Origin of the sequence: Aeromicrobium sp. Root495, assembly GCF_001426755.1 — a bacterium.
GTDB lineage: Bacteria > Actinomycetota > Actinomycetes > Propionibacteriales > Nocardioidaceae > Aeromicrobium.
Genome location: NZ_LMFJ01000001.1, coordinates 1101319 through 1158989, shown reverse-complemented (window position 1 = coordinate 1158989; position 57671 = coordinate 1101319). Strand labels below are relative to the sequence as shown.

The window sequence follows — 57671 nt, the reverse complement described above, 5'->3', positions numbered from 1 at the left end:
TCCTCGTCGGGGACGGGCACGGAACGCCCGTCGGGCAGCTCACCGAGGATGCCCGACGCGCGCAGGGCGTCGAGGTCGGCCGGAACGCCCATGACGCTGCGCGGCAGGGGCCGGAGCGCATCACGGGTCCACACCGTGGCCTGGCCGAGCGACGGGTGCACGACGTCGTCGTCCAGCCCGAGGCGGGAGATGAGGTCGAGGCCCTCGGGACGCCGGGCGAGGATCGACTCGGCGCCGACGTCGAGCACGAGGTCTCCCACGCGCTCACGGCGGAGCTTGCCGCCAGCACGGGGCGAGCCCTCCAGCACCACGACATCAGCACCTGCGCGCGACAACAGATGGGCTGCCGTGAGACCGGCGAGCCCTCCCCCGACGACCGCGACCCGCATCAGACCCGCTCGTACCCGTGCACGAAGTCGGTGAGGCGCTTGAGCGCGTCCGGGTCGGTGGAGGGCGGCACGCCGTGACCCAGGTTGAAGACGTGACCGTTGGCCGCACGGCCCGCCTCGATGATCTGGGCGGCCCGTCGCGTGTAGACCTCCTCCGGGGTGAAGAGGAAGGCCGGGTCGAGGTTGCCCTGCACGGCCTTGCCGGGGGCGATGCGCTTGACCGCCTCGTCGAGCGGGACACGCCAGTCGACGCCCACGACGTCGGCGCCGACGTCGCCCATGGCGCCGAGCAGCTCGCCCGTGCCGACGCCGAAGTGGATGCGCGGCACGTCGAGGTCCTCGACGGCGGCGAGCGCGGCAGCGGAGTGCGGCGCCACGAACTCCTGGTAGTCGGCGAGCGAGAGCGCGCCGGTCCAGGAGTCGAAGAGCTGGATGGCCGACGCACCGGCCAGGACCTGCTGGCGCAGGAAGCCTCCGGCGATGACCGCGAGACGTCCGGCGAGGTCGTGCCAGAGGTCGGGGTCGGAGTACATGAGTCGCTTCGTCGCGAGGTGGTCCTTGGACGGCCCGCCCTCCACGAGGTACGAGGCGAGGGTGAACGGTGCACCGGCGAAGCCGATGAGCGGGGTGCTGCCCAGCTCGCCCACGAGGGCCTTGACGGCCTGGGTGATGGGCTCGACGTCGGAGTCCTCGACCGGCCGGAGCTGCTCGAGCTGCTCGCGCGAGCGGATGGGATCGGCCACGACCGGACCCGTGCCCGCGACGATGTCGAGGTCGACGCCGATGGCCTTGAGCGGGACGACGATGTCGGAGAAGAAGATGGCGGCGTCGACGCCGTAGCGACGGACGGGCTGCATCGTGATCTCGACGACCATGTCGGGCTTGAAGCAGGACTCCAGCATGGCCGTGCCCTCGCGCACCGCGCGGTACTCCGGCAGCGAGCGTCCGGCCTGGCGCATGAACCACAGCGGGACGTGATCGGTGGTCTCGCCACGACAGGCCCGGAGGAACGTGCTGTCGCGGAGCGGGTTCTTCACGGGGTCTGGAGCGGGGGTCGTCACTGGGCGATTGTCTCAGGCGGGCGGAGTGTCGGCGAGACGGGTGCGCCAGATCACGCCTACCATCACGCTGTGGGCGTCCACCGCGAGATCGATCGCACACCACCGGCCTTCGTCACTGCCGTCGAGCAGCTGACCCGAGCCGAGCTGCGCCCGGAAGTCCTGGCCGACGTCATGCCGGCTCCCCAGCGCATCGCACCGCACGCGCACGCGTTGAGCGGCGACGTCGTGGTCGACGACGAGGACCTCGGCACCGGCCGTTTCATCCTGCTCCACGACCCCGCGGGCAACGACGCCTGGAACGGCGAGTTCCGCTGCGTCACCTTCGCGAAGGCCGACGTCGAGGCCGAGATGGCCGCCGACCCGGCCCTGCACGCCGTGGGCTGGAGCTGGCTCACCGACGCCCTCGACGCCCACGGCGCAGACTTCACCGCCGCCAGCGGAAGCGTCACCGTCGTGCGGACCGAGGGCTTCGGCGAGATGGCCGACGACGACGCCGACGCACAGATCGAGGTCCGTGCCTCCTGGACACCGACCTCCGAGCTCGGCGCCCACGCGCGCGCCTGGTCCGACCTCCTGTGCGCGCTGGCGGGCCTGCCGCCACTCGCGCCCGGTGTGATCCCGCTCCAGCGACGACGCGGGGGCCGCCGATGACCGACCAGACCAGCACGCCCGAAGAGCTGCCCCTGGAGGCTCCGGAGGATCCGCCCGCTGCCGAGGCCTCGCCGTCGGAGCCGGAGGCCCCGGCCGACGAGGCGCCTGCCGCCCCCCTCCCGCCGCTCGTCCTGCGTGAGCCCCTCACCGCCGTCATCGACACCGACGACGCCCTGGCCCGCTACTGCGCCCAGGTCTCCATCGGCGACGGCCCGGTGGCCCTCGACGCCGAGCGCGCCTCGGGCTACCGGTACTCCCAGCGCGCCTACCTCGTCCAGGTGCGCCGCCAGGGCGCGGGCTCCGGCCTGATCGACCCCATCGCGTTCGACGACCTCAGCGACCTCGACGAGGCCATCGGCGACGCCGAGTGGATCCTGCACGCGGCCACCCAGGACCTCATGTGCCTGGCCGAGATCGGGCTGCACCCCCGCACGCTCTTCGACACCGAGCTCGCCGGGCGCCTCCTCAACCTGCCGCGCGTGGGCCTTGCCTCTCTCGTGGAGCACTACCTCGGTCTGAGCCTGGCCAAGGAGCACTCCGCGGCCGACTGGTCCACCCGTCCGCTGCCCGAGCCGTGGCTCGAGTACGCCGCGCTCGACGTCGAGGTGCTCGTGGAGCTTCGCGACATGGTCGAGGCCGACCTCGAGGCCGCCGGCAAGCTCGAGTGGGCCCGCCAGGACTTCGACGCGCTGCTCTCGTTCACCGGTCCCGCAGCCCGGGAGGAGCCATGGCGTCGCACGTCGGGGATTCACCAAGCCCGCGGCCGCCGCCAGCTGGGCATCGTGCGAGCGCTGTGGCAGCGCCGCGACGCCATCGCCGAGCAGCGCGACGTGACGCCCGGTCGCATCATGCCCGACACCTCGATCCTCGAGATCGCCAAGGCTGCCCCCACTGACGCCTCCACGCTGCGCCAGCTCAAGGCCATGCGCGGCCGCGGCCCGCGGCGCTTCCTGCAGGACTGGCTCGACGCCGTCGAAGAAGGCCTCGCCGTCCCCGAGGACGAGCTGCCCAGCACCTCGCAGAACCGTGGCGGACTGCCGCCGCCGCGCGCCTGGAGCGAGAAGCACCCCGAGGCTGCGGCCCGTCTCGCGCCCGCCCGCGACGCCATCGCGCGCATCGCGGAGCAGCACGACCTTCCGGCGGAGAACCTCGTCACGCCGTCCATCGTGCGACAGCTCGCGTGGGAGCCGCCCCAGGTCGTCGACGTCGACACCGTCAGCGCCGAGCTCGCTGCCGCCGGTGCTCGCCCATGGCAGATCGGGCTCGTCGCCACCGAACTCACTCAGGCCCTCAGAACAGCTTAGGCAAACCTGCGTAGAATCCGTCTGTGCTCGCCAACTTCTTGATCGGACTGCGTGAGGGCCTCGAGGCCAGCCTCGTGGTCAGCATCCTGATCGCCTACCTCGTCAAGACCGACCGTCGTCACGACACCCGGTACATCTGGATCGGCGTCGGTGGAGCGATCGCCCTGGTCGTGGCGGTGTTCTCGATCGTGACGGCCGTCTTCGAGCAGCTGCCCTTCAAGGCCCAGGAGATCGTCGGCGGCAGCCTGTCCATCCTGGCCGCCGGTCTCGTGACCTGGATGATCTTCTGGATGCGACGCACGGCGCGCAAGCTCAAGTCGTCCCTGGAGGGCGAGCTCGCGCACGCGCTGGAGCTGGGGCCGCTCGCCATCGTCACCGTCGCCTTCGTGACGGTCGGCCGTGAGGGCCTGGAGACGGCCGCCATCATCTGGGCCACCATCAACGGCAGCTACACGCCCGACCCGTTCATCGGGGCCGTGTCCGGGATCCTGGTCGCCGTGGTGCTGGGCTACCTCATCTACCGCGGCGCGCTCAAGATCAACCTCGCCACCTTCTTCAACGTGACCGGTGCCCTGCTCATCGTGGTCGCGGCAGGGGTCCTCGCCTACGGCGTCTACGACCTGCAGGAGGCCGGCGTCCTCCCGGGCCTCAATAACCTGGCCTTCGACGTCACGAGCACCATCCCGCCCGACAGCTGGTACGGCACCCTGCTCAAGGGAACGGTCAACTTCCAGCCCAACCCGTCGTGGCTCCAGGTCGTGGCGTGGCTCGTCTACATCGTCCCCGTCCTCGTCCTCTACCGCCGTGGTGCCAAGACGCCGGTCAGCCCCCCGCGGGCTACCGTGGCCGGGTGAGCGAGTACCGACGCCCCTCCCTCCCCGGCCCCGCCCTGTTCGCAGCGGTCGCCGACGAGTCCGACCCTGCTGCCATGGCGGCGGCCGGGCACCGTATCGCCACCCTGCTCGTGCGCGGCCCGCACGGGGACGCCGACACCGACCTGGTCGAGCGGGTGCTGCACCTGGCCGACGAGGAGGGCCTCGGCGTGATCGCCGAGCTGTGGTCGCACGCCGCGCCGGAGACCATCGCCGGGTCCCTCTGGCGGCTCTACCTCCTGCGCACGTGGGTCCACCGTCAGCCTGAGCGAGCGGCGCTGGAGTACGCCACCGGTCGCGCGTTCGCGCCCGTCCACGAGGTCCTGGCCGGAGTCGTCGACCCGCCCGGCCCCCAGGAGGTGGTCGAGCTCGTCGACACCGTCATCCGAGGCATCCTGAGCGCCGACTTCGACGTCGCCCTCGACCGGGCCGCAGCGTTCGCTCACATCGTCGGCGTCGGACGGGGTCAGCTCGACGCCGAGGACCCGCGCAGCGCTGCCCGCCTGCTCGACATGGCGACACACCTGAGAAGTGCGGCCGCGCTCGAAAGGCTTGACCGCCTCCATTAAAATGGAGCCTGCGCCGGGCCGTGGTAGCCCCGGGTCCCAAAATTAGCCGCTACGAGCGGCCACGCGCCGTGAGGCGCTTCCCGGCCCGGCGCTCAGCTTCTCCCCCATCACGCGGGGGACGAACGACGAGGGCCTGCGGTCGTCACCACGACCGCAGGCCCTCGTCGTCGCTCGGCGATCAGGCGGGCGCGAAGGTCGTGTACGACTGCGACGGCTGACCGATCTCAGCCAGCTCCTCGAGCTGGTCGGGCGTCGGCTCCCACGATGCAGCCTCCGCGTTGCTCAGGACCTGCTCGGCGCGGCTCACGCCGGCGATGACGCTCGAGACGGCCGGCTGCGCGGCGAGACCGCCCATGGCGAGCTGCAGCAGGGTGATGCCGTGACGGTCGGCGAACGCCTGCAGCTCGCCGATCCGGCTCCAGTCCGCCGTCTCCAGCCGCGACGTCTGGGAACCGAGCCGCGAGCCCTCCGGCGCTGCCTCGCCCTTGCGGTACTTCCCGGTGAGGAGCCCGTACGCGAGCGGGAAGTACGGCAGGATCCCCACGCCCAGCGTCTCGGCAGCGGGCACGAGCTCCACCTCGGCCGTCCGGTTGTACAGCGAGTACTCGTTCTGGGCCGTCGCGAACGCGTGCAGGCCTTGCGTGCGGGCGATCCAGGCTGCGTCGACGAGCTGCCAGGCCTGGAAGTTGGAGCAGCCGATGGCACGGACCTTGCCCTCCGCGACCAGCTCGTGGAGGGCGCCCAACGTCTCGGCGACCGGCGTCCGCGGATCGGGCGTGTGGAGCTGGTACAGGTCGATGTGGTCGGTGCCGAGCCGCTGGAGGCTCGCCTCCACGGCCGTGCGCACGTAGGCCGGCGAGCCTCGTCGACCGCCGTCGTCCCCGTTGACCCCCTGCATGTCCATGCCGAACTTGGTCGCGATCACGGCCTCGCCGCGCCGTGAGCCCAGAGCACGACCGAGCAGCGTCTCGCTCTCACCGAGGGAGTACGTGTCGGCGGTGTCGAAGAACGTGACCCCGGCATCGAGCGCCGTGCCGACGATCGCGTCGACGCCGGCCTGGTCGACCCGCGCGCCGAACGCGTTGCAGCCGATGCCGACCGACGGGACCGTGATGCCGCTGTGGCCGAGGGTGCGCTGAGGAAGAGTCATGCGACCAGCCTAGGCAGGCGGTGGGATGCGTCGCTCGCCCACCTGGGAGAGGAGCTGCGGACTTTTCGGTGAAGTTCACCTCCCCTGAACCCGAGATCATCTAGCGTTCTCCCATGACCCCCCGCCGCACGGCCCTCGGCCTGCTGACGACCCTGACCCTCCTGGGCGGCCTGCTCGCCTCACCGGCCGACGCTGCCGCCAAGAAGACGTCGATCTCGGTCCACGTGCAGAACGTCAAGGGTCGCGCGCTCAAGGACGTGACCATCTACGCCTACCAGGGCAAGAAGACGGTCAAGGTCGGCACGACCAACGTCCGGGGCAACCTGAGGAAGGCTTCCGGCGTCAGCGGCAGGCTGGGTGGGGGCAGCTGGACGCTCTACCTCCAGGACGACAACCTCACGCGGTACCGGGCCACCACCTCGTACGCCCCCAAGACCCTGTACGTGAAGCTTCGCTCCGGGAAGAACCTCGACCTCACGACCCGGACCCTGGCCACCGGGGCGCACATCCTGGCGTCCGTCACCACACCGTCGGGCCTGCCGGTCAAGGGGGCTGCCGTCCGTACCCAGTGGACGACGGATCCAGCCGACGTGATCGAGGAGGGCAACACGCTTGCCGACGGCACGCTGCACTTCTTCGGGATCCCCACCCTGACGCTCTACCTGCGCGCCCGCATCGGCAAGGTCTACACCAGCGCGCAAAAGATTCGCGTGGCGAGGCCCGGGGCCCGTTATGCGGTCGCCTGGAAGCGCGAGGTCCCCTGCAGGACGACCTTCGACGCGTCACCCGGCGAGAAGCCGGGCTCGGTGGTCATCACGGCATCGACCGCTGCCGACGCCTACGGGGTGCCCGTGCCCGGTGGCGGCGTTGCCGGAATCTACCGCGACGGCGAGGAGATGGACATCAGGACCGCGAAGTTCTCGAAGGGCAACGTCTCGCTCACCCTCGACGAACAGGATCCCGGTGAGCACACCTACTTCCTTGCCTACTACAGCGGTGACTGCCGCTCGTGGATCTCCGCGAAGAAGACGGTCGTCGTCGAGCCACCCCCTGCGTGAGGACCTCGGACGGCGACACGATCCGCGACGTCGGACCCGTAGACTCGCCCCGATGACTCGGGCCCACCAGCAGCGCAGCGTCGCCGTCGTCCTGACGGCGGCGCTGCTCGCTGTGCTCGCAGCCATGGGCGGTGCTCACGCCACGGCCCAGCGCCAGCAGCGTGCGAGCGCCACCCCGCAGCACGCCGCGAGCGCAGGCGCGGCCAGCACGCACCACCTCATCAAGCACGACGCGCCGTCGGCCGTCGTCCACCTCGACCTGAGCACGGGCCCGGTCGACGCCTGGTCCCCGCAGAGCGACCGCAGCGTCGAGACAGCGGGCGCGGGCGCTCGGGCGACCCTCCCCCTCACCAGCACGTCGCACGACTCGCGGGCACCGCCGACGGCCTGAGCCGTCCACCGCCCACCCGCGCCACGAGGCGCACACCCGAGAGTCACCCATGTCCACACGCACCAGAGCCTTGCTCGCCCTCTTCGTCGTCGGCGCGGCCATCGCCGTCGCCTACTTCCAGCCCGCCAAGCTCGGGCTCGACCTCGAGGGCGGCACGCAGATCGTCCTCGAGACCAAATCCACCGAACGCGTCGAGGCCGATGCGGAGTCCACCGACCGGGCCCTGGAGGTCCTCCGCGGCCGCGTCGACGCCCTCGGCGTCTCCGAGCCCACGCTGGCCCGCTCCGGTGAGAAGCGCATCATCGTCGAGCTGCCGGGTCTCCAGGACCCGCGCGAGGCCGCCGAGGTCATCGGCAAGACCGCACAGCTCACCTTCCACGAGGTCCTGCAGCAGGACGTCCCGCAAGGCACCGAGCCCGAGAAGGGCCAGCAGGTGGTCCCCGACGAGACCGGGGCCCCGATCCTGCTCGCCGCGTCCGCTCTCGACGGGAACGGCGTCAAGGACGCCGTGGCCACCACCCCGCAGGACGGCGTGGGCCAGTGGGTCGTCAACGTCGACTTCGCCGGCGAGGGCCGGTCCGGCTGGCGTGAGCTCGTCGGCTCCGCGTGCGCCAACGCCGAGGCCGGCCAGCGCATCGCGATCCTGCTCGACGACGAGGTCATCTCCTCCCCCGGCATCGTCCCCGACCTCTGCGCGTCGGGAGGCGGCAACGAGACCAGCATCACCGGCAGCTTCACGCAGACCGAGGCCGAGGACCTCGCCGTCCTGATCAAGGGCGGCGCACTGCCCGTCCCCGTCGACGTCATCGAGCAGAGGACCGTCGGACCGACCCTCGGCAAGGCAGCGATCGACGCCTCCATCGAGGCGGCCATCATCGGCATCGCCCTCACGGGTCTCTTCATCGTCTTCGTCTACCGACTGGTCGGCCTCATGGCCACGGTCGCCCTGGCGACGTACGCAGCCATCTCCTACGGTCTGCTCGTCTGGCTCGGCGCCACGTTGACCCTGCCGGGCCTGGCCGGCTTCGTGCTGGCCATCGGGCTGGCGATCGACGCCAACGTGCTCGTCTTCGAACGGGCTCGGGAGGAGTACGCAGAACGTCAGTCCGGCGGACTCTCCCCCGCGCTCTCCACGGGATTCTCCAAGGCCTGGTCGGCCATCCTCGACTCCAACGTCACCACGCTCCTGGCCGCGGCGCTGCTGTTCTTCCTGGCGTCCGGCCCGGTCAAGGGCTTCGGCGTGACGCTGTCCATCGGCGTCGTGGCATCCATGTTCTCGGCGCTCATCGTGGCCCGGGTGCTGGCGGAGTGGTCGGTGGCCCGGAAGTACGTCGCCAACCATCCCGGAAGCAGCGGTCTGGCCGGCACCGGTCGCATCCGACAGTGGATCGAGACGAGCGGTCTCAACCTCATGCGTCGCAGCGGAACCTGGATCGTCATCACGGTGCTCGTGGCTGTCGTCTCGGTGGGCGGCATCCTCGTGCGAGGCCTCAACCTCGGTGTCGAGTTCACCGGCGGACGCCTGCTCGAGTTCTCGACGTCCAAGACGGTCACGCCCGACACGGTCCGCGAGGCGGTCGGCGAGGCCGGCTTCCCGCAGGCCGTCGTCCAGGCGTCGTCGGGCGACGGCGAGAGCGAGAACGTCACCGTGCGCCTCGACAAGATCACGAACGACGAGGCGGTCGAGATCGAGCAGGCCGTCAGCACCGTGGCCGGCGACGTCACCAAGGAGCGCGACGAGCTCATCGGCCCGAGCCTCGGCGAGGAGCTGCGCAACAAGGCGCTCATCGCCTTCGCGATCGCGGTCCTGGCCCAGATGCTCTATCTCGCCTGGCGCTTCCGCTGGACGTGGGCGGCGTCGGCCGTCATCTCGATGTCGTCCGTGGTGCTCACGGTGGTGGGCGCGTTCGCGTGGTGGGGCAAGCCCATCGACGGCGTCTTCCTGGCGGCGATCCTGTCGGTGATCGGCCTGGCGGTCAACGACACGATCGTGGTGTTCGACCGCATCCGGGAGCACACCGGCGAGAACCGCAAGAGACCTCTGCGCGAGGTCGTCAACGAGGCCATCCTCCAGACGATCCCCCGCACCATCAACACCGGTCTCGGTGCGATGTTCATCCTGGCGGCGCTGGCCTTCCTCGGCGGCGACTCCCTCACGGACTTCGCCATCGCCCTGCTGATCGGTCTCGGCGTCGGCATCCTGTCGACGATCTTCACGGCCTCGGCGCTCGCCGTGGTCCTGGAGGAGCGCTGGCCGCACGACCCGGATCGTCAGAAGGCCAAGCCCATCGACCCGTACGCGCACATCGACGACGGCCGGGCCGACGGCGCGGTGGTCTGAGCCGCACGGCGCCTGGCGAGAGGTGTGCCCGACGGTGGTTGAATGAACGACATGCGTATCGCCGACCATGTCATCGACCTCGTCGGGCACACCCCGCTCGTCCGCCTGAACAAGGTGGTCCCGGGTGGGGGCGGGCTCGTGGCCGCCAAGGTCGAGTACCTCAACCCCGGCGGCAGCTCCAAGGACCGCATCGCCGTCAAGATGGTCGACGCCGCTGAGGCGTCCGGCGCCCTCAAGCCGGGCGGCACGATCGTCGAGCCCACCTCGGGGAACACCGGCGTGGGTCTGGCCCTCGTGGCCCAGCAGCGCGGCTACAGCTGCATCTTCGTGTGCCCCGACAAGGTGAGCGAGGACAAGCGCAACACGCTCCGTGCCTACGGTGCCGAGGTGGTGGTGTGCCCCACCGCGGTGCCGCCGGAGCACCCCGACAGCTACTACAACGTCTCCGACCGTCTCGTGCGCGAGACCGAGAACGCCTGGAAGCCCGACCAGTACTCCAACCCGGCCGGGCCCCAGAGCCACTACGAGACCACCGGCCCCGAGATCTGGGACGACACCGACGGCCGCATCACGCACTTCGTCGCGGGGGTCGGGACCGGCGGCACCATCACGGGTGCCGGTCGCTACCTCAAGGAGGTCTCGGGCGGGAAGGTCAAGGTCATCGGCGCCGATCCCGAGGGCTCGGTCTACTCCGGCGGCACCGGGCGTCCGTACCTCGTCGAGGGCGTGGGTGAGGACTTCTGGCCCAGCGCCTACGACCCCGACATCGCCGACGAGATCATCGCGGTCTCCGACGCCGACTCCTTCGAGATGACGCGCCGGCTCGCTCGCGAGGAGGGCCTGCTCGTGGGCGGTTCCTGCGGCATGGCCGTCGTGGCAGCCCTCAGGGTGGCCGAGCGTGAAGGACCTGACGCCGTCATCGTGGTGCTCCTGCCCGACGGCGGTCGCGGCTACCTGACCAAGGTCTTCAACGACGCGTGGATGAGCTCGTACGGGTTCCTGCGCGAGCCCCTCGACGGGCACACCGACCGCCCGAGCGTCGGCGAGATCCTGCGCCGCAAGTCCGGCAACATGCCCGACCTCGTGCACACGCACCCCTCCGAGACGATCCGCGACGCCATCGAGATCCTGCGCGAGTACAACGTCTCGCAGATGCCTGTGGTCGGCCCCGAGCCGCCGGTCGTCATCGGCGAGGTGGCCGGCAGCGTGAGCGAGCGCGAGCTCGTGAGCGCTGTCTTCGAGGGTCGCGCAAGCCTCACCGACCCGGTCTCGCAGCACATGGAGGAGCCGCTCCCGCTGCTGGGCTCCGGCGAGGACCTCGACGCGGCCCACGCAGCGCTGAGCACGAGCGACGCCGTCATGGTGATCGAGGACGGCAAGCCGCTGGGCGTCCTCACCCGACACGACCTGCTGGGAGTACAGATTTGAGCACCGCCGACCACACCGGTTCCGACCAGAGCGGTCGGGGCTTCGCCACGCGAGCCATCCACGCCGGGTTCGAGCCGGACCCCCAGACGGGCGCGGTGAACGTGCCCATCTATGCCTCGTCCACGTTCGCCCAGGACGGCGTCGGGAACATGCGGTCGGGCTACGAGTACGCCCGCACGGGCAACCCCACACGCACGGCGCTCGAGGCCAACCTCGCGGCCCTCGAGGGAGGCGCCCACGGGCGAGCGTTCTCCTCGGGCATGGCCGCCACTGACACCGCGCTGCGCTCGATGCTGCGCCCTGGCGACCACCTCGTCATCCCCGACGACGCCTACGGCGGAACCTTCCGTCTGATCGACAAGGTGCTGACGCAGTGGGGCGTCACCTACACACCGGTCGGTGTGGGCGACGTCGAGGGCATCCGTGCCGCACTGACCCCCGCCACCAAGATCGTGTGGATCGAGACCCCCACCAACCCGCTGCTCAACATCGGTGACGTCGAGGCGCTCTCCGGCGTGGCCCACGAGCACGGGGCCCGCCTCGTGGTCGACAACACCTTCGCCTCGCCGTACCTGCAGCAGCCTCTGGCCCAGGGCGCCGACGTCGTCCTGCACTCCACCACCAAGTACCTCGGCGGCCACTCCGACGTCGTGGGCGGCGCGCTCGTGACCGACGATCCCGATCTGGACGCTGCCTTCGCCTTCCTGCAGAACGGCGCCGGTGGCGTGCCGGGACCGTTCGACGCCTTCCTCACTCTGCGCGGCGCCAAGACGCTCGCGGTGCGCATGGAGCAGCACTGCACCAACGCCGAGGCCGTCGTCGATCTCCTGACCGCGCATCCCGCGGTGAGCCAGGTCCTGTACCCCGGCCTGCCGGAGCACCCCGGGCACGCCGTGGCCGCGCGGCAGATGCGCCGGTTCGGTGGCATGGTCTCGGTGCGGCTCAGGGGCGGCCGCGAGGCCGCGCTCGAGCTCTGCGCACGGACGGAGATCTTCACGCTGGCCGAGAGCCTCGGCGGCATCGAGTCGCTCATCGAGCATCCCGGCGCCATGACGCACGCCTCCACCGCCGGCTCCCTGCTCGAGGTTCCCGACGACCTGGTGCGGCTGAGCGTGGGCATCGAGGACGAGGCCGACCTCGTCGCCGACCTGGAGCAGGCCCTCGGCTAGTCAGCCGATGTCGCGCTGCTCGTCCTCGACGATCTCACCCTCGAAGAGCGATTGCGGCAGCTCGGGGCGCTCGAGGTCCTCGAACACGGCGAACTCCGCGGCCGCCAGGCGACGGGGGTCGGCGTCCTCGATCTCGGGGACGGCTCCCAGCTGCGCAGCCTCGTCGACGGCGTCGAGCTTACGGGCCGTGGAGAGGACCTGGCGCTCGAGCGAGCCGACGAACTTGTTGTAGTCGCCGACGGTGCGCTCCAGCGAGCGGCCGAGCTTGGTCACGTGGTCCGACATGGTCCCTAGACGCTTGTAGAGCTCGCGACCGAGCGCCACGAGGTCGCGCGCGTTCTCGGCCATCTGCTCCTGCTTCCAGGTGAGCGCCACCGTCTTGAGGGTGGCCCACAGGTTCACCGGAGTGGCCAGGGCGATGCCCTTGGCGTACGCGTGCTCCATGAGGCCGGGGTCGGCGTCGAGGGCGTCGTTGAGGATGGCCTCGTTGGGGATGAAGGCGATCGTGAACTCGGGGCTGGTCTCCAGACCCGACCAGTACTGCTTGGCCGCGAGCTCGTCGACGTGCTTCTTGACGGCGCGGGCGTGGTCGAGCCGCAGCTGCCGGCGGCGTTCGTCGTCGAGCTCCTCGCGGTACGCGTCGATGAAGGCCCGGTACGGCACCTTGGAGTCGATCGCGAGGCGCTTGCCGCCGGGGAGGTTGATGACCATGTCGGGGCGGCGCGCGCCGGAGTCGGCGGTGATGGACTCCTGCACGGAGTAGTCGATCCGGTTGAGCAGCCCGGCGGACTCCACGAGGGTGCGGAGCTGGGTCTCCCCGTACGTGCCTCGCACCGAGTTGTTGCTGAGGGCAGCGGCGAGCGCCTCGGCCGCCTGCTTGGACTGCGCCGCCGTCTCGTGCGTGACGCGGAGCTGCTCGGTGAGCTGACCGTGCTGGTGCGAGCGCTGCTTCTCGATCTCGTCGACCTTGAGGCGCATGTCTCCCAGCTGGCGCGCGACGGGAGCGAGCTGCTGCAGGATCTTGCTCTCGGTCTGGCCCTCGGCCTCGCGGCGGCGGGCCTCGCGACGCTGCTGGTCGATCGTCTCGCGGTACTGCTGCTGCGCTGCGGCGAGCTCGCGGCCCACCCCCTCCAGGGAGGCGAGGGCGGCGGACAGCTCGCGCTCGACCTCGGCCCGGGCGGCGGCCTCGGCGTGGCGCACCTCGGCGACGACGCGCGCGTGGTGTGCCTCCACCTGGGCCTGCTGGGCCTCGGCCCGAGCCTGCTGAGCCTCCAGGACGGCCGGGTCGACCCCCTGCGCCGCAGGTTCCGTGCGCTGGCGCGCGACGAGCCAGCCCAAGGCGAATCCGAGGGCCAGACCGAGGACGAGGAGCAGCACGAGTTCCATGTCGGTCAGTGTGTCAACGAGCGCCGACAGATTGCGTCAGGCGTGCCGACGCCCCCGTCCGATCGTCGCGGGAATCTTGCGGCCCTCCGCGACGTTGGAGCGGGCAGGACCTTGGAAGGAGGACCCATGACCATCTACATGACCCCCAACATCACCGACGACACGATCGCCGAGATGGAGGTCTTCGACGCCTTCCGCCTCGGCGAGGAGCTGCTGGAGTCCCGCTTCCCGCGCGACGCCGCCCGGGTCACCCGCAAGGTCACCGACGCCGACCCCACCAACGCGTCGGCCTGGGAGCTGCTGGCCCGGGCCCACTTCGCGGCCGCCCAGCTCAAGCCCGCGGAGGAGGCCTTCCGTCGCCTCGTCGAGCTGGAGCCCACGAGCGCCTGGGCGCACACTGCGCTCGGCCTCACGCTGGACCGTCAGAGCCGCCACCGTGAAGGTGCTGCCCTGCATCGTCTGGCAGCCGCCATGGGCGCCTCGGAGCGCGACGCCACCCGCGTCGAGCTCGTCGACCGACCCGCCGAGTGAGCCACACCCTGATCGCCGCCGCCGCGGGTGCCGTCCTGGCACTCGCGGCGTGGCCGTTCACCCGGCACGTCGTGACCCTCGTCCATGAGGGCGGCCACGCCCTCGTGGCGGTGCTCACAGGCCGACGGCTGAGCGGCATCCGCCTGCACCGCGACACCTCCGGCCTCACCACCTCGATCGGACGCCCCCACGGCCCCGGCATGATCGCCACCGCCGCGGCCGGCTACCTCGCTCCGTCGGCCCTAGGACTGGGCGGTGCCTGGCTCGTGAGCCTCGGGCACACGGCCTGGGCACTCTGGATCGGACTCGCCGTCCTGGCGGCCATGCTGCTGTTCATCCGCAACTGGTTCGGGCTGCTCGTGGTCCTGCTCGCGGGTGCGGCCGTCGCCACCCTCATCTGGCGCTCCTCGACCGACGTCCAGGAGCTCGCGGCCCTGTCGTTCTCGTGGTTGCTCCTCGTGGGCGGTCCCCGCGCCTCCGTCGAGCTCTGGATCACCCGCAGCCGTTCGCGGTCCCGCACGAGCGACGCCGACGTGCTCGCCCGGCTGACCCGCGTGCCGGCCGCGGTGTGGAACATCGTCTTCGTGCTGGCCACCCTGGCCGCCCTCTGGCCTGCGGCCAGGCTGGCGGGACTGGTTGGATAGCAGGATGTTCACCGTCGGTGCCGAGCTCCCCGATGCAGCCGGCCGCACCGGCGTGCTGTCCACCCCGCACGGCGACGTGCAGACGCCGGCCTTCATCCCGGTGGGCACCCGCGCGACGGTCAAGGCCGTGCTCCCGGAGTCCGTCCGCGAGCTCGGCGCCCAGGCGGTGCTGGCCAACGCCTACCACCTCTACCTCCAGCCCGGCGCCGACATCGTCGAGGAGGGCGGGGGGCTCGCACGGTTCATGGGGTGGGGTGGACCCACCTTCACCGACTCCGGCGGCTTCCAGGTCATGAGCCTCGGCGCCGGCTTCAAGAAGACGCTGTCCATGGACTCCACGAGCGCCACGTCCGACACCGTCATCGCGCCGGGCAAGGAGCGCCTCGCGCACGTCGACGACGACGGCGTCACGTTCAAGAGCCACCTCGACGGCTCCAAGCACCGGTTCACGCCCGAGATCTCCATGGGCATCCAGCACCGGCTGGGTGCCGACGTGATCTTCGCCTTCGACGAGCTGACGACCCTCATGAACACCCGCGGCTACCAGGAGCAGTCGGTCGAGCGCACGCACGCCTGGGCCGAGCGCTGTCTCGCCGAGCACGACCGGCTCACGGTCGAGCGCAGCGAGCACCCCTACCAGGCGCTCTTCGGCGTGGTCCAGGGCGCGCAGTACGAGGACCTGCGCCGCCGGGCCGCGTCCGGCCTCGCGGCGCTCGAGGTCGAGGGGCGCTCGTTCGACGGCTTCGGCATCGGCGGCGCCATCGAGAAGGAGCAGCTGTCCGAGATCGTGGGCTGGGTCGTCGACGAGCTCCCGCGCGACAAGCCGCGACATCTTCTCGGCATCGGCGAGCCGGACGACCTGTTCGCCGGGGTCGAGGCGGGGTGCGACACCTTCGACTGCGTCGGACCCTCGCGGACCGCGCGTTCCTCCCGTGTCTACACCGCCGACGGCCACCGCAACCTGCTGGTCGCTGCGTCCCGGCGCGACTTCGGTCCCATCGAGGACGACTGCGACTGCTACACGTGCACGCACTACACGACGGCCTACCTGCACCACCTCTTCAAGACCAAGGAGTTCCTCTCGGCCACGCTCACGACGATCCACAACGAACGGTTCATCGTGCGCCTCGTCGACTCCATGCGCACCGCCATCGCCTCGGGCGACTTCGCGGCGCTGAAGGAGGAGTCGCTCGGGCGGTTCTACGCGCGCAGGTCGGCCGGCTCGTCGGCCCAGTAGGACGGCTCACGGGACTTGAGGGTCCGGATGACGAGCATCGTCAGCGGCATGACGAGCAGCTCGACGGCGCACTTGAAGACGAAGCCCACCACGACGTAGTTCACGAACTGGCCGCCGGTCGTGATGCCGATGGCCGAGGCCGCGATGGCACAGAAGATGAAGGTGTCGGCCGCCTCCCCCACGCCGGTGGAGCCCGCGAGCCGGCGCCACAGACCAGGCTCGGACGAGCGTGCCTTCATGCGCACCAGCACGTAGGAGTTCAGGAACTGGCCCGTGAGGTAGGCGATCATCGACGCGGCGACGATCTGCAGGCCCGACCACACGACGCTCTCGAACGCGTCCTGGTTCTCGTAGAAGCTGGCCCCCGGCAGCGCCATGACCACGAGGAACGTCGCGAAGGTCATGATCGCCGTCCCGAAGCCCACGAGGATGGCTCGGCGGGCCGCCTTGAAGCCGTACACCTCGGAGATGACGTCGCCCAGGATGTAGGCGAGCGGGAACAGCACGGCCCCGCCGTCGGAGATGATCGGCACGATCTGCACGGGGCCGATCGAGACGTCGCCGCTCAGGAACTCCGTCGACTTGGTGGCTGCGATGTTGGAGACGACGAGGACGACGCAGAAGACGGCCAGGATCACGTCGTAGTACGACGAGCCGCGCGAGGCGAAGTGGACGTCAGGTTTTGGTGAGGTTGCCTGAGAACTCATGAGCGTCATCCTCCCACTGCCCCGGCCGTCCTCCCGCACAGGTGGGAGGATGGACCTCATGAGCGTTCCCCGCAGCACCGACGTCCTCGTGGTGGGCGCCGGACCCGCCGGAGCAGCCGCGGCCGCCTGGTCGGCCCGCCTGGGGCACGACGTCGTGCTGGCCGACGCGGCCACCTTCCCTCGCGACAAGACGTGCGGCGACGGACTCACCCCGCGCGCCATGGCCGAGCTCGACCGTCTCGACCTCGGCGACTGGGCACGCAGCTTCGGCACCAACCGCGGGCTCCGCGCGGCCGGCTTCGGTCAGGAGCTCCTGCTGCCCTGGCCGGGCGGCTCGCTCCCCGACCACGGCTCAGCCGTGCCGCGCACCACTCTCGACGCCAAGATCCGCGAGGCCGCCATCACGGCCGGGGCCACTGCCCTCGACGGGGCCCGCGCCGTCGACGTCGAGCGCGCCTCCGACGGTCGCGTGACCGCCGTGGTCTTCAAGACCGCCGACGGACCGCTCACCATCGCGTGCGAGCGCCTCGTCGTCGCCGACGGTGTCCGGTCCTCGCTCGGACGCGTGCTGGGCCGGGAGTGGCACCGCGACACCGCCTACGGAGTGGCCGGCCGCTCCTACGTGAAGTCCGGGCGTGCCGACGACCCGTGGATCAGCTCCCACCTGGAGCTCCGCGGGGAGGACGGTGACCTGCTCCCCGGCTACGGCTGGATCTTCCCGCTCGGGACGGCGGGCGAGGGTGGCGAGGTGAACCTCGGCGTCGGCGCGCTGGCCACGGCCAAGCGTCCCGCCAACCTGCAGATCCGTCCGCTCATGGAGTACTACGCCACGCTGCGACGCGACGAGTGGGAGCTGGGCCCCGAGCTCCGGATGCCCACGAGCGCGCTCCTGCCCATGGGTGGCGCCGTGTCGGGCGTGGCCGGACCCAACTGGATCGTGGTCGGAGACGCCGCCGGGTGCGTCAACCCGCTCAACGGCGAGGGCATCGACTACGGCCTCGAGACCGGGCGGGTGGGTGCCGAGCTCCTCGACACCAGCCACGACCCCGAGCAGGCCTGGCCCGCGCTTCTCACGCACCACTACGGCGAGGCGTTCTCCATCGCGCGTCGTCTGGCGGGACTGCTCACGCTCCCCCACCTGCTTCCCACGTTCGGACCCCTCGGGATGCGCTCCCAGGCGCTCATGACCGTCGCCCTGCGCGTGATGGGCAACCTCGTCACCGAGGACGACCGCGACCTCACGGCCCGAGCATGGCGGTGGGCGGGGCGGCGCTCGATCGCGCTCGACACCCGCCCACCGTTCAGCTGAACCTGATCAGGCCGCCGGAGGAGCCGGCGGCGGCGTGGCGTCGCCGTTCTTGTTGAACTCCGGGATCTTCTCCCCCGAGTCACGGAACGAGAGCGCCGCGAACACCGTGAGCGCGATCGTCGCGACGAACAGGGCCCAGCCCGACCAGCCGGGACCGACGTCGACGCTGACGCCGCCGAAGCTGCCGCCGCCGTCGTAGGTGAACGCGCGCAGGATGAGCAGGAGCGTGCCGAGGCCCGCTGCTGCCGCAGCCACGAGGTTCCACGGGACGCCCGCGGGAAGCTGGTCACCGGCGAACACCTTGACGGCCACGACGGCGGTCGCGATGATCACGAGCAGCATGCCCAGGGTGCCGAAGCTGTTCCAGGCGCTGATGCCCGAGGAGCCCGAGACACCGGGCAGCCCCTTGCCGTTGATGCTGACCGTCACGTAGGCGGAGAAGAACGACAGCACGAGGGCCACCGCTCCCGCGATGAGAGCCCCCTGGTCGTTCCGGCCGATGGACTTGAAGTCTGTAGCCATGACTACCTCTCGAAAAGTTGAGAATTTCCTGAGAGCGTAGCGGTCGCGGCACCCCGTCGTCACCATCGCTCGCCGTTTGGACACGGTCGAGGTGCGACGAGCACGGCGATCCGTCAGGATCGGCGCCTCCGGTGGACCGTGCCATGAGGCAGGATGCGTTGCATGGAAGCTGACGTCATCGTCGTGGGGGCTGGCCTGGCCGGTCTCGTCGCCACCACCGAGCTCGTCGAGGCGGGCAAGACCGTCCTCCTGGTCGACCAGGAGGGTGAGCAGAACCTGGGGGGCCAGGCCTACTGGTCCTTCGGCGGGCTGTTCCTCGTGGACTCTCCGCAGCAGCGGCGCATGGGCATCAAGGACTCGTTCGACCTGGCGTGGCAGGACTGGCAGGGCAGCGCACAGTTCCACCGCGAGGAGGATGCCTGGCCGCGCCGGTGGGCCGAGGCCTACGTGCACTTCGCCTCGGGCGAGAAGCAGGCGTACCTGCGGGCCCGCGGTCATCAGCTGTTCCCCGTCGTCGGCTGGGCCGAGCGCGGTGGCGGTCTCGCCGGCGGGCACGGCAACTCCGTCCCGCGGTTCCACATCACGTGGGGCACCGGGCCGGGCATCGTGGAGCCGTTCGAGAAGGTCGTGCGGGAGGGCCACGAGAAGGGTCTCGTGCAGTACGCGTTCCGCCACCGGGTCGACGAGCTCGTCGTCACCGACGGCGTGGTCACCGGCGTCCGTGGCGCCGTGCTGGAGCCCACGGACGCACCGCGCGCCGCCGAGACCTCGCGCACGGAGATGGGCGAGTTCGAGGCGAGGGCCCAGTCGGTCATCGTCACGAGCGGCGGCATCGGAGGCAACCACGACCTCGTGCGGTCGGTGTGGCCCGAGCGTCTCGGGACGCCCCCGAAGCACATGATCTCCGGCGTCCCCGCGCACGTCGACGGACGCATGCTCGCGATCTCGGAGAAGGCCGGGGCGAGCCACGTGAACCGCGACCGCATGTGGCACTACGTGGAGGGGATCAAGAACTTCGACCCCATCTGGCCCATGCACGGCATCCGGATCCTGCCCGGGCCCTCGTCCCTGTGGCTCGACGGCTCCGGCCAGCGGCTCCCGGTCCCGGGCCTGCCGGGGTTCGACACCCTCGGCACCCTCAAGATCCTGCGGCAGAGCGGTCACGACCACAGCTGGTTCGTGCTCACGCAGGCCATCATCGAGAAGGAGTTCGCGCTGTCGGGCCAGGAGCAGAACCCCGACCTCACCGGCAAGAGCGTCCGCGAGCTCCTCAAGCAGCGCCTCAGCAAGGGCGCCACCGGGCCCGTCGAGGCGTTCAAGCAGAACGGTGAGGACTTCGTCGTGGCCGACACGCTCGACGAGCTCGTGGCCGGCATGAACGCCGTCACCCCCGACACCCCGCTCGACGTCGCCGTGGTCCGCCGCCAGGTGGAGGAGCGCGACCGCGAGATGGACAACGACTTCACCAAGGACCTGCAGATCGCCGCCATGCGACAGGCGCGCTCGTACCGGGGTGACAAGCTCATCCGTGTCGCGTCGCCGCACAAGATCCTCGACCCCGACAAGGGCCCGCTCATCGCGGTCCGCCTGCACGTGCTCACGCGCAAGTCGCTCGGCGGCCTCGAGACCGATCTCGAGTCCCGCGTGCTTCGCCCCGATGGTGACCCGCTGCCCGGCCTCTACGCTGCCGGCGAGGTGGCCGGCTTCGGCGGCGGAGGCGTGCACGGCTACAACTCGCTGGAGGGCACCTTCCTCGGCGGGTGCATCTTCTCCGGGCGGGCCGCCGGCCAAGCGGCGGCTCGCGCCGTCGTCTGACCCGGGCCGCTCGACGGGCGGGGTCACCACCGCCGCAATAGCGTGGTGGCATGTCAGAGGAGACCACGCTTCCCCCGCACGTCCTCGTCCTCTTCGGCGCGACCGGAGACCTGGCGCGCCGCAAGCTGTTCCCGGGCCTGTACCACCTGGCCGAGGCCGGGCGGCTGCCCGAGAGCTTCGCCGTCATCGGCTCGGGTCGGCACTCCCCCGGCACCGACGACGAGTTCCGGGCCAAGGTCCGCAAGGGTCTCGAGGAGTTCGTCGACGACCTCGACGACGCCGTCGCCGGCCCGCTGCTCGAGCGCATCAGCTTCCAGGTCTCGGACTCCGACGACGGCAAGGACCTGGCCAAGGCGGTCAAGGCGGCCGAGAAGGACCTCGAGCCGCAGGAGGGCCAGGAGGTCCACCGCCTGCTGTACCTCTCGGTCCCCCCGGGCGCCATGCGGCCCATGATCTCGATGCTGGGGCGAGAGGGCCTCACCGAGCGGGCTCGCCTGGTGTGCGAGAAGCCGTTCGGAACCGACCTCGAGTCGTCGCGCGCGCTCGACGCCACCATCAAGGACGTCGTCGACGAGGCCCAGGTGTTCCGCATCGACCACTTCCTGGGCAAGGAGGCCGTGCAGAACATCCTGGCCGTACGGTTCGCGAACGGCCTGTTCGAGTCGGCCTGGAACCGCGACCACATCGAGTCGGTCCAGATCGACGTCCCCGAGGAGCTCACCGTCGAGGGACGCGGCTCCTTCTACGAGTCCACCGGGTGCTTCCGCGACATGGTGAACACCCATCTGTGCCAGGTGCTGGGCTTCGTGGCCATGGAGCCGCCCGTGCACCTCACCGCCGATGCGCTCCGCAACGAGAAGGCCAAGGTCTTCGAGGCCATGAAGCCCATCGACCCCAGCCGCGTGGTCCTCGGTCAGTACGAGGGCTACCGGGAGGAGGAAGGCGTCGATCCGCGCTCCTCGGTCGAGACGTTCGCGGCGCTCGAGGTCTTCATCGAGACCCAGCGCTGGCAGGGCGTCCCCTTCTACCTACGCACCGGCAAGGCGCTCGCCGAGACCCGACGCACCGTCACCATCACGTTCCGGACACCGCCCATGGGCATGTTCGGCCACCATGCCGACGGACCCAACGAGCTCGTGCTGGAGCTCACGGACGACGCGCGGATGTCGCTCGAGCTGCACACCAAGCGACCCGGTCCCGTCATGGACATCGCCCGCACCACGATGGAGCTCGACCTCGCCACCAAGGACCCGGCCGACGAGCCCCTCGAGGCCTACGAGCGCCTCCTGCTCGACGTGATGCGCGGCGACCAGACCCTGTTCACCCGTTCCGACGAGGTCGACCGGCTCTGGTGCCTCGTGGACCCGGTCCTGAGCGACCCGCCGCCGATCCACCGGTACGCCAAGGGATCCTGGGGACCGCGCGAGGCTCGTGGCCTCCCGGGTCAGCGCGGTTGGCGCCTCGACGGCGTCGACGCATGACCTGGACGGCGATCTCCGACCACGGCCTGGTGGGCGACCTCCGCACCGCCGCCCTGGTGGCGATCGACGGGACGGTCGACTGGTTCTGCGCCCCACGGTTCGACTCGCCCAGCATCTTCGCATCGATCCTCGACCAGGAGAAGGGCGGCTCCTGGACCGTCGAGCCCATCGACGGGAGCGTCACCACGCGCCAGTTCTACGTGCCGGAGTCGGCGATCCTGGTCACGCGGTTCCACACCGAGGGCGGGCTGCTCGAGGTGCACGACTTCATGCCGGTGCTCTCGGCGCACGACCCGGAGCACCGCCAGCGGCTCGTCCGTCGTGTCACGTCGGTGCGTGGCAGCATCCGGTTCCGCACCAGCCTCTCGGCCCGTCCCGACTTCGGCCGTGAGCACCCCACCACGGAGGCGCACGACGAGCGCCGGGTCACCATCTCCTCCGAGAGCGTGCGTCTGGGGCTGAGCTCCACCGTGGAGCTCACCACGACCGACGGCGACGTCGTGGCCGAGACCGTCCTGGAGGCCGGCACCTCGGCCCTCTTCGTGCTGGAGTCGCTCCAGGACGGCGACGAGTGCCAGGCGTGCGACGAGTCCGACACCGCCGACCTCTTCGACTGCACCGTGGGATTCTGGCGCGACTGGATCGAGCAGAGCACGTACCGGGGTCGGTGGCGCGAGATGGTGGAGCGCTCGGCCATCACCCTCAAGCTCCTCACCCACGAGCCCAGCGGCGCCCTCGTGGCCGCGCCCACGACGAGCCTGCCGGAGGCCATCGGCGGCGACCGCAACTGGGACTACCGCTTCGTGTGGATGCGCGACGCCGGCTTCACCCTCTACGCGCTGCTGCGGCTCGGCTTCACCGACGAGGCTGCGGCGTTCGTGCGCTGGCTCTCCGAGCGCATCGGCGACGACAAGGACGGCGGCCTCGGACCGCTGCGGGTCCTCTACGACATCGACGGCAACATCCCCGACGACGAGCAGGTGCTCGACCACCTCACGGGCTACCAGGACTCCGCCCCCGTGCGCGTCGGCAACGCGGCCGCGGGACAGCTCCAGCTCGACATCTACGGCGAGCTCATCGACTCCATCTATCTCTTCAACAAGTACGGTCCCGGCATCAGTGCCGACGCCTGGGCCGACATGACACGCGTCGTCGGCTGGCTCATGAAGAACTGGGACCAGCCCGACGCCGGCATGTGGGAGATCCGCGACGAGCCTCGGCACCACACCACCTCGCGCCTCATGGCCTGGGTGGCGGTGGAGCGCATGATCCGCATCGCCCGTCAGCGCGGGCTCCCCGGCGACCTGGAGGCATGGTCCTCGGTGCGCGACGAGATCTACCAGCGCATCATGGACACCGCGTGGGACGACGACGTGAAGGCCTTCATGCAGCACGAGGGTGCCGACACGCTCGACGCCGGCGTGCTGCTCATGCCCATGGTCAAGTTCCTCTCCCCCAACGACCCGCGCTTCCTGCACACGCTCGAGGCCATCGAGGAGCGGCTGGTCTCCGACAGCCTCGTCTTCCGCTACGACCAGGACTCGCTCGACGACGGGCTCCACGGCCAGGAGGGCACGTTCTCGCTGTGCTCGTTCTGGTACGTCGAGGCGCTCACCCGGGCAGGACGGCTCGAGGACGCCCGACTGGCGCTGGAGAAGATGTTCTCCTACGCCAACCACCTCGGGCTCTACGCGGAGCAGGTGGGCCTCGACGGGCTCCAGCTCGGCAACTTCCCCCAGGCGTTCACACACCTGGCCCTCATCAGCGCTGCCACCAACCTCGACCGGGCCTTGGGCTGACCCACCGGTGTGAGAAACCTCCGCCCGTCTCAGGTTGCGGGCCGCGCTCGGTTTGGGACGGTGGATGAACACGCAACTACCCCCGGCCACACCAAGGAGCACCCATGACTGCAGCACTCTCCACCCCCGACGCAGGCGCCGCGTTCGAGCAGGTGCAGCTCGACCGACGCGAGCTCCGCGCCGACGACGTGCGCATCGACATCCGGTTCGCCGGCATCTGTCACTCCGACATCCACCAGGCCCGCGACGAGTGGGGCCAGGGCATCTTCCCGATGACGCCCGGCCACGAGATCGTCGGCACCGTGAGCGAGGTCGGCTCCGAGGTCACCGACCACCAGGTGGGCGACGTCGTGGGCGTGGGCTGCTTCGTCGACTCCTGCCTCGAGTGCGACGCGTGCAAGGACGGCGAGGAGCAGTTCTGCGAGAAGGGCGTCGTGCAGACGTACTCCGCGAAGGACTACCACGGCGAGATCACGTACGGCGGCTACAGCAACGAGGTCGTGGTGCGCGACCACTTCGTCGTGAAGGTCCCCCAGGGGGTCGACCTGGCCGCCACCACGCCGCTGCTGTGCGCCGGCATCACCACCTACGCCCCGCTCAAGCGCCACGGCGTCACCGAGGACACCCGCGTGGGTGTCATCGGCCTGGGCGGCCTCGGCCACGTGGCCGTCAAGATCGCCGCCGCCATGGGCGCGGAGGTGAGCGTCCTCAGCCGCACCGACGCCAAGAAGGAGGACGGGCTGTCCTTCGGCGCCGCGCACTACTACGCCACCGCGGACGACGGCGTGCTCGACGACCTCCAGGGCTCCTTCGACCTGATCCTCAACACGGTGGGCTCGGCCGTCGACCTCGACAGCTTCCTCGGGCTCCTGGACCGGGGCGGCGCCATGGTCAACCTCGGCGCTCCCAGCGAGTCGCTCGAGGTGGGCGCGTTCTCGCTCCTCTCGATGCGTCGCAAGGTCGAGGGGTCCATGGTCGGCGGGCTCGCCGAGACCCAGGAGATGCTCGACTTCTGCGCCGAGCACGACATCACGGCGACCGTCGAGGTCATCGACGCGAACGAGGTCGACGCCTACTACGACAAGGTCGTCGACGGCGACGTCCGCTACCGCGCCGTCATCGACGTCTCCACGTTGGGTTGAGCAGCCGTCCTGGCTACGGTGGAGAGATGGCTACCGCACCCCTCCTGACCCTCAACGACGGCCGCTCCATGCCCGCCCTGGGCTTCGGCACCTACTCGATCAACGGCGACGAGGCCCCCGGTCTCTTCGTGCAGGCGATCGAGGCCGGCTACCGCCTGCTCGACACCGCCACGCGGTACGAGAACGAGGTGGAGGTGGGGCGCGGCATCGCCGAGTCCGGAGCTGCCCGGGACGACCTGTTCGTCACCACCAAGCTCCCGGGCTCGGGGCACGGCTCGGAGGGTCCGCGCGTCGAGCTGGAGGCCTCGCTCGAGCGTCTCGGGCTCGACCACGTCGACCTCTACCTGATCCACTGGCCCAACCCGCTCGAGGACAAGTACGTGGAGACGTGGGCCGCCCTCGTGGAGCTGCGTGAGGCGGGGCTCGCCGCGTCGATCGGTGTCTCCAACTTCCTGCCCGAGCACCTCGAGCGCATCGTGGCGGCCACCGGGGTCGCCCCGGCCGTGAACCAGGTGGAGCTGCACCCGTACTTCCCCCAGGAGGAGCAGCGCGCCGCCGACGCCGAGCTCGGCACCGTGACCCAGAGCTGGACGCCGCTCGGCCGCAAGACCGGCCTGCTCGACGAGCCCGTGCTGGCCGAGATCGGCGAGAAGCACGGCCTGACCCCTGGCCAGGTGGTGCTGCGGTGGCACACGCAGATCGGCGCAGCGCCCATCCCCAAGTCGGCCACGCCCGAGCGCTTCCGCGCCAACCTCGACATCTTCGGCGCCACCCTCGACGACGGCGACCTGGCACAGATCGCGTCGCTCGCCACCGGCCAGCGCATCGGCGGCGACCCGCGCAGCCACCAGGAGTTCTGAGCCCACCTGGGTCAGTCCGACGCGGCGCCCACGCGGACGAGCCAGTCCCTCAGAAGTGCCCCCACCACGTCGGGGCGCTCCAGGTGGGCGTTGTGCCCCGCCGAGTCGAGCAGCGCGAACGTCGCACGCGGGTACCGGTCGAGCAGATCGAGCTGGTCCTGGTACCCGACCACGTGGTCCTGCCGACCCGTGACGACGAGGGTCGGACCGTCATACCCCACCTCGGCCTCACCGCCGGTGAGCGAGTACTTCTGCTCCACGCGGGCCACCACCGTCGGGTCGGCCGCCTCGAGCCCCGCGTGCACGGACTCGGCGAACACCTGGAGGCCCTCGGCCGACTGTACGACCGACATCTCCGCATACTCCTGCGCCAGCGCGGGGTCGACGGCCGCGAGTGCATCGGGATCCTCGTGCAGCACGACGTGGGGAGGAACGTCTCGGCGCGCGTGGTCGGCGATGACCGCAGGCTCGAGCAGGGCGAGCCCGACCACGCGAGGGTCGTCATGGGCGATCCGTGAGGAGAGCAGGCCACCGAACGAGCTACCGACGACCAGGTACGACTCGCCGGGACCGATGAGTCGGTCCAGGGTGTCCACGAGCTCGGCGAGCACGTCGTCGGACGACTCGATGGCCCGGCTGGAGTCGCTGCCCCGCACGAACGGCAGGTCGACGTAGATCCTGCGCCAGGCGCCCGGCTCGTCGAGCCAGCCGTCGAGCGGAAGCATGCTCCGGTGGTCGACGGGGAAACCGTGAACCAGGACGACGGGACGGCCGGAACCGCGTTCCACGATGTTCACGCGGCCGACGCTACCCGCCATAGCACTGTGACCCAAAGAATCACCTGAGAGCGGAATCCCGGGCTGACCTGCGACGTTGCACCAGTACAGAGCAACAACCAGGAGGGCTGAGACATGAGCACCAAGACCAACCGGGCCGAGTCCATCGAGGGCAAGGACAGCGTCGGCATGTACCTCGCCGAGATCGCCCGCACGCCGCTGCTCGACGCCGCGCGTGAGGTCGAGCTCAGCAAGACCATCGAGGCCGGCCTGTTCGCGCGCCACCTGCTCGAGTCCGGCCGTATCGGCCGCGCCAAGGGCGGGGCCCCCAAGCGCGCCTCCCTCGAGGAGCTGCAGTTCATCGCCGACGAGGGTGACCGCGCCCTGCAGGAGTTCATCCAGGCCAACCTGCGCCTCGTGGTCTCCATCGCCCGCAAGTACGGTCGCTCGGCCATGCCGATGCTCGACCTCGTGCAGGAGGGCAACACCGGTCTCATCCGCGCCGTCGAGAAGTTCGACTACGCCAAGGGCTTCAAGTTCTCCACCTACGCCACGTGGTGGGTCCGCCAGGCCATCACGCGCGGCATCGCGCAGCAGGCCCGTGTGGTCCGCCTCCCCGTGCACGTCGTCGAGGAGCTCAACCAGGTCACGGCCGCCCGCCGCAACCTCGAGCGCGAGCTCGGGCGCGACCCGGAGCCGTTCGAGGTGGCCGAGGAGCTGGGCATGGACGTCAACCGCGTCATCGACCTGATGGCGTGGGGCCGCGACCACGTGAGCCTGGACTCCCCTGTCGACGAGGACGGCGACACGTCGCTGGGCGACCTCATCGCCCGTGGCACGGAGCCGGGTCCCGACCTGGCCGTGCTCGACGACGAGACCAAGCACCTCATCGAGTCGCTCATCGACCACCTGGAGCCGCGTGAGGCCGACATCGTGCGGGCCCGCTACGGCCTGCTCGACGGACGCCAGCAGAAGCTGGCCGACATCGGCAAGCGCCACGGCATCTCGGCCGAGCGCGTCCGCCAGCTGGAGCGCCAGGCACTGCAGACGCTCCGCCGCATCGCGGACCCCGAGCTGGCTGCCTAGTCGCAGTCATTGATGGCGCAGGGCCGTCGACGCTTCCCCCGGCGTTCGGCGGCCCTTCGTCATGTCCGGCACCCTTCGACAGGCCCAGAGAGCAAGACCGCCGCCTGAGCCCGTCAGGAAGCGGAGGTGGTGAGGCGGGTCCAGAGGGCGTCGACGGCGGCGATCAGCTCGTCGGGGGTCCCCGCGTTGTCGAGCACGACGTCGGCGACGGCCAGACGCTGCTCTTGAGAGGCCTGGGCCGCGATGCGGGCGTGCGCCTCGTCCTCGGTCATGCCTCGGTCGCGCACGAGTCGTTCCACCTGCACCGACTCGGGCACGTCCACCACCACGACGAGGTCGTGGGGCGGCGCCGCGCCGGACTCCACGAACAGCGGGATGTCGTGGACCACCACGGCGTCGGGGCCTGCAGCGAGGACCTGCTGCACGGCCAGGTCCCTGACCGCGGGATGGGTGATGGCCTCGAGGTCGCGCCGAGCGGCCTCGTCGGCGAAGACGATGGAGCCGAGCGCCGGCCGGTCGAGGGTGCCGTCGGGCGACAGGACGCCGTCGCCGAAGCGCTCCACGATGGCGCTCAGGCCCGGCGAGCCGGGCTCGACGGCCTCGCGGGCCAGGAGGTCGTAGTCGACCACGACAGCGCCGTGCTGGGCGAGCTGACGGCTGACCGTGCTCTTGCCGGTGCCGATGCCACCGGTGAGCACGATCGTGGTCACGCGGTCACTCCGTGGCAGCGTTGCCGTAGGTGGTGACGTGGACGTGGTCCATGTGGTTGGCCGTGGCGCTGCCGCGCGAGCTCATGCCGCGCCAGGAGGCCGAGGTGGCCGGACGCCAGATGCGCTGACGCCAGATGAGGTACTCGACGCCCAGCTTGGCGCGGTTCTCCTGCAGGAACGCGGCGATCTCGTTGCCGAGGTCGCTGGAGACCATGATGTCGAGGGCCTGGCCGGTGGCGTGCTCCCCGCGGCCGGCAGTACCGCCATAGCGCGTGATCTGCGGGAAGCGGGCGCACACGGCGCGGTAGACCTTGACGGTGTCGGGCTGGAGCCCGCCCTCCACGCCGGACCCGGCGGCGCACGGCGCCTTGCCGAGCGGGAGGTTCTTGGCGACCTCCTTGGAGCGCACCCAGCGCGGGAGGTCCTTGCGGACGATCTCGGTCCACCCGCCCTTGGTGCGGCCGGTGACGTCGACGCGGTCGCCCTCGTCGAGCGTGGCCAGCACGGGGGACTTGCCCTCGGAGTCGGCGTGGACCTCGACGCCGTCCTTCAGCACGACGAGCGTGCCGTCGATGTCGGGATCGGCAGCGGCGGCGTCGGCCAGCTGCGGGCGGTCGGCACTGCGGGTGATCTCGGGCTCCTCGGCCAGCGCGCTGCCGATGATGTCGGTGGAGTCAGGCTTGGACGCCGGGGCGGCGGCAGCAGCGCTGACCGGCGCGATCTCGGCGTCATGGACGACTGCGGCGGTGGCGGCACCCGCGACGACGACGAATCCGAGGGCCGGAAGGGCCACTCGGGTCAGCTGCCGTCGCCACTGCTTAGGGGCCACGCGACGCGGTGCGACACGTGTGTGGCGGGGGGAAGCCACAGATGATCACCTACGGGGGTCGGGAACAGTCCGTCGTCGAGTGAACCATACTTCGCGGAGAGGATCACGTTGACGGCCCCGGAACCTGCACTCATCGTGAGCCAACTCTCACCCAGGAGTCACAGGAGTCACGTGAGCCCCATCCACCCCACCATCCTCACGGCCGAGGCCAGCGAGCGCGAGCAGCGGGCCGTCGCGGCGTCGCTGGCTCGGCGCGGACTCGGCACCGGCGACCGTGTCGCGCTCAGCGTCGCAGGATCGCCCACCTACGTGAGCGTCGTCCTCGGGGCGCTCCGGTCCGGCGTCGTGCCCGTGCCGCTGGACCCGCGGCTCACGCCGTGGGAGCGCGACGGGATCATCGCCGACGTCGAGCCGGCGCTGCAGGTGCTCGACGAGGACGAGCTCCGCGCCCTTGCGGACGGTCCCGCTGACGGCGACCTGGCGGACTTCCCGCGTGCTCGGCCGATGCACTTCACGTCGGGCACCACCGGTCGGCCCAAGGGCGTCTGGTCCGGGCTGCTGAGCGACGAGAACTCCGCGGTCCTCGCGCTCGAGGAGCGCGAGCTGTGGGGCTTCCGCGCCGACGACCTCGACCTCGTGGTCTCCCCGGTCTACCACTCAGCCCCTCTGCGCTTCGCCATGGGCACCTTGCTGGCGGGCGGCTCGATCGCGGTCCTGCCGACCTTCTCGCCGCAGGGCCTCCTCGCCGCACTGCCCCTGCGCCCCACGTCGATGTTCTGCGTTCCGGCACACCTGCAACGGCTCTTCCAGCACCTCGACGAGACCGGGGAGCAGCCCGACGTCTCGTCGTTCCGGCTCGTCGCCCATGCGGGGGCGCCCTGCCCCGAGCCGGTCCGCCGAAGGGCCCACGAGCTGTTCGGGACCGACGTCGTGTGGGAGTTCTACGGCTCCACCGAGGGCCAGTGGACCGCCTGCCCGGCGCCGGTGTGGCAGGCGAGCCCCGGCACGCTGGGCGCGGCCCGTCCCCACCGGACCATCACCACTGACGCGGACGACCAGCTGTGGTGCTCGGTGCCTGAGTGGGCGCGCTTCGAGTACTGGCGTGACCCCGAGAAGACGGCAGCCGCCTGGAAGGACACTCCGGACGGACCGGCGTTCACGGTGGGCGACCTGGGCCGGGTCGAGAAGGGGCTCGTCTACCTGGACGCGCGGCGGACGGACCTCATCATCAGCGGCGGTGTCAACGTCTACCCCGCCGAGGTGGAGGACGCCCTGGCCGACGTTCCCGGCCTGCTCGACCTGGCCGTCTTCGGCCGTCCGGACGAGCGCTGGGGCCAGCGGGTGTGCGCTGCGTACGTGGGCGAGGTCGACGAGGACGCCCTGCGCGCGCTGGCTGTCGAGCGGCTCGCGCCTCCCAAGCGACCCAAGGAGTACGAGCGACTCGACGCACTCCCCCGCACCGCCACCGGCAAGGTGCGTCGCACCGAGCTGGCCTAGCTCCCGCGCCGTCGCAACCGCCACGGCGGTGAGCTGGCGTCCGTCCCGAGCGCCGATACGCCCAGCGCCGTGGCGGCGGTGACTTGGCGTCCGTCCCGGGCGCCGATGCGCCCAGCGCCGTGGCGGCGGTGAGCTGGCGTCCGTTCCGAGCCTCAATGTGCGCCTGAACGGACGCCACGGCACCGCCCCACCGGCCCGGCCCGGTGGAACGGACGCCAAGTCACCGCCCCACCGGCCCGGCCCGGTGGAACGGACGCCAAGTCACCGCCCCACGGGCCGGGCCCGCGGAACGGACGCCAGGTCACCGCCCCACCGTCAGGCCACGACCTCCTGGAGGCCGAAGGTCTTGCGGTAGGCCTGCGGGGTGATGCCGCGCGCGGCGCCGAAGTGGTGGCGCAGGGTGGCCGCGTTGCCGAACCCGACCCGCGTCGCGATCTGCTCCACCGACAGGGTCGACGTCTCGAGCAGCTCCTCGGCCAGCGCCACCCGCTGCCCGGTGACCCACTGCAGCGGCGTGGTCCCGGTCTCGTCACGAAAACGACGCGCGAAGGTGCGGGCCGACATGTGCGCCTCGCGGGCGAGCCGCTCCACGGGCATGGGCTCGTCGAGGTGCACGAGCACCCACTCCAGGAGGGGGGCGAGCGTCTCGGCCTCCACCTCGCCGACGGGCGTGCGCACGTACTGTGCCTGCCCGCCGTCGCGGTGCGGCGGCATGACGATCCGGCGGGCCGCCGTGGCCGCGACCTTGGATCCGTAGAGCTGACGCATGAGGTGCAGCGACGCGTCCAGACCGGCCGTCGAGCCCGCGCCCGTGAGGATGTTCTGGTCGAGCACGTAGAGGACGTCAGCATCGACGGTGGCCTCGGGGAAGGCAGCCTGGAGCTCCGCGCCGTAGCGCCAGTGCGTGGTGCAGCGTCGGCCGTCGAGCAGCCCCGCCTCGCCCAGGAGCCACGACCCGGTGCAGTGCGCCGAGACCCAGGCGCCGCGCCGTCCCGCGGCGCCCACGGCCTCGACGGCGGCCGGGTGGTGGGTGCGGTACTCCCGCTTGGGTGCGATGCACACGAGGTCGGCGCGCTCGAGCGCCTCGAGCCCGTGCTCGACGTGGAGGTCGAAGCCCGAGGCGCCCCGGACCCTCCCCGGCTCGGGCGTGCACACGGTCACGTCGAAGACCGGGTTCTCGTCCTCGGGATGGAACGGCTCCGCCCACACCTCACAGATGGCGCCGAGGCCGAAGGGCTCGGCGCCGTCCTGCACGACGACGGCGATGTTCTTCACGTCCTTGATCACGCGGTCAGCCTGTCAGACGGGTGGCAGAAAATCAACGCAACGTGACATTACTGCCACTGGTGGCAGGATCAGAGTGCTAGCAGAGTTGCTGCCATGATGCTTCTCGCCCTCCTCACCGTCCTGCTCGTGCTGACGAGTCTGCTCGCCCTCGGAGCCCTCGTGCGCTGCGTCGGACGGGACGGGTACGGCCTCCGCCCCCCGCCCCGCAGCCACACCCACGGCGGGTTCGGGCCCGTGCGCCTGCAGCCCTGAACGACCGACCAGGCTCCGGACGCAGCAAGGCCCCCGATCCTGGCGGAACGGGGGCCTTGCCGTTGCCCTAGCGGGCGAGTGTGATCACTCGCCGCCGGTGAGCTTCTCGCGGAGAGCCTGCAGGGCCTCGTCGGAAGCGAGCGAGCCCTCGTTGGTCTCGGCCTCCGAGGAGTACGTGCTGGTCTCGCCGGCCTCGAGGGTGGCCTTCTCGGACTCCTCGATCTGCTTCTTGTGCGCCTCCCAGCGCTCGTGAGCCTCGGCGTACTGCTTCTCCCACGCGGCGCGCGCGTCGTCGAAGCCTTCCTGCCACTCGCCGGTCTCGGGGTCGAAGCCGTCGGGGTAGATGTAGTTGCCGGCCTCGTCGTACGACGACGTCATGCCGTACAGCGTGGGGTCGAAGTCGTCGGCCGTGGCGACCGCGGTCTCGTTGGCCTGCTTGAGCGACAGCGAGATACGACGACGCTCGAGATCGATGTCGATGATCTTGACCATGACGGCGTCGCCGATCTGGACGACCTGCTCCGGGATCTCGACGTGGCGCTCAGCCAGCTCGGAGATGTGCACGAGGCCCTCGATGCCCTCCTCGACACGCACGAAGGCGCCGAAGGGAACGAGCTTGGTGACCTTGCCGGGCACGATCTGACCGATCTGGTGCGTGCGCGCGAAGTGCTGCCACGGGTCTTCCTGCGTCGCCTTGAGCGACAGGGAGACGCGCTCGCGCTCGAGGTCGACGTCGAGGACCTCGACGGTGACCTCGTCGCCGACCTGGACGACCTCGTTGGGGTGGTCGATGTGCTTCCAGGAGAGCTCGGAGACGTGGACGAGTCCGTCGACGCCACCGAGGTCCACGAAGGCACCGAAGTTGACGATGGAGGAGATGACGCCCTTGCGGACCTGCCCCTTCTTGAGCTCGTCGAGGAACTTCTGGCGCACGGCGGACTGCGTCTGCTCGAGCCACGCACGGCGCGACAGGACCACGTTGTTGCGGTTCTTGTCGAGCTCGATGATCTTGGCCTCGATCTTCTGACCGATGTACGGGTCGAGGTCGCGCACGCGGCGCATCTCCACGAGCGAGGCGGGCAGGAAGCCACGGAGCCCGATGTCCATGATGAGGCCGCCCTTGACGACCTCGATGACGGTGCCCTCGACGACGCCGTCCTCGGCCTTGATCTTCTCGATGTCGCCCCAGGCGCGCTCGTACTGTGCGCGCTTCTTGGAGAGGATCAGACGACCTTCCTTGTCCTCCTTCTGGAGGACGAGGGCCTCGACCGAGTCGCCGACGGAGACGACCTCGCTCGGGTCGACGTCGTGCTTGATCGACAGCTCACGCGAGGGGATGACGCCCTCGGTCTTGTAGCCGATGTCGAGGAGGACCTCGTCGCGGTCGACCTTGACGATCGTCCCCTCGACGATGTCGCCGTCGTTGAAGTACTTGATGGTGAGGTCAATGGCCTTGAGGAAGTCTTCCTCGTTGCCGATGTCGTTGACCGCAACCTGCGGTGCGGCAGCAGGCGTTGCGATACCAGAAGTCATAAGTGGATGGGCTCCGTTGATGGACATGAGTAGGTGATGCGTGTCGGACGACAGCGCATCTCCCAGGGTATCAGCCTCAGACGGGGGAAAGGAAAGCGGTCAGGGCGGCCACGTAGTGGTCGACGTCGGCCGCTGCCATGGTCTCGCGGACGGAGTGCATGGCCAGCTGCGGAGCGCCGAAGTCGACCGTCGAGATGCCCGTCCGGGCGGCGCTGATGGGCCCGATGGTGGAGCCGCACGGCAGGTCGGCGCGGTGCACGTACCGCTGCAGCGGGACGCCGGCCTGCTCGCACGCGAGAGCGAACGTGGCAGCACCGCGGGCGTCGGTGGCGTAGCGGAGGTTGGGGTTGACCTTGAGCACCGGTCCGCCGCCCAGCGTGATGTGGTGCAGGGGCTCGTGACGCTCGGCGTGGTTGGGGTGCGTGGCGTGCGCCATGTCGCCCGAGGCCAGGATCGACCCCGCGATGGCGCGGTGCAGCTCGTCGCGTCCTCCCCCGGCGGCCAGGACGATGCGCTCCAGCACGGTCAGGAGCAGGTCGGAGTCGGCGCCTCGCTCCGATGTGCTGCCCACCTCCTCGTGGTCGAACAGCACCAGGACGGTGCGCTGGCCCTCCACAGGAGCAGCGGCCAGCAGCGCCTGCAGTCCGGCGAAGCACGTGGCCTGGTTGTCGAGGCGGGGGGCTGCGACCAGCCAGCCGTCGGCCCCCACGCGGGCGCTGGGCACGACGTCGGCGGTCATGAGGTCGAAGCCGAGGACGTCGGAGGCGCCAAAGCCCTCGCGCTCCCCGAGCCAGCGCAGGAACGGCTGGTCCGGCTGGGACCACAGGGCGTCGAGATGACGCTGCCGGTCGGGCGTCGAGGTCTCGCGGTCGAGGTGGATGGCCAGGTTGGGCACACGCAGCACCGGCTCGTCGACGTGGACGAGTCGCTCGGTGCCGTCGCGCAGGACGACCCGCCCCGCGACGCCGAGGTCGCGGTCGAGCCACGTGCCGAGCAGCGGACCGCCGTAGGGCTCGAGGGCCAGGACCCCGGTGCCCTCGAAGCGGCGGTCGTGGTGCTGCTTGAGCCGCAGGTTGGGGCTGTCGGTGTGGGCTCCGACGATGCGGAACGGGTCCGAGGCCGAGGTGGCCGCGGTGTCGTCCCAGGCGATGAGCGAGCCGCCCCGGACGGCGAACGACCGACCGGATCCGGCCCAGGAGTCGTGCTCCTGCACCCGGGTCCAGCCGGCCGCCTCCAGCGCCTTCGCGGTCGTGGCCACCGCATGGAACGGTGACGGCGACGCGTCGACGTAGGAGCAAAGGTCGTCAGGCAGGCTCATGCGGCCAACCCTATGACCTGAGGTCAGGCGTGGGCGCCTGCCTTCTCGCGCGTCGGGCTCGGCGTGGCCGATCCACCGCGCGAGCGGGCGATGCCGAACCCACCGAGGCCGAGGAGCACGAGGCCCACGACCAGACCGACGATCGGGAACGTGGACTTGACGACGCCGAGCAGCATGGCCTTGCCCTTGTACTCGTTGACGGTCTCGGTGATGTAGTCGTCGGTGTATCCGAGGGTGGCCTTGGTGGTAGTGGCCTTGCGGACACCGTCGACGGCCAGGTACGAGTCCTGAGCCTCGCCGCCCTTGAGGATGACGCCCGTCGTGGGCTCCACGACGAAGGTGCGCACCGTGGAGTACATGCGGTCGGCCTTGACGGAACCGGCCTCGGAGCCGACCAGGTCGCCCGGCACGGTGATCTCACCAGTCTTGGTGGGCTCGATGGTCTGGCGGTACTCGTAGGCGTCGAGGCCCTTGAGCTTCGTGGTGCCCACGTACTCGGCCGGGGTGGCCCTGTTGAGGGTGCCGTCCCAGAACTGGTACGTCTTCTTCTTGGCGTCGAACGGGAACTTGAAGTACTGGCCCTCGAAGGGGTCGGCCACCTCTTCGCCGTCGCTCGCCGAGCTGGCGCCGTCCCACTTGACGGCCTCGCCGGTGGTGGCGTCGAACGCGACGACGTCACTGGTGGCGCTCAGCGGCGTCTTGCCGCTGCTGCAGTCGAAGCTCTGGGTGTCGGTGCAGACGTACGTCTTCCAGACGTCGACGTCCTTGCCGAGGTCCTTGCTGGCCTTCTCGCTCAGCTTCACGTCGCCCTGGACGGTGCGGACGGAGCGGAGCGGGGCGTCGACGACCTTGAGCTGAGCGACGGAGAGGTACGTGCCGTCCGCGCCAGGGGCGGTCTCGGAGATGCTCGTGCTCTCGGTGTTGGCGGGCGCGACGGCCAGCCGGTCGTACATGTAGAACTTGCTCAGCGCGGCGAGTGCGATCAGGAATGCTCCGAGGAGCAGCGCAACGGTCGCCATCTTTTTACCCACGATGGGTCTCCCTCCAGAGAAATGGTTACCGCCAGGTTAACGGCGCCGGGGGTCACGGACGCCTGGCGAACCCATGGCGTGGCAGGATCGGCAGCCGTGACCACCACCTGGAACGACCCCGACGGACCTCGGTTCCGTCGGCTCGTCGACGAGACCCTCGGCGGCCCGCCTCGTGCCGCCGACGTCCTCGGCGCCGGCGTCGTCCTCGTGCACCTCCTCACCGTGGCGGGGATCCTCGCGCTCTCGTGGTTCGACGGCTCGGACCTCCGCCTGCTGCTCGACGTCCGCTCATCGCCCGCTCCGGACGTGGGGACCCTCGCGCGAGGTGGTCCGCTCGTCTGGGTGGTGGCCCAGCTGGGGTCCTTCCCATGGTGGGCCGCAGCCGTGCTGCTCCTCCTGCTGACCGCGCTGGTCGACCTCGCGGCGTGGTGGGCCGTCCGCTCACTCGCAGGACGTCGGCTCCGCACACCGCTGGCCCTCGTGGCCCTCGGCTTCCCAGGCCTCACGATCGCGGCCACCGACCTCTCCACCGGTGTCGTCACCCTCCCGCTCACGGCCCTGCTCGTCGTCGGCCTGACGTGCGCAGAGCTGTTCCGACGCCACGAGCGGCGCCGCGACGTCGTGCTGGCCGCCTCGACACTGGCCCTGGCCGTGGTCCTCGCCGTCGCGCTCGTCTCCACGTCGGGCGCCCTCACGAGCACGGCCGGGCGCTCGGCACCGGCGGTGGCGCTCGGCCTCGTGGGCGCTGCCGCGCTCCTCCCCCGGCTCCGACCACGCCCGGCCGTCCTGGCGACCGGCGTCCTCGCCGTCGCATGCGTCGCGTCCACCATCACGCTGGCCGCGCTCCTCGCCCGGGAGGACGCCACACGCGACTACGTGCGCGGGGTGGAGGACCTGGCTCGCAGCACCGGCACGGTCACCCTGGCCGCCACCGACGTGCCGCCCAACGTCCTGCCACGTCGTCTCGGCTCCACCTCGGTGGCCGAGCTGTTCGCTCGCAGCGACGAGGTGGTGGTCCGCCGCGCCGGGAACGACCTGCGGATGGCCGACGGGCTGGGCTTCGTGCGCCAGCCCCGCGTGGCCGGGGGTGTGGGGACGGTGCCGCCGGCGCCCGGTTCGTGCGGGCAGCTGCTGCGTGGCTCCGGCTCCTCCCGCGCCGTCACGGTCGCGCGGCTCTCCGCACCACGCCGCACCCCGGACGCGTGGGTGTCCATCTCGTACCTCGCGTCCCAGGACGACACCGTCGAGCTGGGTCTCGACGGCACCACCCTGCAGGTCGACGTCCTGCGCGGCGCCCACACCTACCTGCTGCGCGTGGGCTCGAGGACACCCTCCGAGGTGACGCTCAGGGTCGGGACGCGCGGCTCGAGCGTGTGTGTCGGTGTCGTCGGGCTGGGTCCGCTCGTCCCCACGGAGCTCGCATGAGCAGCCGCGTCCTGGTCGACGACCCGATCCCGGGAACGGCCACCCGACAGGACCGCTTCCCTGCGGTCGACAGCCTGCGAGCCGTCGGCGCTCTCGCCGTCGTCCTGACGCACGTCGCGTTCCAGACGGGGCAGTACCCGCGCGGACTCGTGGGCGCCCTCTTCTCACGTCTCGACGTCGGCGTCGCGCTCTTCTTCGTGGTGTCCGGGTTCCTGCTCTCCATCGGGTTCCTGCGCCCGCTGGTGGAGGGTCGACCGACACCAGGGCTCGGCGCGTACGCGCTGAAGCGCGTCCTTCGCATCTGGCCGGTCTTCGTGGTCACCCTCGTGGTGGTGCACCTGACGATCGCCCGCGACCCCGGCCTCGGTTCGTGGGTCCGGTCGCTCACCATGACCACCCTCTACACGCCGGACTACTTCACCGACGGGCTCACCCAGATGTGGAGCCTCGAGACCGAGGTGGCGTTCTACGTCGTGCTTCCCCTCCTGCTGCTGCCCGTCGCCCGGCTCGCCCGACGACGTGTGCTGCGCGGCACCCTCGCGCTGTCGGCGGCCCTCGTCGTCGTGACCATCGTGTGGGTGGCGGTCGCGAGCGGGCGGGTCGACGACCATCGTCCGTTCGCCCACCTCTGGCTGCTGTCGTACCTGGACTGGTTCGCCGCCGGGATCGCGCTCGCCGTGGCGTGGGTCGCCCGGAGCAGAGGTGCGCGCCACCGGGCTCTCGACCTGCTCGACCTCGCCGGCTCCCTGCCGGGCGTCTGCTGGACCCTGGCGTTCAGCTGCCTGCTGGTGGCGTCCACCCCGCTCGCCGGTCCGCTCGACCTCACCCCCTCGACGTCGGCCACCACAGCCGTGGTCAAGAACCTGCTCTACCTCGCCGTGGGCGTGCTGCTCGTGGTCCCGGCGGTGTTCGGCCCGGAGACCCCCTACCGGCGCGTCCTCGAGCACCGCGTCCTGCGCTACCTGGGTCAGATCTCCTACTCGGTGTTCTGCATCCACCTCGTGCTGCTGCACGCCGCGCTCTCGCTGACCTCCACCGAGATCTTCACGGGCAGGTTCTGGCTGGTGGCGCCCGTGACGCTGGCCCTGACCCTGGTCGCGGCGATCGCGCTGCACCACCTCGTGGAGCGTCCCGCGATCAGGCTGGCCGCTCGTCTGACGCGGCCTCGCTCCGCCGCCTGACCCGTCGGGGCCATCCGACCAGCACGACGAAGACCACGACGCCCAGGGCCAGCAGCTGCGGCCAGGCGGACTGTCCCATCCACGCCTGCTGCGTGCCCCACGGCCTCACGGCGTAGGCGGCGTACACGACACCCGCGCCGAGGCCGATCACCCCGACGGACCACCGTCGGAGCAGCACCGCGCCGAGGACGCCGGCAGCACCTGCGGCCAGTCCGGGCCAGCCTGCGAGCACCACGCTCGCGGCGAGCACGACCAGCGCTCCCAGGGCGAGGCCGGGCTCCGCGGCAGGCATCAGCGGGCTCGGCGTCTCAGGGCTCGTGCCTCTGCGGCGCCGGGGCCACACCGCCGCGACCGCGACCAGCAGGAACGTGGCGAGCCCCGTCCAGAGTCCCGCGCGGTAGATCCGATCAGGTCGGTAGCTGAGCTCGACGTCGCCGTCGCCGCGCAGGGTCCAGCCCTGCTGCCATCCGTCGAGGATCGTCCCGGAGAGCTTTCGGCCGTCCTGCGTGGCCGCCCATCCCTCGTTCTGGTTGGCACGGACGAGCAGCAGCTCGCCCGGCGCGCCGGGCGGGACCTCGACGGTGGTGCGCTGCTGGTCCTCGTCGGCCTGCGCGGCTGCCGCGGTGGTCACGGTCGAGGAGGTGGGACCGAGCCTGAGCGACACCGGGCGCACCAGGTCGTTGGCCCGCGTCGTGATGCGGTGCGCACCACGCGCGAGCGCGAGGTTCCTGGTGCCGCACCACCGGACCTCGGACGCACCTCCCGCGTAGAGATCGGCTGGGCTCGCGACGAGCCTCGTCCTCGTGGTGGTGCCGTCGACGTCGACGTCGGGCCCGCTGCCGCAGGGACGGGCCAGCCTCTTCGTGGACAGGGCAGGAGGCGGGGCGTCGGCGTCCCACCGGACCTCGCTGATGCCGACCGGCAGCGTGCGACCCGTGCCGGTCACCGAACCGCCGCTCACCGCGTCGTCGTCGGCCACCAGGCGGACCCGCACGGCATCCGCCCGCACCGGCTCGAACCTGGCCGTCCCGTCGCGCAGGGTGACCGTGCGGGTGGTCCCGTCGGAGAAGTCGAGCACGGCCGCCGTGGCGGTCGAGGCGACGAGGCCACGAGACGTGGTGACCTGGAGGGACGAGAACCTGCGCTCCTTCGGCCACGTGAAGGTCAGGGACGGGTCGTCGTCCTCCGTCGCGGCGACCCAGCCGGTGCGGTCGTCGCCGTCGAGCGCGGCCAGGGGACCCGAGCGAGCGTCGTGGGTGGCCTGCGACGACGCCGTCACCTGGACGTCGCGCCCGGACTGGACCAGGTCCGAGAGCGAGCGCGTCCCCCACGGCCGGACGGTGAAGGACGGGACGTACCTGGCCGAGCCCGCCAGGTCCACCACGCGGTCGAGGATGCGGCCGTCCTCACCGAGGCGCTCGTTCTCGGGAGCGCACCTGACGTCGGAGTCCACCGTGATGCAGCCGTCGCGATCTCCCGCGTCGACGGACAGGGCGATGGTCCGCGGCGCGCCCCAGGCCGGTGGCGCCGTGGGCAGAGCGAGCGGCCGACTCACCGGCACCCCGGGGATGCCGAGCTCGGAGATGCGGAGCGGCTGGAGCAGGTCGGAGCGGGCCTCGACCGAGACGAACGACGTCGTCGCGTCGATCCGGACCGTGGTGGTGTCGCCGGGAGCCAGCTCGGTGCTGATGGAGCTCGTGGAGGTGACGACCCTCAGCGACCTGGACGTGGCGCCCTGGACGGCAGGGGCCGTGATGGTGAGCGAACGGATGGTCCGAGGACGCGTGAGCCGCACGGTCAAGGAGTGCTTCCCGTCGACGGCCCGACCCGAGACCCACGACGTGTCGCCGTCGCCGTCGAGCGCTGCGAACGGCTGCTGTCCCGGCTCGAGCTCCTCCGTGGAGCCGACGTCGGAGGCCGAGGACGACGCCCGGAGCGCCCGCGCGCCCTCGATCCGTGGCACGGCCAGCCAGCGGTCGGCCGTTCCCGTGTCGTAGTCGTGGACGGGCCTCGTGGTCTGCCACGGCTCGTCGAGCGCGATGGAGGCCGAACGGTTGTCGTGCACGCGCCCGTAGTCCACCTCCTGGCGTCGGGAGCCATCGGTCAGCACCCAGCTGTCCGGGACGTCCGAGACGGGGAGGTCGCGGGCGAACTGCACGGGTGCTCTTCCCACGGCCCCCATCTCCAAGGACGAGAGCAGCGACGCGGAGTCGCCGACGAACCGCGTGAGCGCTCCCACGCCGAGGACCTCCGCGTTGGTGGCCGAGACAGCAGGTGCCTGGACGCGATACACCTCGATGGCCCGTGATCGTGTCTGCCGTCCGTCGTCGACGAAGACCGCGGAGCGGCTGCCGTCGTCCAGGCGGGTCTCGCCACCCAGCTCGGGACCGAAGGACGCCACCTTCACGAGGCCGGGGGTGTCGGCCACCGCCTCGCGGACGCGGGCGACGCTCGGCGTGGCCCGGTCGGGACGCAGGTCGTTGCGCACCACGATCTTCCCGATGCCGGCGCGGACGAGGAAGTCGTGGAGGCCCGACGAGCCTTGGCCGTTCACGAGCCGCGACTCGATGGCGTCCATCATCCGGATGTTGGCCCCCGGCACGAGGGGGATGACGCTCCGGGTGACCCAGGGAGCGTCGGCGAGCGCCTGCACCGCCTCGTCCATGGGACGGCCCCACACGTAGTCGCCGAACGGCGCGCCGGGCGCCACGTAGGTGCGCCGCCCGTCGTCGTGGTCCTCGAGCCAGGCCGCCGCCTGCTTCCAGTACTGCGGGGTGGCCTCGAAGCCTCCTGCGGACGCGAGCCCGGTGGACCACACGACGCTCGCGCTGCCCACGACCGCGACGGTGGCCAGGACGCCCACGCCGAGTCGGACGGCGCCGAGCTCGGGGACGAGCCGTCGCCGGCCGTCCGCGGCACCCTCGACGAGCGACGTCCCCGCCACCGTGACGACGTGCGCCAGCCCCAGGACGAGCGGGATCCGGATGAGCACGTCCCACTTGTGGGTGTTGCGCATGGGTGCGAGGACGCCGTCGAGCAGGTCCTGGAGCGTCGGCGCGAGGATGCCCTGCGGGCTTCCCAGGTGACCCATCGTGACGAGGAACAGCCCGGACAGCAGGCTCAGGGCCAGGAATCGACGCTCGGGGAGGTCGCGGCGCGAGAGTCCGACCAGCCCCAGGAGCACCACGATGCCGCCCTGCAGGATCACGACCGGCTCGGTGAGCAGCGTGCGACCGGCGCTGTAGTCGGCGCCGACGTAGGGCACCCACTTGGTGGTGCCGCGCAAGGCGTCGGCGATCGTGGCCGGCGAGGTCGTGGCCGCCGCGCTCTCGATGTAGTCGAGGAACGGCGGGCTGTACCGGCCCAGCACGAGCAGCGGCACGAGCCACCACAGGGTGGCCATGACCATGAAGAGGAGCCACCAGCCGCCGAGTCGCACGGAACGCCACGACGGCTTGCGGGTGAGGATCCAGAGCGCAGCGAGCGGTCCCACGGCCGCCGAGGCCACGGCGTTGACGCCACCGACGAAGCCGGCCGCGAAGCCGCTGCGCGCTGCCGACCGCCACAGCGGGCGGCCCTGAGTGGCCAGCACGAGCGGGACGAGCACCCACGGTGCGACGGCGGACGGCCAGTTCTCGATGGAGATGGGCCCGGTGTTGGTGAGCATGCGGGGCGACAGGGCGAACGCGAAGCCCGCGAGGACCTGCGTCCACGGCCCACCGATGCCCAGGACGCGCGCGAGCCGGACGACGCCCAGGAAGGCGACGACGAGCACGAGCGTCCACCACAGTCGCTGGACGACCCACTCGGGCAGCCCGACCTCGTGCCCCGCCAGGAAGAAGGGACCCATGGGGAACAGGTAGCCGTAGGCCTGGTTCTGCACCTGACCGAAGTTGCCCAGCGGGTCCCACAGGTGCAGGACCTTGGCGAGCATGAGCCCGGGACGCTCGGACAGGTCGTACTTCGTGTCGCCGACGATCTGGCCGGGGGCCTGCACGAACGTCACGGCGGCGAGCAGGACGCAGCACGCGATCAGCCGGACGCGCCACACGACGTCCTCCCGCGTCATCGGCGCCGGCCCACGAGGACCACGTTCCACAAGCCGAGCTCGCGCAGGCCCGGCACCCGCACGAGCCAGTGCATCCACCGGGGCAGGTAGCGCGGGAAGGCCCGGACGTCCACGAGGTCAGGGTGGGTGCGGAGCCAACGCACGCCCGATCCTGCCGTGACGGCGAAGAGCGACTCCCCGAACTTGTTCTTGGGTTCGTGACCGTGCTTGCGGACGTAGCGTCGGCGCGCGTAGCGACCCCCGAGCAGGTGCCACGGTGCGGTCTCGTGTCCGCCCCACGGCCCCCACCAGAGCGTGTAGGCGATGACGACCAGGCCGCCGGGCCGGGTCACGCGCACCATCTCGTCGGCCATGGTCCAGGGCTCCACCACGTGCTCGAGGACGTTGGAGGAGTAGCTCACGTCGAAGGCACCGTCGGCGAAGGGAAGGTCCATGCCGCTGCCGATCACCATGCTGGCGCCGGGGTGCCCACGGCCGGTGAGCTCGGCGTGGTCGGCGTCGAGCCCGACGTACCGCGCGCCGGCCGCACGGAAGGCGTCGGCGAAGTAGCCCGGTCCGCCGCCGACGTCGAGGAGCATCGCTCCCTCGATGGGTCCGAAGGCCTCGACCTGGTGGACGGAGTCCTGCGCCAGAGGACCGTAGAAACGGTCCGGATCGCTCTGCTCGTGGCCGAAGGCCCGGAACAGTCGCCACGAACGCCCCAGCGTGTGGCGGAACCGGTGCTCAGTCACGGCGGGAACGATACCCCGCAGGTGGCCCACCCCCGGGTTAGGATGGGGGTGCCGTGTTGAGGGACGCGGTGCTGCGTTGAGGGACGCGGCTCGAGGGAACCGGCGCGAGCCGGACGAGGGAGGGACCGGCTCCGGCCGGGACGTCATTGCACATCCTTTTCTGCAACTGGCGCGACACCCGTGGCCCTGAGGGCGGCGGGTCCGAGCGCTACGTCGAGACCATGGCCGAAGGGCTGGCCGCGCGCGGGCACCAGGTCACCATCGCGTGCGCCGAGCACGAGGCCGCGCCGCGCGACGAGACCGTCAACGGGGTCCGCTACGTGCGCCGTGGCACCAAGCTCCACATCTACCTCACCACGCCCCTGCGCCTGCTGACCCGCCGCTACGGCAAGGTCGACGTCGTCGTCGACGTGCAGAACGGCCTGCCGTTCTTCACCCGACTCGCCACCCGCAAGCCGGTCGTGGTCCTCGTGCACCACGTCCACCGCGAGCAGTGGCCCGTGGTCTACCCCGGCCTCACCGGACGCATCGGCTGGTGGATCGAGAGCCGTCTCGCGCCGCGCCTGTACCGCCGCAGCCGGTACGTCACCGTCTCCGACGCCACCCGCATGGAGCTCATCGACCTCGGCGTCGACCGCGACCGACTCACCGTCGTGCACAACGGGACGGACCCCGCGCCCGAGACCGTCTCCGTGCGCTCGGCGTCCCCCCGGCTCTGCGTGCTGGGCCGCCTCGTCCCGCACAAGCAGGTCGAGCACGCCATCGACGCGCTGGCCGTGCTGCGCGCCGGCCGACCGGACGCCGAGCTCGACGTCGTGGGTGCCGGCTGGTGGGAGGACGACCTCCGCGCCTACGCCGAGCGTTCCGGAGTGGCCGACGCCGTCCACTTCCACGGGTTCGTCGACGAGCAGACCAAGCACGAGATCCTCGCCCGCTCGTGGCTCATGCTCATGCCGTCCCTCAAGGAGGGCTGGGGCATCGTGATCGGCGAGGCCGGCACGCACGGGACGCCCACCGTGGCCTATGCCTCGGCGGGCGGGACCTTGGAGTCCATCGACCACAAGGACTCGGGGTACCTCGCCGACGACCACGACGACCTCGTCAGCACCGTCGTCGGTCTGGTCTCCGACGACGAGTGGCGCACGTTCCTCGGTGAGGGCGCTCGGCTCAAGGCGGCGCAGTACTCGTGGCCGCGCTCGGCCTCGGCCTTCGCCGACGTGGCGGAGCACCCCCGGCCCTGAGCTCCTGGCCGGAGCCCCCGCACGCAGAAGAGCCCGGACCATCTGGTCCGGGCTCTTCTGCGTGCTTCCGTGGGCTGCGATCAGCTGCCGTAGCTCACGGTCGAGGTCTTGATGGGCGCGTTGCCGGCGCTCTCCTGCGACGACACGACGCCGTAAGCAGTGGCGCACGCGAGCGCGAGCCCGATGATGGTGGCGGCGATTCCGCCCGTGATGGACTTGGTTCTCACAGTGATGGTCCCTCCCTCGAAGACGCCGTCAGCCTACCAGCGAGAGGGTCACCTCCCGAGCAGGCGGCGAAGCACGCCCACGAGCGAGAGCAGCGCCACCAGCCCGGCGACGGAGAAGGCCGCCGTCATGATGATCCGTTCCTCCTGGGCCACGTCCCGGACGCGGGCGCCAGGGACGGCCCGGACCCGCGGCGCAGAGGTGTCGGTGCCCGACACGACGACCCCGATGCCCTCGGCCGCCAGCGCCCGGTCGCGCCGTCGCTCGGGTCCCCTGAGGATCGTGCGGACGCGGCGTGCCCGCGGGTCCTCCCCCGCCACCGTGAGCCCGCCGACCACGAGACGGTCGTCCGTCACGGTGTCGCGATCGAAGAAGCGCCCGGCGGGGTCGAGGACCGGACGGTCGTCGTTCCAGGACGGTGCCCGGTAGGCGGTGAAGGGCAGGACGAGGACGTCGCCCCGCACGTCGAGCGCGGCCACCTCGCCTGCGGCCCTCGTCCAGCCGGCGGGGTACTCGACCGGCTCGAGCCGGCCCCCGACGCCGTCGGCGAGGTCGGGGAGGGCAGCGAGCGGGAGCAGGACGCCGAGCACGGCCGGCACGGCCCACGCGCCACGTGTGGTCTCGAGCGCGCGCAGGCGGGTGACCAGGAACGCCACGCCGTGTCCGAGCGCGACGACCTCGAGGAGGGCGAGGAGGGGCAGGTAGCGCGTCCCGTCGCGGAGGAGGGCGAGCGGACCGAAGGCATCGATCCCGCGGCTCACGAGGTCGGGCGCCCACCAGCCGGACCACGCCAGGAGGAGGCCCACGACGGCCAGCAGGCTCAACGAGACGCCCAGTCCCCGGTCCGTGCGCAGGAGGCGGACGAGTCCGACCACCATGACGACCCACAGCACGAGCACGATGAGCGCCACGAGGAGCAGGCCGCGCGAGTCCGGGACGACGTCGCGGTTCCAGATGCCACCGAGGGCCAGCACCGCGCCGACACGGCCGAACGGACCTTCGGGCTCCACCGCGAACGAGCGCACCGCCCCCGAGTCGGGAGCGAGGGCGTCGGAGTTGAGCAGCGCCGCGGCGATCCAGGGGGCGTTGACGAGCGCACCCAGCACGACCGGACCGACGACGCGCCGTCCGACCACGACGGCCACGAGCACGCCCATGAGCCCCGAGGCCGGCGTGAGGGCCGTGCCGACCAGCGCGAGTGCGTACACCGACCGTCGGTCCTCGCGCAGGCCCACCACGAGCCAGAACAGCGCGCCGTAGGCGACGAGCAGCGGCCACTGGCCGAGCACGAGGCGCTCGGCCACGAAGGGGTTCCAGAGGGCGAAGGTGGCGGCGGCCATCTGGGCGGGGAGCCCCAGCTCGCGGACCAGCCTGGCCCCGCCGGTGGCTGCGAGGACGAGGGCGCCGAGCAGCACGACGCGCTGCACGACCTGTGGGTCCACGGCGGCACCGAGCAGGGACGCCACGGCGTCCGAGGGGACGGCACGAGGCAGGGCGCTGCCGAGGCCCCACACGTCGGAACGGCTCAGCTCCAGGCGCGGCACCCAGACCATGTCGTAGGACAGCACGTAGCCGCCTCGGAACCACGGCACACCCACGAGCAGGGCGAGCAGCGCCGACCACTGCAGCACGATGCTCCGCCGCCAGGTCTCCACGTGCCTCCTTCGTCCTCGGACACCTTAGTCAGGAGGTCGGGCCGAGCGTGGCGACTTGGGCGGCCCCGTGCATCGTTAGGGTGGGCCGGTGACCTCGAACGCCCCCGGTGCCGGCCTGCGCGGGACCACCGTCGTCGCCGCGGGGATGATGGTCTCCAACGTCACCGTCTACGGGTTCAGCGTGGCCTCGGCCCGCCTCCTCGTCCCCGCCGAGCTGGGCGCGGTCACGGCGCTCCTCGGCATCCTGCTCATCGGCAACGTCCTCTCGCTCGGCCTCCAGGCCACCACTGCCCGGCGGCTGGCCATCGACCCCGAGCACCAGGGCGAGGTCATCGGCGTCGTCCGGCGGGTCACCGTTCTCGCGGGGCTTGCGGGCGGTGCCGTGGTGGCCGCTGCGAGCGTCGTCCTCACGCCGGCGCTCAAGCTGGACTCCCCTGTTCCCGTCCTTCTGTGCGGCCTGACGCTCGTGCCGCTCACCATCATGGGCGCCCAGGCCGGCATCGCGCAGGGCACCGAGCAGTGGCAGCTCCTCGCCCGCATCTACGTCGCCAACGGGGTGGGACGGCTCCTCTGCGGCGCCGCCGCGCTGGTCATCGACCCCAGCACGACGAGCGCCATGGTCGGCATCGCCGTCGGGGCCTGCGTGCCCGTCCTGGCCGGTCTCCCCGTGCTCAAGGCACCGTCGACCCCCACCACGGCCGCCAGCCGGCGCCCGTTCATCACCGAGGCCTTCCACGGCACGCACGCCCTCCTGGCGTACTTCGTGCTGAGCAGCGCCGACTCGCTCATCGCCCGCAACCAGTTCGACGAGCACGACAGCGGTCTCTACGCCGCCGGACTGATCCTCACGAAGGCAGCCCTGTTCCTCCCCCAGTTCGTGAGCGTCGTGCTGTTCCCTGCACTCGCCCGTGACACGACGTCGCGCTCACGGCTGCGAGCCGTCTCGCTCGTGGCCGCGTGCTGTGCCCTGGCCGTGGCGGCGACGGCGATCCTCCCCCGGCTCGCGCTCGTGCTCGTGGGCGGCCCGCAGTACGAGGAGATTGCCGACCGGCTCTGGCTCTTCGCGCTCTCCGGATCCTGCCTGGCCCTGGCGAACGTCCTCGTGCTGGATGCGCTCGCACGACGGGCCCACGGCGTGGTGGCGCTCATCTGGGTGGCCGTGGGAGTGGTGGGAGGCGTGGCCTACGGCACCGACGTCCACATCACCGGGCTCGTCGTGACCGTGGGCGCAGTCTCCGGCGTGCTGGCGGCCGCGCTGGGCCTGGCGCCGCTGGTGACGCGACGACGAGCCGCGTCCGACCGCAGCACCACGCCGCACTAGCCAGCCCCAGGCCTCGGCCTCCCGAGCGCTGGTCCGGACCCACCGCTCAGTGAGCGGCCTCGTGCCACGTGCGGCCCACGCCGACGGACACGTCGAGCGGCACCGAGAGGTCGGCGGCCGCCGCCATGTGCTCCCGCACGATCTGCTCGACCTGCTCGCGCTCCCCCGCCGCCACCTCGAGCACGAGCTCGTCGTGGACCTGGAGGAGCAGGCGCGAGCCGAGGTCGCCGTCGCGCAGGGCGGCGTCGACTCCCAGCATGGCGACCTTGATGATGTCGGCGGCCGAGCCCTGGATGGGCGCGTTGAGCGCCATCCGCTCGGCCATCTCGCGCCGCTGCCGGTTGTCGCTCTGGAGGTCCGGAAGATAGCGACGGCGACCCATGATGGTGGCGGTGAAGCCGGTCTGCCTGGCCTCGTCGACGACTCCGCGGAGGTAGTCGCGCACGCCGCCGAACGTCTCGAAGTAGTCGTCCATGAGGGCCTGCGCCTCGCCCGTCGTGATGGCGAGCTGCTGGCTGAGCCCGTAGGAGGAGAGACCATAGGCGAGGCCGTAGTTCATGGCCTTGATGCGGGCGCGCAGGCCACCGTCGATGTCGGTGGGCTCGCGCTCGAAGACCTTGGCGGCCATGACGGTGTGGAAGTCGTGGCCGGAGCGGAACGCCTCGATGAGGTCGGCGTCCTCGGACAGGTGCGCCATGATGCGCATCTCGATCTGGGAGTAGTCGGCCGTCAGCAGGGTCTCGTAGCCGTCGCCGACGCAGAACGCCTCACGGATGCGTCGGCCGGACTCCGTGCGGATGGGGATGTTCTGCAGGTTGGGGTCGGCCGAGCTGAGCCGGCCCGTGGCCGCGATGGTCTGGGCGTACGTGGTGTGGATGCGGCCGTCGGGCTGCACGGTCTTCTGCAGGCCCTCGACGGTCTGGCGCAGGCGGGTGACGTCGCGGTGCGCGAGCAGGTGCTCCAGGAAGGGGTGCCCGCTCGAGGCGAACAGGGACTGCAGCGCCTCGGCGTCGGTGGTGTAGCCCGTCTTGGTGCGCTTGGTCTTGGGCAGCTCCAGCTGCTCGAAGAGGACCTCCTGCAGCTGTTTGGGCGACCCGAGGTTCACCTCGCGGCCGATGGCGTCGTAGGCCTCTCCGGCCGCCTGGAGCATGCGCTCGGTGAACTCGGCGTGCAGTCCGTCGAGGTGCTCGGAGTCGACCGCGATGCCGTGGGTCTCCATGGTGAGCAGGACGTCGACGAGCGGGAGCTCGAGCTCGCGCAGCAGGCCGAGCGACTCCGACTGCACCAGCTCGGCCTCGATGACGCCCCACAGGTCGAGCGCAGCACGCGCCCGCTGGGCGAGGGCCTCCGCACCGGCGGAGTCGTCGTCGAAAGCCAGCTGACCGGAGGAGTCCCCCGCGGTGAGCTCACGCTTGAGGTAGCGCAGGGAGAGGTCGGCCAGGTCGTAGGAGCGCTGGTCAGGCTTCACGAGGTACGTGGCGAGGGCCGTGTCGGCGGCGATCCCACGCACTGACCAGCCCTGCGCGCCGAGCGCGTGCAGCTGGCCCTTCAGGTCGTGCAGCACCTTGGGGCGCCGGTCGTCGGCGAGCCAGGCGGCCAAGGCTGCTTCGTCGGCAGGCTCGAGCGTCTCGGTGCTGATCCAGGCCGCGGCGCCGGACGCGGCGGCCACCGAGACGGCGTCGGCCCGGGCGCCCACCGGACGCAGGACACCCTCGACCTGCAGACCCACCGGGTCGCTTCCGGCGTGCTCGGTGAGCCAGGGCTCCACCTGTCCGGCACCGAGGACGGTGACGTCCACGTCGACGCCGGCCTCGGCCTCGACGTGCTCGTCGCCGCCGCCGAGGTACTCGAAGAGTCGGGTGCGCAGGGCGGCGAACTCCAGTGCGTCGAAGACCTGGTGGATGGCGTCGCGGTTCCACTCGGTGCTGAAGGCGAGGTCGGCGGGACCCTGGGGAAGGTCGAGGTCACGCACGAGGGCGTTGATCCGGCGGTTGCGCAGGACGTCGTCGAGGTGGGCCCGCAACGACTCACCCGCCTTGCCCGGGACCGCCTCGACGTCGGCCACGAGGGCCTCGAGGTTGCCGTAGGCGTTGATCCACTTGGCCGCGGTCTTGGGACCGACGCCGGGGACACCGGGCAGGTTGTCGCTCGTCTCGCCCACGAGCGCGGCGATCTCGGGATAGTGCTCCGGCGTGACCCCGTACTTCTCCTCGACGGCCTGCGGTGTCATGCGCGCGAGGTCGGAGACGCCCTTCTTGGGGTACAGCACCGTGGTGGTCTCGGTGACGAGCTGCAGGGCGTCGCGGTCGCCGGTGCAGATGAGCACCTCCATGCCCGCGGCGCCGGCCTGCGTGGCGAGGGTGCCGATGATGTCGTCGGCCTCGAACCCGTCCTTCTCGAACGTGGGGATGGCGAGGGCGTCGAGCACCTCCTTGATGAGGGTGACCTGGCCCTTGAACTCCGCCGGCGAGGCACTGCGGGTGCCCTTGTAGTCGGCGTACTCCTCGCTGCGGAAGGTCTTGCGCGAAACGTCGAAAGCCACCGCCACGTGGGTGGGTGCCTCGTCACGCAGCACGTTGATGAGCATCGACGTGAACCCGAAGACAGCGTTGGTGTGCTGCCCCGTGGTCGTGGCGAAGTTCTCGACGGGGAGGGCGAAGAAGGCTCGGTAGGCGACGGAATGACCGTCGATCAGCAGCAGGCGGTCCACCCGGTCGACTGTAGTGGTCGGCGGTGACAGCGCGAGGGCGGCTAGGCCTTGGTGCGGCCGCCGTGCCGACGTCGCAGCGTGCGCCGCACCGCGATCAGCTTGCCGGTGTCGCGCGAGTGCGTGACCTTGCCGGTGAGCCGTGAGCGCAGCTTGCTGGAGGAGATGGCCCGCAGCACGGCGATCTGGTTGAAGCCCAGCTTCGTGAGGTAGCGGTTGGGCTCCCGGGCGTGCGCCGGGATGGAGGCCACCACGAACTCGCAGTCGTTCTCGTCGCCGTAGCTGGCCGCGGCCGACAGCAGCGTGGAGGCGACGGAGCGACGGCGGAAGCGCGGCGACACCTGGATCTCGGTGACGATGAGCATGGCGGTGAGCGTGATGGGCGTCAGGGTGCTGACGTAGCAGACCGTCGCACCGATGATCTCGCCCTCGCTGAGCGCGACGATGATGCGCTTGCCCGGGTGCTGGAGGTGGATCTCGAGGGCCGAGGCCGCCTCGGCCACGGAGGGCTCGCGCCACAGGGACTGCTGCGTGAACGCCTCGGCGCCCTCGTCGGCGCTGGCCCCGGCGCACTCGCGCCACAGCGCGATGAGGCCGGCAGCGTCCTCGGTGTCCGCGTCGCGAAGCTCCAGCGCGGGACGGGGTGCCATGACGCTCCTGACGGGATCGTGGGGGAAGATCGTGGCCGACGCAGCGATCACGCGCGGACCGATCACGATGGGGGAACCATACATGTTCATCGGCGCCGGCACGGCGGCCAACGTGGCCACCGTGCTGATCGGCTCGGGCCTCGGTCTGCTCGTCGGTCACCGGCTGGACGAGCGGGTCCGCACCACCGTGACGACGGCCTTGGGACTGGTGACGCTGCTCATCGCGGCACAGGCCGCGATGGACGTCTCGGCGTCGGAGCTCACCTCGGCCGTCGACCGCGGCGCCCCGACCCTCGTCGTGCTGGGCTCGCTCGCTATCGGCGGGATGATCGGCTCGATCCTGCGGCTCGAGGACGCTCTCGAGCGGTTCGGCGGGCGGCTCCAGAAGGTGCTGGCCCGTGGCGAGGACGAGGGTCGCTTCGTGGAGGGCTTCGTCGTGAGCACCCTCGTGTTCTGCGTGGGCCCGCTCACGATCCTCGGCTCGATCAACGAGGGGCTCGGTCGCGGGGCCGACCAGCTGTTCCTCAAGTCCGTGCTCGACGGGTTCGCCTCGCTCGCGTTCGCCGCGTCGCTCGGCATCGGCGTCATGGCCTCGGCGCTCGCCGTGGGCGTGGTCCAGGGCTCGCTCACGGTGGTGGGGGTGCTCCTCGGGTCCGTCCTGCCGGAGCCACACCTCTTCGCGTTGAGCGCCACCGGCGGACTGATCCTGGTCGGGGTCGCCCTGCGCCTCCTCGACGTGAAGCAGCTGCCGGTCGCCGACCTGCTGCCGGCCCTGCTGGTCGCACCCCTGCTCACGCAGCTCGCCGTCTCGCTGCACTGAGCGTGCCTCGAACCGACTTCACCGAACTGTTACATCGCACTGCGCCGAGACCCCGTGCAGAGGAACCCTCCCGGGCTATGCTCCGGGAACGACTCGCCTCCACGACCTACAGGAGTCACGCGTGCGACTGCGACTGGCAGCCCTCGTCCCCTTGGTTTTCTGCTTGACAGCGCTCGGTGCGCTGTTCACGCCGACCCAGGCCGACGAGACCCCTGCTCCCTCCCCGGCGGCCTCCGCCTCGGCCGGAGCCACCTCCTCACCCCCCGACGCCGACTACTACATCGCCGTCCAGCTCCTCGACAGCTCCAAGAAGGCTGCGGACGGGACGTCGGGCGTGCCCGTTCCCGACGTCAAGCTGACGGTGGTCGACGACGCCAAGGCCGACGTCGGCTCGTCCGTCACGGACGCCGAGGGACGGGTGTACATCCCCATCGACGGTGGTGGCAAGTACACCGTCGAGCTCGACGAGGACTCCCTGCCGGACGGCGTGAAGCTCTCCGGCTCGGCCTCCACCACCAAGACGGTGCAGGTCTTCCTGGAGGGCGCGACCAACGTCCAGTTCCAGATCGGCGTCACGGCCGTCAAGGCCACGCCGTTCCTGACGGAGTTCTCGCAGGCGATGTTCAACGGCATCAAGTACGGCCTGATCATCGCGCTCGCCGGCCTCGGGCTCTCGCTCGTCTTCGGCACCACGGGCCTCACGAACTTCGCGCACGGCGAGCTCATCACCTTCGGCGCCATCGCGGCGTACGTCTTCAACCGCGGCTTCGGACTGCCGGTCATCATCGCCGGCATCCTGGCGGTGGTCGCGTCGGCTGCGCTCGGCTGGATCCAGGACAAGGGACTGTGGGGTCCGCTCCGCAAGCGGGGCACCGGCCTGATCGCCATGATGATCGTCTCGATCGGCCTCGCGCTGCTGGTCCGCAGCCTCTTCCAGTACTTCTTCGGCGGGTCCACGCGCACGTACTCCGAGTACGTCGCGCAGGGCCCCAACAAGATCGGGTCCCTGCGGATCGCCGACAAGGAGCTGGCCATCGTCGGCATCGCGATCATCGTGATCGTCGTGACGTGCATCCTGCTGGCGCGCACCCGGCTCGGCAAGGCCATGCGGGCCGTCGCCGACAACCCGGCCCTCGCCGCCTCGTCCGGCATGCGGGTCGACAGCGTCATCACCGCGGTGTGGGTGCTCGGCACGGCCCTGACAGGCCTCTCCGGCGTGCTCTACGCGGTCGACAAGCAGGTCAGCTTCGTCATGGGCTTCAAGATCCTGCTGCTCGTCTTCGCGGCGGTCACGCTCGGCGGACTCGGCACCATCTGGGGCGCCATCCTCGGCTCGCTCATCATCGGCATCGTCGACGAGGTCGGGCCCGTGTTCGGAGTGCCGGCCTCGATCAAGGATGTCGGGCCGCTGCTGGTGCTGGTCCTGATCCTGTTGGTCAGACCACAAGGCCTCCTCGGCAAAGCGCAGAGAATCGGTTAGGGACAGCCATGGACTTCGGGAACATCATCGACGCCGCGCTGTCACAGGCGCTGGGCCCGCAGGCGATCGTCTTCGCCCTCGCGGCCATCGGACTCAACATCCACTTCGGCTACACCGGCCTGCTGAACTTCGGCCAGTCCGGCTTCATGGCCATCGCGGGCTTCGGTCTCGCGGTCTCGGTCGTGCGATTCGACCTGCCGTTCTTCGTCGGCGTGCTGATCGCGCTGGTCACTCCGGTGCTGCTGGCCCTCGTGCTCGGCGTGCCCACGCTGCGGCTGAGAGCCGACTACCTGGCCATCGTCACCATCGCGTCGTCGGAGATCCTGCGCCTCATCCTGGGCGCGGTGGAGTTCAAGGACGTGTTCGGCGGCTCCAACGGGCTCACCGGGTTCGTCCGTCCCTTCCAGGACCTGAACCCCTACTCGGGTCCGCTCGACCTCGGCATCGTCTCGTGGTCACGCTCGGACCTGTGGTCGCTCACCGTCGGCTGGATCCTGGTGGCCCTGGGCTGCCTCCTGGTCTGGGCACTCATGCGCAGCCCGTGGGGACGCATCCTGCGCTCCATCCGGGAGGACGAGGACGCCGTGCGCTCGCTCGGCAAGAACGTCTTCTCGTACAAGCTGCAGGCGCTCATCCTCGGTGGCGTCTTCGGTGGTCTGGCCGGTCTGTTCCACGTCCTCAAGCAGGGCTCGGCCGTCCCCACCGACTTCAACACGACGTTCACCTTCTACGCCTACGCCGCCCTGCTCGTGGGTGGCGCGGCCCGGGTGCTGGGACCGGTCGTCGGCTCCATCATCTTCTGGTTCCTCGTCGCCGGACTGGGTGAGCTCTTCGACCAGCTCACCGACGGCTCCGGCGTCAACCTGCCGACCTGGCTCATGACCGACACGCAGGCGAGCCTCGTGCGGTTCATCGTGCTCGGGCTCGGCCTCATGCTGCTGATGATCTTCCGACCCCAGGGGATCTTCGGCGATCGAAGGGAGATCGCGATCGATGCCCGCTAACCTCAAGAGGTCCACCGGCGAGGCCGCCACGGCCAGCCTGGTCGACGTGCCCCGCGTGCCTGGTGCACCCAAGCCCGACCCCATCGTCAAGGGTGACAACATCACCCGCACGTTTGGCGGCCTGAAGGCCGTCGACGTCCAGCACATCGAGATCCAGCGTGGTGTCATCACCGCCCTGATCGGTCCCAACGGTGCCGGCAAGACGACGCTCTTCAACCTGCTCACCGGCTTCGACGTCCCGGACACGGGAGCCTGGTCGTTCAACGACAAGTCCCTCGCCAAGGTGGCGGCGTTCAAGGTGGCGCGCGCCGGCATGGTGCGCACCTTCCAGCTCACCAAGGTCCTGGCCAAGCTCACCGTCATCGAGAACATGCGTCTCGGTGCCACCGGCCAGCGCGGCGAGAAGATCTGGTCGGCGCCGTTCAAGTCGCTCTGGGGCTCGCAGGAGGACGAGATCACGGCACGAGCCGACGAGCTCCTCGAGCGGTTCAAGCTCGACGCCAAGCGCGAGGACTTCGCCGGATCGCTCTCGGGCGGGCAGCGCAAGCTCCTCGAGATGGCTCGCTCCCTCATGGTCGACCCCGAGCTGATCATGCTCGACGAGCCCATGGCCGGCGTGAACCCGGCCCTCAAGCAGTCGCTGCTGGGTCACGTGAAGTCACTGCGCGACGAGGGCCGCACGGTCCTCTTCGTGGAGCACGACATGGACATGGTCCGCGAGATCTCCGACTGGGTCATCGTCATGGCCCAGGGGCAGATCGTGGCCGAGGGCACGCCGGAGTCGGTCATGGCCGACCCCGCCGTGATCGACGCCTACCTCGGCGCCCACCACGACACCGACCTGACCGAGCTCGACCCCGCGGAGCTGGAAGCCCAGGCAGAAGCCGAGCTCGATGCCGAAGCAGCAGCCGAGGAGGCGAAGGAATGACCGACGCAGACGACCAGAAGATCGAGCGCGAGAAGCACCTCGCCGGTGTCGAGAACGCGGTGCTGCGCGCCGACAACCTCATCGCCGGGTACCTGCCGGGGGTGAACATCCTCAACGGCGCCGACCTCTACTGCCAGCCCGGCGAGCTCGTGGGCATCATCGGACCCAACGGCGCCGGCAAGTCGACGCTCCTCAAGGCGCTCTTCGGCCTCGTGAAGATCCACGAGGGCACCGTCAAGCTCAAGGGCGTCGACATCACGAACCAGCGGGCCGACCAGCTCGTCACCAAGGGCATCGGGTTCGTGCCGCAGACGGAGAACGTCTTCCCCAGCCTGACCATCGAGGAGAACCTCGAGATGGGCTGCTACCAGGAGCCGCAGAACTTCGCCGAGCGGTTCGAGTTCGTCACCGACATCTTCCCGCGGCTCGGCGAGCGCCGTAAGCAGCGCGCGGGCCAGCTCTCGGGCGGTGAGCGACAGATGGTGGCCATGGGCCGGGCGCTCATGATGAACCCGTCCGTGCTGCTGCTCGACGAGCCGTCGGCCGGCCTCTCCCCCGTCCTGCAGGACGAGGTGTTCGTGCAGACGCGCAACATCAACAAGGCCGGCGTCTCGGTCATCATGGTCGAGCAGAACGCTCGCCGCTGCCTGCAGATCTGCGACCGTGGCTACGTGCTCGACCATGGCCGCAACGCCTACTCCGGCACGGGTCGCGACCTCAACAACGATCCCAAGGTCATCTCGCTCTACCTCGGCACCCTGGGCGCCAAGGCCTCCTGAGCGCCTGCACCACCGGCGAAGGGCCCCCTCGACCTCCGGGTCGGCGGGGTCCTTTCGTCGTGCTGCCCTCGTGGTCCTGGCGTCCGCCCCGCTCCGTCCCCGCGCCGCCTTGGACGAACGATGAGGGATTGCGGCCGCCCCCACGACGCACATCCCTCATCCTTCGTCCCCCACCGACCAACGATGAGGGATTGCGGCCGCCCCCGCGACCCCGATCCCTCATCCTTCGTCCCCCACCGACCAACGATGAGGGATTGTGGCCGCCCCCGCGACCCCGATCCCTCATCCTTCGTCCCCCACCGACCAACGACGAGGCGTGGCGGTGATCGCGATCCGGCACCTACGGACGCAGCAAGGCCCCGGACCTGATGGTCCGGGGCCTCGCCTCAGCTGGTCAGCCGATCAGGGTCTCTCGACTCAGATCGAGCCCTTGACGTACTCGACCGGCTTGATGGTGTTGTCGTTGCTGTACTCGTACACGCCGATCGACGCCGAGGTGGGCGAACCCGTCTCGCCGAGCTCGATCGGACCGGAGACACCGTCGTAGTCGATGTCGGTGCCGGCGTCGAGCAGCTTCACGCAGGCGGCGAAGTCGGTGCACTTCTCGCCGTCCTTGGTGATGCCCGGGAGCTCCTTGGCGATGTCGGTGCCCGAGTCGCTCTTGGCCTTGATGGCCGCGAGTGCCGAGGTGACGACCGCGTCGTAGGACTCACCGGCGTAGGCGTAGTCCTTGAGGTCCGGGTTGACCGTCGCAAGACGCTTCTTGAAGTCGCCAGCGGCCTCGGCACCGGGGATGGTGCCCTTCGTGCCGGTCAGCGAGCCCTTGGGAAGGTCCTTGGAGTAGTCCGCCGTGTTGCCGTCGACGAAGTACGTGGGGACGTCCGTCGGGGCGACGCCCGCCTTGATGAGCTTCGGCACGATCTGCTTCGTCTCGTCGAAGGCGACGAGCACGACGGCGTCGGGCTTGGCATCGGCGACAGCAGAGATCTGCGTGTCGGACGGGCCGTCCTTCTCCGAGTACAGCTCGTTGACGGCGACCTTGGAGCCTGCAGCCTCGACGTTGGAGGAGATCTGCTTGGCCAGCGTCTCGCCGTAGGCGTCCTGGCGAGCCAGGATGGCGATGTTCTGACGCTTGTCCTTCACCAGCAGGTTGGCCATGACGGCGCCCTGGAGGATGTCGGACGGCGCCGTGCGGAAGTACAGGTCGGGCTTGGAGTAGTCACCCTCGTCGAACTCGGTCGACGTGTTGGCGGGCGAGTACTCGACGACGCCGGCCGACATGATCTTGTCGATCACGGTCAGCGAGACGCCCGAGGAGGC

General features: G+C 70.7%; 50 protein-coding genes (2 of these 50 only partly in view). 30 read left to right on the top strand and 20 right to left on the bottom strand.

Translation table 11 applies throughout. The features are described from left to right. Positions 1–389, bottom strand: partial view of a protoporphyrinogen oxidase gene (hemG, locus tag ASD11_RS05815; protein ID WP_056284474.1) — the beginning only. Its footprint begins 946 nt before the window's first position; only the first 389 of its 1335 coding nucleotides appear in the window; its start codon is at positions 387–389; the stop codon falls past the left edge of the window. Next, the gene (gene hemE, locus ASD11_RS05810; protein WP_082554193.1) at positions 389–1450 is read right to left on the bottom strand and encodes a uroporphyrinogen decarboxylase; all 1062 of its coding nucleotides are present in this window, start codon (positions 1448–1450) and stop codon (positions 389–391) included. The genes hemG and hemE overlap by 1 nt, the downstream gene beginning before the upstream one ends. A gap of 69 nt (positions 1451–1519) precedes the next feature. Between hemE and ASD11_RS05805 the strand changes: the two genes are divergently transcribed. The 4 genes from ASD11_RS05805 to ASD11_RS05790 are packed head-to-tail and all read left to right on the top strand — an operon-like array spanning position 1520 to position 4846. Continuing rightward, entirely contained in the window at positions 1520–2101 is a 582-nt protein-coding gene (locus tag ASD11_RS05805) for a DUF3000 domain-containing protein (RefSeq protein ID WP_056284469.1), read from the top strand. Next, positions 2098–3405, top strand: a complete 1308-nt coding sequence (locus ASD11_RS05800; RefSeq protein ID WP_082554192.1) for a ribonuclease D — start codon at positions 2098–2100, stop codon at positions 3403–3405. Before ASD11_RS05805 ends, ASD11_RS05800 begins: the two co-directional genes overlap by 4 nt. Positions 3406–3428: 23 nt before the next feature. Further along, on the top strand, positions 3429–4259 hold the full coding sequence (gene efeU / locus ASD11_RS05795) for an iron uptake transporter permease EfeU (RefSeq protein WP_056284466.1): 831 nt from the start codon (positions 3429–3431) through the stop codon (positions 4257–4259). Beyond that, on the top strand, positions 4256–4846 hold the full coding sequence (locus ASD11_RS05790) for a hypothetical protein (protein ID WP_056284463.1): 591 nt from the start codon (positions 4256–4258) through the stop codon (positions 4844–4846). Before efeU ends, ASD11_RS05790 begins: the two co-directional genes overlap by 4 nt. Before the next feature lie 178 nt (positions 4847–5024). Here the strand turns inward: ASD11_RS05790 and ASD11_RS05785 are convergent, their stop codons facing one another. After that, complete coding sequence (locus tag ASD11_RS05785; RefSeq protein ID WP_056284461.1) at positions 5025–5996, bottom strand: aldo/keto reductase; 972 nt, start codon at positions 5994–5996, stop codon at positions 5025–5027. Between the two features lie 113 nt (positions 5997–6109). Here ASD11_RS05785 and ASD11_RS05780 point away from each other — a divergent pair, with 113 nt between their 5' ends. Genes ASD11_RS05780 through ASD11_RS05760 form a run of 5 tightly spaced genes read left to right on the top strand, consistent with a single transcriptional unit; the run spans position 6110 to position 12383 of the window. Further along, positions 6110–7054, top strand: a complete 945-nt coding sequence (locus tag ASD11_RS05780; RefSeq protein WP_056284458.1) for a hypothetical protein — start codon at positions 6110–6112, stop codon at positions 7052–7054. A gap of 52 nt (positions 7055–7106) precedes the next feature. Next, entirely contained in the window at positions 7107–7445 is a 339-nt protein-coding gene (locus ASD11_RS05775; protein ID WP_056284456.1) for a hypothetical protein, read from the top strand. Positions 7446–7494: 49 nt separating this feature from the next. Further along, entirely contained in the window at positions 7495–9786 is a 2292-nt protein-coding gene (secD, locus tag ASD11_RS05770) for a protein translocase subunit SecD (protein ID WP_056284453.1), read from the top strand. Between the two features lie 51 nt (positions 9787–9837). Continuing rightward, complete coding sequence (locus ASD11_RS05765; RefSeq protein ID WP_056288456.1) at positions 9838–11214, top strand: cystathionine beta-synthase; 1377 nt, start codon at positions 9838–9840, stop codon at positions 11212–11214. Beyond that, entirely contained in the window at positions 11211–12383 is a 1173-nt protein-coding gene (locus tag ASD11_RS05760; RefSeq protein ID WP_056284451.1) for a cystathionine gamma-synthase, read from the top strand. Before ASD11_RS05765 ends, ASD11_RS05760 begins: the two co-directional genes overlap by 4 nt. Here ASD11_RS05760 and ASD11_RS05755 read toward each other — a convergent pair whose 3' ends face one another. Then, positions 12384–13769: a DNA recombination protein RmuC gene (locus ASD11_RS05755; protein WP_056284448.1), complete on the bottom strand. Its 1386-nt coding sequence runs from the start codon at positions 13767–13769 to the stop codon at positions 12384–12386. 126 nt (positions 13770–13895) lie between these two features. Between ASD11_RS05755 and ASD11_RS05750 the strand changes: the two genes are divergently transcribed. Genes ASD11_RS05750 through tgt form a run of 3 tightly spaced genes read left to right on the top strand, consistent with a single transcriptional unit; the run spans position 13896 to position 16181 of the window. Then, the gene (locus tag ASD11_RS05750; RefSeq protein WP_056284445.1) at positions 13896–14300 is read left to right on the top strand and encodes a tetratricopeptide repeat protein; all 405 of its coding nucleotides are present in this window, start codon (positions 13896–13898) and stop codon (positions 14298–14300) included. Further along, on the top strand, positions 14297–14944 hold the full coding sequence (locus ASD11_RS05745) for a M50 family metallopeptidase (RefSeq protein WP_056284444.1): 648 nt from the start codon (positions 14297–14299) through the stop codon (positions 14942–14944). Before ASD11_RS05750 ends, ASD11_RS05745 begins: the two co-directional genes overlap by 4 nt. Before the next feature lie 4 nt (positions 14945–14948). Beyond that, positions 14949–16181, top strand: a complete 1233-nt coding sequence (gene tgt / locus ASD11_RS05740; RefSeq protein ID WP_056284442.1) for a tRNA guanosine(34) transglycosylase Tgt — start codon at positions 14949–14951, stop codon at positions 16179–16181. On the opposite strand, the gene ASD11_RS05735 is transcribed toward tgt, so the two are convergent. Continuing rightward, positions 16145–16888, bottom strand: coding sequence for a queuosine precursor transporter (locus tag ASD11_RS05735; protein WP_056288454.1), 744 nt, complete (start codon positions 16886–16888; stop codon positions 16145–16147). The genes tgt and ASD11_RS05735 overlap by 37 nt on opposite strands. A 58-nt stretch (positions 16889–16946) precedes the next feature. Between ASD11_RS05735 and ASD11_RS05730 the strand changes: the two genes are divergently transcribed. Continuing rightward, positions 16947–18197: a geranylgeranyl reductase family protein gene (locus tag ASD11_RS05730; RefSeq protein WP_056288453.1), complete on the top strand. Its 1251-nt coding sequence runs from the start codon at positions 16947–16949 to the stop codon at positions 18195–18197. A 6-nt stretch (positions 18198–18203) separates the two neighbouring features. Here the strand turns inward: ASD11_RS05730 and ASD11_RS05725 are convergent, their stop codons facing one another. Further along, a complete protein-coding gene (locus ASD11_RS05725) occupies positions 18204–18719 on the bottom strand; it encodes a hypothetical protein (protein ID WP_056284440.1) in 516 nt (171 codons plus the stop codon). 162 nt (positions 18720–18881) lie between these two features. On the opposite strand from ASD11_RS05725, the gene ASD11_RS05720 reads away from it, so the two are divergent. From ASD11_RS05720 to ASD11_RS05700, 5 genes are all read left to right on the top strand, one after another. After that, positions 18882–20534 carry an FAD-binding dehydrogenase gene (locus ASD11_RS05720; RefSeq protein WP_056284438.1) on the top strand — a complete coding sequence of 551 codons (1653 nt, stop codon included), beginning with the start codon at positions 18882–18884 and terminating at the stop codon, positions 20532–20534. A gap of 50 nt (positions 20535–20584) precedes the next feature. Next, entirely contained in the window at positions 20585–22015 is a 1431-nt protein-coding gene (zwf, locus tag ASD11_RS05715; RefSeq protein ID WP_056284436.1) for a glucose-6-phosphate dehydrogenase, read from the top strand. Further along, the gene (locus ASD11_RS05710) at positions 22012–23814 is read left to right on the top strand and encodes a glycoside hydrolase family 15 protein (RefSeq protein WP_056284432.1); all 1803 of its coding nucleotides are present in this window, start codon (positions 22012–22014) and stop codon (positions 23812–23814) included. Before zwf ends, ASD11_RS05710 begins: the two co-directional genes overlap by 4 nt. Positions 23815–23918: 104 nt before the next feature. Continuing rightward, positions 23919–24956, top strand: coding sequence for an NAD(P)-dependent alcohol dehydrogenase (locus tag ASD11_RS05705; RefSeq protein WP_056284429.1), 1038 nt, complete (start codon positions 23919–23921; stop codon positions 24954–24956). Positions 24957–24982: 26 nt separating this feature from the next. Then, positions 24983–25816, top strand: a complete 834-nt coding sequence (locus ASD11_RS05700) for an aldo/keto reductase (protein ID WP_056284428.1) — start codon at positions 24983–24985, stop codon at positions 25814–25816. A gap of 11 nt (positions 25817–25827) precedes the next feature. On the opposite strand, the gene ASD11_RS05695 is transcribed toward ASD11_RS05700, so the two are convergent. Beyond that, entirely contained in the window at positions 25828–26613 is a 786-nt protein-coding gene (locus tag ASD11_RS05695; RefSeq protein WP_056288450.1) for an alpha/beta fold hydrolase, read from the bottom strand. Between the two features lie 114 nt (positions 26614–26727). Between ASD11_RS05695 and ASD11_RS05690 the strand changes: the two genes are divergently transcribed. Further along, positions 26728–27678: a sigma-70 family RNA polymerase sigma factor gene (locus ASD11_RS05690; RefSeq protein ID WP_056284426.1), complete on the top strand. Its 951-nt coding sequence runs from the start codon at positions 26728–26730 to the stop codon at positions 27676–27678. A gap of 113 nt (positions 27679–27791) precedes the next feature. On the opposite strand, the gene coaE is transcribed toward ASD11_RS05690, so the two are convergent. Beyond that, positions 27792–28388, bottom strand: a complete 597-nt coding sequence (gene coaE / locus ASD11_RS05685; protein WP_056284423.1) for a dephospho-CoA kinase — start codon at positions 28386–28388, stop codon at positions 27792–27794. Positions 28389–28392: 4 nt separating this feature from the next. Next, positions 28393–29181, bottom strand: coding sequence for an SH3 domain-containing protein (locus ASD11_RS05680; protein WP_056284422.1), 789 nt, complete (start codon positions 29179–29181; stop codon positions 28393–28395). A gap of 207 nt (positions 29182–29388) precedes the next feature. Between ASD11_RS05680 and ASD11_RS05675 the strand changes: the two genes are divergently transcribed. Continuing rightward, complete coding sequence (locus ASD11_RS05675) at positions 29389–30714, top strand: class I adenylate-forming enzyme family protein (RefSeq protein WP_235503252.1); 1326 nt, start codon at positions 29389–29391, stop codon at positions 30712–30714. A gap of 315 nt (positions 30715–31029) precedes the next feature. Here the strand turns inward: ASD11_RS05675 and ASD11_RS05670 are convergent, their stop codons facing one another. Then, a complete protein-coding gene (locus ASD11_RS05670; protein ID WP_235503251.1) occupies positions 31030–32001 on the bottom strand; it encodes a GlxA family transcriptional regulator in 972 nt (323 codons plus the stop codon). A gap of 93 nt (positions 32002–32094) precedes the next feature. On the opposite strand from ASD11_RS05670, the gene ASD11_RS18055 reads away from it, so the two are divergent. Next, on the top strand, positions 32095–32253 hold the full coding sequence (locus tag ASD11_RS18055) for a hypothetical protein (protein WP_156464610.1): 159 nt from the start codon (positions 32095–32097) through the stop codon (positions 32251–32253). A gap of 84 nt (positions 32254–32337) precedes the next feature. On the opposite strand, the gene rpsA is transcribed toward ASD11_RS18055, so the two are convergent. The 3 genes from rpsA to ASD11_RS05655 all read right to left on the bottom strand — a co-directional run bounded on the left by rpsA (position 32338) and on the right by ASD11_RS05655 (position 36123). After that, entirely contained in the window at positions 32338–33786 is a 1449-nt protein-coding gene (gene rpsA / locus ASD11_RS05665; protein WP_056284419.1) for a 30S ribosomal protein S1, read from the bottom strand. Between the two features lie 76 nt (positions 33787–33862). Then, the gene (locus tag ASD11_RS05660) at positions 33863–35104 is read right to left on the bottom strand and encodes a M18 family aminopeptidase (protein ID WP_056284417.1); all 1242 of its coding nucleotides are present in this window, start codon (positions 35102–35104) and stop codon (positions 33863–33865) included. Between the two features lie 23 nt (positions 35105–35127). Next, positions 35128–36123 carry a DUF3068 domain-containing protein gene (locus tag ASD11_RS05655; RefSeq protein ID WP_056284414.1) on the bottom strand — a complete coding sequence of 332 codons (996 nt, stop codon included), beginning with the start codon at positions 36121–36123 and terminating at the stop codon, positions 35128–35130. 108 nt (positions 36124–36231) lie between these two features. Between ASD11_RS05655 and ASD11_RS18375 the strand changes: the two genes are divergently transcribed. Together ASD11_RS18375 and ASD11_RS18370 are read left to right on the top strand one after the other, a co-directional pair. Further along, a complete protein-coding gene (locus ASD11_RS18375) occupies positions 36232–37560 on the top strand; it encodes a hypothetical protein (protein ID WP_056284411.1) in 1329 nt (442 codons plus the stop codon). Beyond that, complete coding sequence (locus ASD11_RS18370; protein ID WP_056284408.1) at positions 37557–38741, top strand: acyltransferase family protein; 1185 nt, start codon at positions 37557–37559, stop codon at positions 38739–38741. Before ASD11_RS18375 ends, ASD11_RS18370 begins: the two co-directional genes overlap by 4 nt. On the opposite strand, the gene ASD11_RS05640 is transcribed toward ASD11_RS18370, so the two are convergent. Together ASD11_RS05640 and ASD11_RS05635 are read right to left on the bottom strand one after the other, a co-directional pair. Beyond that, positions 38698–42810, bottom strand: a complete 4113-nt coding sequence (locus ASD11_RS05640; protein WP_056284406.1) for an alpha-(1->3)-arabinofuranosyltransferase domain-containing protein — start codon at positions 42808–42810, stop codon at positions 38698–38700. The two genes, ASD11_RS18370 and ASD11_RS05640, sit on opposite strands and share 44 nt — an antisense overlap. Then, on the bottom strand, positions 42807–43541 hold the full coding sequence (locus ASD11_RS05635; RefSeq protein ID WP_235503250.1) for a class I SAM-dependent methyltransferase: 735 nt from the start codon (positions 43539–43541) through the stop codon (positions 42807–42809). The genes ASD11_RS05640 and ASD11_RS05635 overlap by 4 nt, the downstream gene beginning before the upstream one ends. A gap of 146 nt (positions 43542–43687) precedes the next feature. On the opposite strand from ASD11_RS05635, the gene ASD11_RS05630 reads away from it, so the two are divergent. Next, a complete protein-coding gene (locus ASD11_RS05630; RefSeq protein WP_268750676.1) occupies positions 43688–44782 on the top strand; it encodes a glycosyltransferase family 4 protein in 1095 nt (364 codons plus the stop codon). Positions 44783–44862: 80 nt separating this feature from the next. Here the strand turns inward: ASD11_RS05630 and ASD11_RS18050 are convergent, their stop codons facing one another. Together ASD11_RS18050 and ASD11_RS05625 are read right to left on the bottom strand one after the other, a co-directional pair. After that, positions 44863–45009, bottom strand: a complete 147-nt coding sequence (locus ASD11_RS18050; protein ID WP_156464608.1) for a hypothetical protein — start codon at positions 45007–45009, stop codon at positions 44863–44865. Positions 45010–45057: 48 nt separating this feature from the next. Next, positions 45058–46662, bottom strand: a complete 1605-nt coding sequence (locus tag ASD11_RS05625) for a hypothetical protein (RefSeq protein ID WP_056284404.1) — start codon at positions 46660–46662, stop codon at positions 45058–45060. Positions 46663–46750: 88 nt separating this feature from the next. Between ASD11_RS05625 and ASD11_RS05620 the strand changes: the two genes are divergently transcribed. Next, the gene (locus ASD11_RS05620) at positions 46751–47983 is read left to right on the top strand and encodes a lipopolysaccharide biosynthesis protein (protein ID WP_056284401.1); all 1233 of its coding nucleotides are present in this window, start codon (positions 46751–46753) and stop codon (positions 47981–47983) included. A 46-nt stretch (positions 47984–48029) separates the two neighbouring features. Here ASD11_RS05620 and polA read toward each other — a convergent pair whose 3' ends face one another. Together polA and ASD11_RS05610 are read right to left on the bottom strand one after the other, a co-directional pair. Continuing rightward, entirely contained in the window at positions 48030–50693 is a 2664-nt protein-coding gene (polA, locus tag ASD11_RS05615) for a DNA polymerase I (protein WP_056284399.1), read from the bottom strand. A 41-nt stretch (positions 50694–50734) separates the two neighbouring features. Continuing rightward, the gene (locus tag ASD11_RS05610) at positions 50735–51340 is read right to left on the bottom strand and encodes a GNAT family N-acetyltransferase (RefSeq protein ID WP_162246462.1); all 606 of its coding nucleotides are present in this window, start codon (positions 51338–51340) and stop codon (positions 50735–50737) included. Between ASD11_RS05610 and ASD11_RS05605 the strand changes: the two genes are divergently transcribed. From ASD11_RS05605 to ASD11_RS05585, 5 genes are all read left to right on the top strand, one after another. After that, positions 51339–52160 (top strand): DUF554 domain-containing protein, encoded by an 822-nt coding sequence (locus tag ASD11_RS05605; protein ID WP_235503249.1) that lies wholly within the window; start codon positions 51339–51341, stop codon positions 52158–52160. The two genes, ASD11_RS05610 and ASD11_RS05605, sit on opposite strands and share 2 nt — an antisense overlap. 121 nt (positions 52161–52281) lie before the next feature. Beyond that, positions 52282–53640 (top strand): branched-chain amino acid ABC transporter permease, encoded by a 1359-nt coding sequence (locus tag ASD11_RS05600; protein ID WP_156464606.1) that lies wholly within the window; start codon positions 52282–52284, stop codon positions 53638–53640. Between the two features lie 8 nt (positions 53641–53648). Next, complete coding sequence (locus ASD11_RS05595; RefSeq protein WP_056284393.1) at positions 53649–54644, top strand: branched-chain amino acid ABC transporter permease; 996 nt, start codon at positions 53649–53651, stop codon at positions 54642–54644. Next, complete coding sequence (locus ASD11_RS05590; RefSeq protein WP_056284390.1) at positions 54634–55572, top strand: ABC transporter ATP-binding protein; 939 nt, start codon at positions 54634–54636, stop codon at positions 55570–55572. The genes ASD11_RS05595 and ASD11_RS05590 overlap by 11 nt, the downstream gene beginning before the upstream one ends. Further along, entirely contained in the window at positions 55569–56351 is a 783-nt protein-coding gene (locus ASD11_RS05585) for an ABC transporter ATP-binding protein (RefSeq protein WP_082554190.1), read from the top strand. The genes ASD11_RS05590 and ASD11_RS05585 overlap by 4 nt, the downstream gene beginning before the upstream one ends. 417 nt (positions 56352–56768) lie before the next feature. Here the strand turns inward: ASD11_RS05585 and ASD11_RS05580 are convergent, their stop codons facing one another. Next, a protein-coding gene (locus ASD11_RS05580; RefSeq protein ID WP_056284389.1) for an ABC transporter substrate-binding protein crosses the window boundary here: on the bottom strand, positions 56769–57671 show its 3' portion. It continues 360 nt past the right edge of the window; only the last 903 of its 1263 coding nucleotides appear in the window; the start codon falls outside the window, past its right edge; it ends in the stop codon at positions 56769–56771.

Bases quoted from the DNA above. Each gene is read 5' to 3' on its own strand.
- ASD11_RS05800 (WP_082554192.1), top strand. From the start codon at position 2,098: ATGACCGACCAGACCAGCACGCCCGAAGAGCTGCCCCTGGAGGCTCCG.
- ASD11_RS05785 (WP_056284461.1), bottom strand. From the start codon at position 5,996: ATGACTCTTCCTCAGCGCACCCTCGGCCACAGCGGCATCACGGTCCCG.
- ASD11_RS05780 (WP_056284458.1), top strand. From the start codon at position 6,110: ATGACCCCCCGCCGCACGGCCCTCGGCCTGCTGACGACCCTGACCCTC.
- ASD11_RS05775 (WP_056284456.1), top strand. From the start codon at position 7,107: ATGACTCGGGCCCACCAGCAGCGCAGCGTCGCCGTCGTCCTGACGGCG.
- secD (WP_056284453.1), top strand. From the start codon at position 7,495: ATGTCCACACGCACCAGAGCCTTGCTCGCCCTCTTCGTCGTCGGCGCG.
- ASD11_RS05765 (WP_056288456.1), top strand. From the start codon at position 9,838: ATGCGTATCGCCGACCATGTCATCGACCTCGTCGGGCACACCCCGCTC.
- ASD11_RS05755 (WP_056284448.1), bottom strand. From the start codon at position 13,769: ATGGAACTCGTGCTGCTCCTCGTCCTCGGTCTGGCCCTCGGATTCGCC.
- ASD11_RS05750 (WP_056284445.1), top strand. From the start codon at position 13,896: ATGACCATCTACATGACCCCCAACATCACCGACGACACGATCGCCGAG.
- tgt (WP_056284442.1), top strand. From the start codon at position 14,949: ATGTTCACCGTCGGTGCCGAGCTCCCCGATGCAGCCGGCCGCACCGGC.
- ASD11_RS05735 (WP_056288454.1), bottom strand. From the start codon at position 16,888: ATGAGTTCTCAGGCAACCTCACCAAAACCTGACGTCCACTTCGCCTCG.
- ASD11_RS05730 (WP_056288453.1), top strand. From the start codon at position 16,947: ATGAGCGTTCCCCGCAGCACCGACGTCCTCGTGGTGGGCGCCGGACCC.
- ASD11_RS05725 (WP_056284440.1), bottom strand. From the start codon at position 18,719: ATGGCTACAGACTTCAAGTCCATCGGCCGGAACGACCAGGGGGCTCTC.
- ASD11_RS05720 (WP_056284438.1), top strand. From the start codon at position 18,882: ATGGAAGCTGACGTCATCGTCGTGGGGGCTGGCCTGGCCGGTCTCGTC.
- zwf (WP_056284436.1), top strand. From the start codon at position 20,585: ATGTCAGAGGAGACCACGCTTCCCCCGCACGTCCTCGTCCTCTTCGGC.
- ASD11_RS05710 (WP_056284432.1), top strand. From the start codon at position 22,012: ATGACCTGGACGGCGATCTCCGACCACGGCCTGGTGGGCGACCTCCGC.
- ASD11_RS05705 (WP_056284429.1), top strand. From the start codon at position 23,919: ATGACTGCAGCACTCTCCACCCCCGACGCAGGCGCCGCGTTCGAGCAG.
- ASD11_RS05700 (WP_056284428.1), top strand. From the start codon at position 24,983: ATGGCTACCGCACCCCTCCTGACCCTCAACGACGGCCGCTCCATGCCC.
- ASD11_RS05690 (WP_056284426.1), top strand. From the start codon at position 26,728: ATGAGCACCAAGACCAACCGGGCCGAGTCCATCGAGGGCAAGGACAGC.
- ASD11_RS18055 (WP_156464610.1), top strand. From the start codon at position 32,095: ATGATGCTTCTCGCCCTCCTCACCGTCCTGCTCGTGCTGACGAGTCTG.
- rpsA (WP_056284419.1), bottom strand. From the start codon at position 33,786: ATGACTTCTGGTATCGCAACGCCTGCTGCCGCACCGCAGGTTGCGGTC.
- ASD11_RS05660 (WP_056284417.1), bottom strand. From the start codon at position 35,104: ATGAGCCTGCCTGACGACCTTTGCTCCTACGTCGACGCGTCGCCGTCA.
- ASD11_RS05655 (WP_056284414.1), bottom strand. From the start codon at position 36,123: ATGGCGACCGTTGCGCTGCTCCTCGGAGCATTCCTGATCGCACTCGCC.
- ASD11_RS18370 (WP_056284408.1), top strand. From the start codon at position 37,557: ATGAGCAGCCGCGTCCTGGTCGACGACCCGATCCCGGGAACGGCCACC.
- ASD11_RS05640 (WP_056284406.1), bottom strand. From the start codon at position 42,810: ATGACGCGGGAGGACGTCGTGTGGCGCGTCCGGCTGATCGCGTGCTGC.
- ASD11_RS05605 (WP_235503249.1), top strand. From the start codon at position 51,339: ATGACGCTCCTGACGGGATCGTGGGGGAAGATCGTGGCCGACGCAGCG.
- ASD11_RS05610 (WP_162246462.1), bottom strand. From the start codon at position 51,340: ATGGCACCCCGTCCCGCGCTGGAGCTTCGCGACGCGGACACCGAGGAC.
- ASD11_RS05595 (WP_056284393.1), top strand. From the start codon at position 53,649: ATGGACTTCGGGAACATCATCGACGCCGCGCTGTCACAGGCGCTGGGC.
- ASD11_RS05590 (WP_056284390.1), top strand. From the start codon at position 54,634: ATGCCCGCTAACCTCAAGAGGTCCACCGGCGAGGCCGCCACGGCCAGC.
- ASD11_RS05585 (WP_082554190.1), top strand. From the start codon at position 55,569: ATGACCGACGCAGACGACCAGAAGATCGAGCGCGAGAAGCACCTCGCC.